The organism is Bradyrhizobium sp. 132 (assembly GCF_023074185.1).
Classification (GTDB): domain Bacteria; phylum Pseudomonadota; class Alphaproteobacteria; order Rhizobiales; family Xanthobacteraceae; genus Bradyrhizobium.
Window position 1 is genome coordinate 115156 of the sequence record NZ_JADPKY010000030.1, and the last position, 56306, is coordinate 171461.

54 protein-coding genes and 1 pseudogene (2 of these 55 only partly in view) are annotated in these 56306 nt (G+C 64.1%); 25 read left to right on the forward strand and 30 right to left on the reverse strand.

Features of this window, described 5'->3' with window-relative positions; translation table 11 throughout:
• The 6 genes from IVA74_RS04720 to IVA74_RS04745 all read left to right on the forward strand — a co-directional run.
• Positions 1–858, forward strand: the 3' portion of a protein-coding gene (locus tag IVA74_RS04720; protein WP_247340366.1) for a small ribosomal subunit Rsm22 family protein. Its footprint begins 123 nt before the window's first position; only the last 858 of its 981 coding nucleotides appear in the window; its start codon lies off the left edge, out of view; the stop codon is at positions 856–858.
• Between the two features lie 136 nt (positions 859–994).
• A complete protein-coding gene (locus tag IVA74_RS04725; RefSeq protein ID WP_247340369.1) occupies positions 995–1555 on the forward strand; it encodes a LemA family protein in 561 nt (186 codons plus the stop codon).
• A 32-nt stretch (positions 1556–1587) separates the two neighbouring features.
• A complete protein-coding gene (locus tag IVA74_RS04730; protein ID WP_247340371.1) occupies positions 1588–2808 on the forward strand; it encodes a M48 family metallopeptidase in 1221 nt (406 codons plus the stop codon).
• Positions 2809–3024: 216 nt separating this feature from the next.
• On the forward strand, positions 3025–3777 hold the full coding sequence (locus tag IVA74_RS04735) for a hypothetical protein (RefSeq protein ID WP_247340374.1): 753 nt from the start codon (positions 3025–3027) through the stop codon (positions 3775–3777).
• A gap of 62 nt (positions 3778–3839) precedes the next feature.
• Positions 3840–4508: a hypothetical protein gene (locus IVA74_RS04740; RefSeq protein ID WP_247340376.1), complete on the forward strand. Its 669-nt coding sequence runs from the start codon at positions 3840–3842 to the stop codon at positions 4506–4508.
• A gap of 85 nt (positions 4509–4593) precedes the next feature.
• A complete protein-coding gene (locus IVA74_RS04745; RefSeq protein ID WP_247340379.1) occupies positions 4594–4926 on the forward strand; it encodes a GIY-YIG nuclease family protein in 333 nt (110 codons plus the stop codon).
• A gap of 25 nt (positions 4927–4951) precedes the next feature.
• Here IVA74_RS04745 and IVA74_RS04750 read toward each other — a convergent pair whose 3' ends face one another.
• The 6 genes from IVA74_RS04750 to petA all read right to left on the reverse strand — a co-directional run bounded on the left by IVA74_RS04750 (position 4952) and on the right by petA (position 12672).
• Positions 4952–5491 (reverse strand): adenine phosphoribosyltransferase, encoded by a 540-nt coding sequence (locus IVA74_RS04750; protein ID WP_045005226.1) that lies wholly within the window; start codon positions 5489–5491, stop codon positions 4952–4954.
• 9 nt (positions 5492–5500) lie between these two features.
• Entirely contained in the window at positions 5501–7666 is a 2166-nt protein-coding gene (locus tag IVA74_RS04755) for an anthranilate synthase component I (RefSeq protein ID WP_247340381.1), read from the reverse strand.
• A 248-nt stretch (positions 7667–7914) separates the two neighbouring features.
• Complete coding sequence (locus tag IVA74_RS04760) at positions 7915–9099, reverse strand: DUF4375 domain-containing protein (protein WP_247340387.1); 1185 nt, start codon at positions 9097–9099, stop codon at positions 7915–7917.
• An 82-nt stretch (positions 9100–9181) separates the two neighbouring features.
• Positions 9182–9856: a dienelactone hydrolase family protein gene (locus tag IVA74_RS04765; RefSeq protein ID WP_247340388.1), complete on the reverse strand. Its 675-nt coding sequence runs from the start codon at positions 9854–9856 to the stop codon at positions 9182–9184.
• Between the two features lie 150 nt (positions 9857–10006).
• Entirely contained in the window at positions 10007–12079 is a 2073-nt protein-coding gene (gene fbcH, locus IVA74_RS04770) for a cytochrome b/c1 (RefSeq protein ID WP_247340389.1), read from the reverse strand.
• 62 nt (positions 12080–12141) lie between these two features.
• The gene (gene petA / locus IVA74_RS04775; protein WP_247340393.1) at positions 12142–12672 is read right to left on the reverse strand and encodes a ubiquinol-cytochrome c reductase iron-sulfur subunit; all 531 of its coding nucleotides are present in this window, start codon (positions 12670–12672) and stop codon (positions 12142–12144) included.
• Positions 12673–12951: 279 nt separating this feature from the next.
• Here petA and IVA74_RS04780 point away from each other — a divergent pair, with 279 nt between their 5' ends.
• From IVA74_RS04780 to IVA74_RS04805, 6 genes are all read left to right on the forward strand, one after another.
• Positions 12952–13419: a tRNA (cytidine(34)-2'-O)-methyltransferase gene (locus tag IVA74_RS04780; protein WP_247340395.1), complete on the forward strand. Its 468-nt coding sequence runs from the start codon at positions 12952–12954 to the stop codon at positions 13417–13419.
• A gap of 27 nt (positions 13420–13446) precedes the next feature.
• On the forward strand, positions 13447–14079 hold the full coding sequence (queE, locus tag IVA74_RS04785; RefSeq protein WP_247340398.1) for a 7-carboxy-7-deazaguanine synthase: 633 nt from the start codon (positions 13447–13449) through the stop codon (positions 14077–14079).
• A gap of 17 nt (positions 14080–14096) precedes the next feature.
• Positions 14097–14462 carry a 6-carboxytetrahydropterin synthase gene (locus IVA74_RS04790; RefSeq protein WP_247340587.1) on the forward strand — a complete coding sequence of 122 codons (366 nt, stop codon included), beginning with the start codon at positions 14097–14099 and terminating at the stop codon, positions 14460–14462.
• A 4-nt stretch (positions 14463–14466) separates the two neighbouring features.
• Complete coding sequence (hemF, locus tag IVA74_RS04795; RefSeq protein ID WP_247340400.1) at positions 14467–15366, forward strand: oxygen-dependent coproporphyrinogen oxidase; 900 nt, start codon at positions 14467–14469, stop codon at positions 15364–15366.
• On the forward strand, positions 15357–16109 hold the full coding sequence (locus IVA74_RS04800; RefSeq protein ID WP_247340402.1) for an HAD family hydrolase: 753 nt from the start codon (positions 15357–15359) through the stop codon (positions 16107–16109). The genes hemF and IVA74_RS04800 overlap by 10 nt, the downstream gene beginning before the upstream one ends.
• A 336-nt stretch (positions 16110–16445) precedes the next feature.
• Positions 16446–16649, forward strand: a complete 204-nt coding sequence (locus tag IVA74_RS04805; RefSeq protein ID WP_247340403.1) for a DUF2158 domain-containing protein — start codon at positions 16446–16448, stop codon at positions 16647–16649.
• A gap of 113 nt (positions 16650–16762) precedes the next feature.
• Here the strand turns inward: IVA74_RS04805 and IVA74_RS04810 are convergent, their stop codons facing one another.
• The 7 genes from IVA74_RS04810 to IVA74_RS04840 all read right to left on the reverse strand — a co-directional run bounded on the left by IVA74_RS04810 (position 16763) and on the right by IVA74_RS04840 (position 23477).
• The gene (locus IVA74_RS04810) at positions 16763–17836 is read right to left on the reverse strand and encodes a TauD/TfdA family dioxygenase (RefSeq protein WP_247340404.1); all 1074 of its coding nucleotides are present in this window, start codon (positions 17834–17836) and stop codon (positions 16763–16765) included.
• A gap of 541 nt (positions 17837–18377) precedes the next feature.
• A complete protein-coding gene (locus IVA74_RS04815; protein ID WP_247340405.1) occupies positions 18378–19379 on the reverse strand; it encodes a glycosyltransferase in 1002 nt (333 codons plus the stop codon).
• A 524-nt stretch (positions 19380–19903) separates the two neighbouring features.
• Positions 19904–20674: a sulfite exporter TauE/SafE family protein gene (locus tag IVA74_RS04820; protein ID WP_247340406.1), complete on the reverse strand. Its 771-nt coding sequence runs from the start codon at positions 20672–20674 to the stop codon at positions 19904–19906.
• Positions 20671–21927 (reverse strand): CCA tRNA nucleotidyltransferase, encoded by a 1257-nt coding sequence (locus IVA74_RS04825; protein ID WP_247340408.1) that lies wholly within the window; start codon positions 21925–21927, stop codon positions 20671–20673. The genes IVA74_RS04820 and IVA74_RS04825 overlap by 4 nt, the downstream gene beginning before the upstream one ends.
• A 10-nt stretch (positions 21928–21937) precedes the next feature.
• Positions 21938–22201 carry a DUF6111 family protein gene (locus IVA74_RS04830; RefSeq protein WP_247340410.1) on the reverse strand — a complete coding sequence of 88 codons (264 nt, stop codon included), beginning with the start codon at positions 22199–22201 and terminating at the stop codon, positions 21938–21940.
• On the reverse strand, positions 22198–22869 hold the full coding sequence (locus tag IVA74_RS04835; protein WP_247340412.1) for a CoA pyrophosphatase: 672 nt from the start codon (positions 22867–22869) through the stop codon (positions 22198–22200). Before IVA74_RS04835 ends, IVA74_RS04830 begins: the two co-directional genes overlap by 4 nt.
• A complete protein-coding gene (locus tag IVA74_RS04840) occupies positions 22866–23477 on the reverse strand; it encodes a DUF1285 domain-containing protein (RefSeq protein ID WP_247340413.1) in 612 nt (203 codons plus the stop codon). Before IVA74_RS04840 ends, IVA74_RS04835 begins: the two co-directional genes overlap by 4 nt.
• Positions 23478–23737: 260 nt before the next feature.
• Between IVA74_RS04840 and IVA74_RS04845 the strand changes: the two genes are divergently transcribed.
• The 6 genes from IVA74_RS04845 (at position 23738) to IVA74_RS04870 (ending at position 33691) form a co-directional block, all read left to right on the forward strand.
• On the forward strand, positions 23738–24736 hold the full coding sequence (locus IVA74_RS04845) for a MoxR family ATPase (RefSeq protein ID WP_247340414.1): 999 nt from the start codon (positions 23738–23740) through the stop codon (positions 24734–24736).
• Positions 24736–25680 (forward strand): DUF58 domain-containing protein, encoded by a 945-nt coding sequence (locus IVA74_RS04850; protein ID WP_247340415.1) that lies wholly within the window; start codon positions 24736–24738, stop codon positions 25678–25680. The genes IVA74_RS04845 and IVA74_RS04850 overlap by 1 nt, the downstream gene beginning before the upstream one ends.
• The gene (locus tag IVA74_RS04855) at positions 25677–28490 is read left to right on the forward strand and encodes a DUF4159 domain-containing protein (RefSeq protein ID WP_247340416.1); all 2814 of its coding nucleotides are present in this window, start codon (positions 25677–25679) and stop codon (positions 28488–28490) included. Before IVA74_RS04850 ends, IVA74_RS04855 begins: the two co-directional genes overlap by 4 nt.
• Before the next feature lie 67 nt (positions 28491–28557).
• Complete coding sequence (locus tag IVA74_RS04860; protein ID WP_247340417.1) at positions 28558–30621, forward strand: hypothetical protein; 2064 nt, start codon at positions 28558–28560, stop codon at positions 30619–30621.
• Between the two features lie 150 nt (positions 30622–30771).
• Entirely contained in the window at positions 30772–31176 is a 405-nt protein-coding gene (locus IVA74_RS04865; protein WP_247340418.1) for a DUF2946 domain-containing protein, read from the forward strand.
• 148 nt (positions 31177–31324) lie between these two features.
• On the forward strand, positions 31325–33691 hold the full coding sequence (locus tag IVA74_RS04870) for a TonB-dependent receptor (RefSeq protein WP_247340419.1): 2367 nt from the start codon (positions 31325–31327) through the stop codon (positions 33689–33691).
• Between the two features lie 180 nt (positions 33692–33871).
• Here the strand turns inward: IVA74_RS04870 and IVA74_RS04875 are convergent, their stop codons facing one another.
• The 5 genes from IVA74_RS04875 to IVA74_RS04895 form a co-directional block, all read right to left on the reverse strand.
• On the reverse strand, positions 33872–35029 hold the full coding sequence (locus tag IVA74_RS04875) for a hypothetical protein (RefSeq protein ID WP_247340420.1): 1158 nt from the start codon (positions 35027–35029) through the stop codon (positions 33872–33874).
• A 36-nt stretch (positions 35030–35065) separates the two neighbouring features.
• The gene (locus tag IVA74_RS04880; RefSeq protein ID WP_247340421.1) at positions 35066–35752 is read right to left on the reverse strand and encodes a methyltransferase domain-containing protein; all 687 of its coding nucleotides are present in this window, start codon (positions 35750–35752) and stop codon (positions 35066–35068) included.
• A gap of 37 nt (positions 35753–35789) precedes the next feature.
• Positions 35790–36305, reverse strand: a complete 516-nt coding sequence (locus tag IVA74_RS04885; protein ID WP_247340423.1) for an N-acetyltransferase — start codon at positions 36303–36305, stop codon at positions 35790–35792.
• Between the two features lie 122 nt (positions 36306–36427).
• Positions 36428–37375, reverse strand: coding sequence for a glycosyltransferase family 2 protein (locus IVA74_RS04890; protein WP_247340425.1), 948 nt, complete (start codon positions 37373–37375; stop codon positions 36428–36430).
• A 59-nt stretch (positions 37376–37434) separates the two neighbouring features.
• A complete protein-coding gene (locus tag IVA74_RS04895; RefSeq protein ID WP_247340427.1) occupies positions 37435–37926 on the reverse strand; it encodes an NUDIX domain-containing protein in 492 nt (163 codons plus the stop codon).
• A gap of 92 nt (positions 37927–38018) precedes the next feature.
• Between IVA74_RS04895 and IVA74_RS04900 the strand changes: the two genes are divergently transcribed.
• Positions 38019–38900, forward strand: coding sequence for a metallophosphoesterase (locus tag IVA74_RS04900; RefSeq protein ID WP_247340428.1), 882 nt, complete (start codon positions 38019–38021; stop codon positions 38898–38900).
• A 31-nt stretch (positions 38901–38931) separates the two neighbouring features.
• Here IVA74_RS04900 and IVA74_RS04905 read toward each other — a convergent pair whose 3' ends face one another.
• From IVA74_RS04905 to IVA74_RS04915, 3 genes are all read right to left on the reverse strand, one after another.
• Positions 38932–39486, reverse strand: coding sequence for a hypothetical protein (locus IVA74_RS04905; protein ID WP_247340429.1), 555 nt, complete (start codon positions 39484–39486; stop codon positions 38932–38934).
• A gap of 185 nt (positions 39487–39671) precedes the next feature.
• A complete protein-coding gene (locus IVA74_RS04910) occupies positions 39672–39878 on the reverse strand; it encodes a hypothetical protein (RefSeq protein ID WP_007595122.1) in 207 nt (68 codons plus the stop codon).
• Positions 39879–39908: 30 nt separating this feature from the next.
• Positions 39909–41540: an isocitrate lyase gene (locus IVA74_RS04915; protein WP_247340431.1), complete on the reverse strand. Its 1632-nt coding sequence runs from the start codon at positions 41538–41540 to the stop codon at positions 39909–39911.
• Positions 41541–41769: 229 nt separating this feature from the next.
• Between IVA74_RS04915 and IVA74_RS04920 the strand changes: the two genes are divergently transcribed.
• Positions 41770–43215: a short-chain fatty acyl-CoA regulator family protein gene (locus tag IVA74_RS04920; protein ID WP_247340433.1), complete on the forward strand. Its 1446-nt coding sequence runs from the start codon at positions 41770–41772 to the stop codon at positions 43213–43215.
• 139 nt (positions 43216–43354) lie between these two features.
• On the opposite strand, the gene IVA74_RS04925 is transcribed toward IVA74_RS04920, so the two are convergent.
• Positions 43355–43648, reverse strand: a complete 294-nt coding sequence (locus IVA74_RS04925) for an antibiotic biosynthesis monooxygenase (protein ID WP_027543691.1) — start codon at positions 43646–43648, stop codon at positions 43355–43357.
• A 229-nt stretch (positions 43649–43877) separates the two neighbouring features.
• Here IVA74_RS04925 and IVA74_RS04930 point away from each other — a divergent pair, with 229 nt between their 5' ends.
• Complete coding sequence (locus tag IVA74_RS04930) at positions 43878–44684, forward strand: hypothetical protein (RefSeq protein WP_247340435.1); 807 nt, start codon at positions 43878–43880, stop codon at positions 44682–44684.
• Between the two features lie 164 nt (positions 44685–44848).
• Positions 44849–45196: a hypothetical protein gene (locus IVA74_RS04935; protein WP_247340437.1), complete on the forward strand. Its 348-nt coding sequence runs from the start codon at positions 44849–44851 to the stop codon at positions 45194–45196.
• 5 nt (positions 45197–45201) lie between these two features.
• On the opposite strand, the gene IVA74_RS04940 is transcribed toward IVA74_RS04935, so the two are convergent.
• Both IVA74_RS04940 and htpX read right to left on the reverse strand, forming a co-directional pair.
• On the reverse strand, positions 45202–45846 hold the full coding sequence (locus tag IVA74_RS04940) for a tetratricopeptide repeat protein (protein ID WP_247340438.1): 645 nt from the start codon (positions 45844–45846) through the stop codon (positions 45202–45204).
• A gap of 134 nt (positions 45847–45980) precedes the next feature.
• On the reverse strand, positions 45981–46913 hold the full coding sequence (htpX, locus tag IVA74_RS04945; RefSeq protein WP_247340440.1) for a zinc metalloprotease HtpX: 933 nt from the start codon (positions 46911–46913) through the stop codon (positions 45981–45983).
• A gap of 186 nt (positions 46914–47099) precedes the next feature.
• Between htpX and IVA74_RS04950 the strand changes: the two are divergent.
• The 3 genes and pseudogenes from IVA74_RS04950 (at position 47100) to IVA74_RS04965 (ending at position 50421) form a co-directional block, all read left to right on the forward strand.
• Positions 47100–48400: pseudogene (locus tag IVA74_RS04950) on the forward strand (lytic murein transglycosylase).
• A gap of 246 nt (positions 48401–48646) precedes the next feature.
• Positions 48647–49150, forward strand: a complete 504-nt coding sequence (locus tag IVA74_RS04960) for a DUF1993 domain-containing protein (protein WP_247340442.1) — start codon at positions 48647–48649, stop codon at positions 49148–49150.
• Between the two features lie 170 nt (positions 49151–49320).
• A complete protein-coding gene (locus IVA74_RS04965; RefSeq protein ID WP_247340445.1) occupies positions 49321–50421 on the forward strand; it encodes an alkene reductase in 1101 nt (366 codons plus the stop codon).
• A 186-nt stretch (positions 50422–50607) separates the two neighbouring features.
• On the opposite strand, the gene IVA74_RS04970 is transcribed toward IVA74_RS04965, so the two are convergent.
• The 6 genes from IVA74_RS04970 to IVA74_RS04995 form a co-directional block, all read right to left on the reverse strand.
• On the reverse strand, positions 50608–52350 hold the full coding sequence (locus tag IVA74_RS04970; protein WP_247340589.1) for an ABC transporter substrate-binding protein: 1743 nt from the start codon (positions 52348–52350) through the stop codon (positions 50608–50610).
• Between the two features lie 127 nt (positions 52351–52477).
• Entirely contained in the window at positions 52478–52807 is a 330-nt protein-coding gene (locus IVA74_RS04975; RefSeq protein ID WP_247340447.1) for a DUF2160 domain-containing protein, read from the reverse strand.
• Positions 52808–52816: 9 nt separating this feature from the next.
• Complete coding sequence (locus IVA74_RS04980; RefSeq protein ID WP_007606994.1) at positions 52817–53623, reverse strand: carbohydrate ABC transporter permease; 807 nt, start codon at positions 53621–53623, stop codon at positions 52817–52819.
• Complete coding sequence (locus IVA74_RS04985) at positions 53623–54525, reverse strand: sugar ABC transporter permease (RefSeq protein ID WP_247340449.1); 903 nt, start codon at positions 54523–54525, stop codon at positions 53623–53625. Before IVA74_RS04985 ends, IVA74_RS04980 begins: the two co-directional genes overlap by 1 nt.
• A complete protein-coding gene (locus IVA74_RS04990) occupies positions 54525–55610 on the reverse strand; it encodes an ABC transporter ATP-binding protein (protein ID WP_247340452.1) in 1086 nt (361 codons plus the stop codon). Before IVA74_RS04990 ends, IVA74_RS04985 begins: the two co-directional genes overlap by 1 nt.
• A 12-nt stretch (positions 55611–55622) precedes the next feature.
• A protein-coding gene (locus tag IVA74_RS04995) for an ABC transporter ATP-binding protein (protein ID WP_247340454.1) crosses the window boundary here: on the reverse strand, positions 55623–56306 show its 3' portion. Its footprint extends 396 nt past the window's final position; 684 of the gene's 1080 nt are visible here — the last part of the coding sequence; its start codon lies beyond the right edge, outside the window — the gene reads right to left on this strand; it ends in the stop codon at positions 55623–55625.

Genomic DNA, 56306 nt, shown 5'->3' on the forward strand with positions numbered 1-56306 from the left:
GGCGGCTCCGGCACCATCAAGTCGGATGCCGATGCGCTCGCCTACGCGCTCGCGCGCATGCCCGCGACCTACGCGGCTGTGGCGGCAAGTCTGAATGCGCTGACCGAGATCGCACCGGACCTCGCTCCGGAAACGTTGCTCGACGTCGGCGCAGGCCCGGGCACCGCGAGCTGGGCCGCCGCAGAGGCGTTCTCCTCGCTGCAGGATTTCACCCTGCTCGACGCCAACGGCGCGCTGAGCAGGCTGGCGCTTGAACTGGCGCGTGATAGCTCGCGACTTGCGCAGTGCCGCTATCTGCCGGGCGATGCCGGCGCGAACCTCGCCGAGGTCTCGCAAGCCGATCTCGTGGTTGCGAGCTACGTCATCGGCGAGCTCCGTGACGGCGATCAACACAAGCTCGCGGAAACGATGTGGGCGAAAGCGCGCCACGCATTGGTCGTGATCGAACCCGGCACGCCCGCCGGCTACGCGCGCATCCTCGCTTTGCGCCAGCAACTGATCACGGCGGGCGCCTATGTCGCCGCGCCCTGCCCCCACGAAAAGCCCTGTCCGCTCATGGCGCCGGACTGGTGCCATTTCTCCCAGCGCCTGCCGCGCTCCCAGGCGCACCGCCAGATCAAGGGCGCCGACGTGCCGTTCGAGGACGAACGCTTCATCTACGTGGCGCTGACCCGTACGCCGCCCGCTGCACGCGCCGCGCGCGTGCTGGCGCCGCCGGATGTCGGCAAGGCCGAGATCACGGCCAAGCTTTGCACCGAGCAGAGTGTTGAACTTGCCAGGATCCCCCGCCGCGACAAGGCCGCCTATGCAAGCGCCCGGCGCTGGCGCTGGGGTGACGCCGTCATGTCCGAAAGTTAACCTCGTCCGGCGCTTTTGGCTTGAACTCGGATGGTTCCAGATCCGACCAAGTCTTACCTTCTCTCCGCGGCGGGCTCTCGCCGGGCGCTAATTTGGTCTAGGCTGCGCCAGCCTTAATTCCCTTCAGGAGTTCTCCATGTCGACCGGCTGGATCGTTCTCGGCGTCATCGTCGTCCTCGTGCTGTTCGCCTTCAGCGCCTACAACCGTCTGGTGGCGCTGGGCCAGCGCGTCGGCCAGGCCTTTGCCGACATCGACGTGCAGCTCAAGCAGCGCCACGATCTGATCCCGAACCTGGTCGAGACGGTGAAGGGCTATGCATCGCATGAGCGCGGCACGCTCGACGACGTCGTCAAGGCGCGCAATTCGGCGATGTCGGCGCAGGGACCGGCGCAGGTGTCCGCAGCCGAGAACCAGCTCTCCGGCGCGCTCGGCCGGCTGATCGCGCTGTCGGAGGCCTATCCCGACCTCAAGGCCAACGCCAATTTCCAGCAGCTCGCCAGCGAGCTCTCCGACCTCGAGAACAAGATCGCGGCCAGCCGGCGCTTCTTCAACAGCGCGGTCCAGGAATACAACACCGGCATCCAGCAGATGCCCGCCGCCTTGTTCGCCGGCATGTTCGGCTTCACCAAAAAGGACTTCTTCGATCTCGGCGCCAGCCGCACCGAGGTCGAGGCCACGCCGCAGGTGAAGTTCTGAGTTGAGCCGATAGGCCGGCAGGGCATTGCGTCATGGCCGCGTATGGTCTCTACACGCACATCGCCTCGAACAAGTTTCGTTCGATGCTGCTGCTCGCCGGCCTGTTCGCGCTGGTCTATGTGCTGGTCTATGCCGGTGCGCTGATCGCCGAAGTCGTCAGCAACGGCAATGAGACCATCGTCTATTATCTGAGCCGCGCCTTCTATGACCTGAAAGTCGCCGCGCCGGTTGCAACCGTCGTGGCAGCGGCCTGGATCGTGATCGCCTATTTCTTCCACCAGTCGATGATCGATGCCGTGACCGGCGGCCACGACGTCACCCGGCAGGAACAGCCGCGGCTCTATAATCTGCTCGAAAACCTCTGCATCTCGCGCGGCATCACGATGCCAAAGCTGAAGATCATGGAGAGCCCGGCGCTGAACGCGTTCGCGACCGGCCTCAACCCGAGGCAATATTCGATCACCGTCACCACCGGTCTCCTCAACGCACTGAACGACAAGGAGATCGAGGCGGTGCTGGGCCACGAGCTGACCCACATCAAGAACGGCGACGTGCAGCTCATGGTGGTCGCCGTCATCATCGCCGGTGTAGTCGGCTTCTTCGGCGAATTGTTCTTCCGCCTGTTCACGAATTTCAGCTGGAGCTCCGGCGGCGGCTCGTGGTCGTCAGGCTCCTCCTCGTCATCGCGATCGTCCTCGTCGTCGAGCGACAGCAAGAGCTCCGGCGGCGGCGCGGTGGTGGTCATCATCATCGCGGTGGTGCTGATCGTGGTGGCATGGCTGTTGTCGCAAGTGGTGAAGCTCGCGCTGTCGCGCTCGCGCGAATATCTCGCCGATGCGGGCTCGGTCGAGCTGACAAAAAACCCGGACGCCATGATCTCGGCGCTCCGCAAGATCGAGAACCGCGGCGAGCTGCCGGGCGCAACCTCGGCGGTGATGGAGCTCTGCGTCGACAATCCGCGCGAGGGCTTTGCAGACCTGTTTGCCACTCACCCCTCGGTGCAGTCCCGGGTCGACGCGCTGGTCAAGTTCGCCGGCGGCCACGATCCCGGTCCGCTGCCGCCACCCGGCTATGAGGAGGAAGAACCGGAAGCACAAGCCGGCCGGCAAGGCACGCCACCGCCGCTACGCCAGGGTCCTTGGGACGATGCAGGCGGCTCGGCCAGTCCACCGCCCGTGCCCGCATCCAGTCCTGCCGGAACCGCAAGCGGCAATCCCTTGGGCAATCCAATGGGTCCTTGGGGCCGCCGTTAAACGCGTGATTTGACGCGGCGCGCGGGAGGTTTGGTCGCGTTTGGGAAAAACCTCGGGAATTGCCGTAACTGCATGCCGAGGAATTGAATTCTCCCTTGTTTCTGCCATGTTCGCGCCCAACAGCAGACTTGGGACATCCTCGGGACATCCTTGGGACATCGATTTGGGGCCCGGCCGATTGCGATCTCGCGATCGGGGGCGCGTTAGGGGACAGCAATGGCAAAGCCGGCAGTGGTTGTGGTGGGCGCGGACAAGGGCGGGGTCGGCAAGACCACGGTGTCGCGCACCCTGCTCGATTATTTTTCCGCCAACAACGTGCCGACGCGCGCCTTCGACACCGAGTCGCCGCGCGGAACCCTGAAGCGCTTCCACCCTGATATCACCGAGATCGTCGACATGACGACGACGTCCGATCAGATGAAGATCTTCGATACGCTCAACGCGACGAGCCCGTCCGTGACCGTGATCGACGTCCGCGCCGGCCTGCTCTCGCCGGCGCTGGCCTCGCTGCGCGACATCGGTTTCCTCGACGCCGCCAAGGCCGGCCAGATCACCTTCGCGGTGTTCCACATCCTCGGACCCTCGATCGCCTCACTGGATGAGATCGCCGAGACAGCCGGCTTCATGACCGGCGCAAAGTATTTCCTGGTGAAGAACTTCATCAACGACACGCAGTTCTTCCAATGGGACCAGGCGACCTACAATTCATACTTCCACCGCATCAAGGATGCGACCGAGCTGACCATCCCAAAACTCAACGAAATGGCCTATGAGCAGGTCGAGGTGTCCTCGGTCCCGTTCCTCAAATTCGTCGCCAACAAGGGCATCAACGACGAGGCCGCGAACTATTCGTTCGTGCTCCGCGGCTATGTCCGGCATTGGCTGGCGAACGTCTGGAGCGAATTCGACCGGATCCGACTGACCGACATCGTCGGCTCCAAGCCCGCCGCCCGCAACAGCGAAAAATAGTTGCGGACCCCGGGCGGATACGGCTGGATTGGGCGGTGAGTTCGCTCAGATAATAGTTCGTGATGCCAGCAACGCCCTTCTACATCATCTGCTCGCCCCGCCCGCAGGTCGGCAAGACCTTGCTGGCGCGGCTTTTGAGCGAATTTTTGCTGCTCAAGAACGGCAACGTCGCGGCCTTCGACGTCAACCTGAAGGAGCCGTCGCTGCTCGACTATCTGCCAAAGATCACGGAGACCGCCGACGTGATCGACACCTATGGCAAGATGCAGCTGATGGATCGCGTCATCGTCGATGACGGGCTTGCCAAGGTGATCGACCTCGGCTTCCACGCCTTTGACGAGTTCTTCAAGATGGCCGACGAGATCGGCCTGTTGAAAGAGGCCGCGCGCCGCCACGTCGCGCCGATCATCCTGTTCGTCGCCGACACCGACCGCGCCTCGGCCCGCGCCTACGAAATGCTGCGCGAACAGATCCCGCGGATGAACCTGATCACGGTCGATAACGAGCACATCGTGCGCGGCGAGCTGCCGGCCGCAATGGCTGCCGGGCGGGTGTTCCGCCTGCCCGCGCTGCCCGGCTTCCTGAAGACCTATGTCGGCCGGCTGAACTTCTCCTTCACCGGGTATCTGCGCCAGGAGAAGGATGCCTCGACCGAGCTGCACCAGTGGACCCGGCGCAATTACCTCGCCTTCCGTGAGCTCGAGCTCAGCCTGATCCTGCAACGGTCCTGAATATTTTACCCGGATAATATTGACTTGCGGCGGACCCGCCGTTACTGAGTTTGCGCACCAGCATCCCTCAGCAAGGCCCCTCACAGTGACCATCGACCGGAAAGCCGCCATCGCCGCCTACAGGGAGCGGAAGACCGTCGCAGGCATCTACGTCGTCCGCTGCGCGGCATCGGGCGAGACATGGGTCGGACAGGCGCCGAACCTCGAGACAATCCAGAACCGCATCTGGTTCTCGTTGCGCCACGGCAGCCACCCCTGCCGCAGCCTTCAGGCTGCGTGGACCACGCATGGCGAGCCCGGCCTGACATTTGGCGAATGCGAGCGTCTGGAGGACGAGGCGAGCGCCTATGTCAGGAATGCGCTGCTCAAAGAGCGCATGCTGCACTGGCTGTCGGAGCTAAAGGCCGAGGCGATCTGAACGTCGCCAGCGGCGCCGTTGCCGTTCAGTGTCCCTCGAACGTCATCAGCGTGCGCACGGGCACGTCCATCGCGCGCAGCTTGGCGGCACCGCCGAGCTCGGGCAGGTCGATGATGAAGCAGGCGGCCACCACATTGGCGCCGATCTGCCGCAGCAGCTTCACCGCGCCTTCCGCGGTGCCGCCCGTGGCAATGAGATCGTCGACCAGGATGACGCGCTCGCCGGGCTGGATGGCGTCGACATGCATCTCCATCTCGTCGATGCCGTATTCGAGGGAGTAAGCGATGCGCACGGTGGTGTGTGGCAGCTTGCCTTTCTTGCGGATCGGCACGAACCCGGCGGACACCTGATGCGCCACCGCGCCGCCGATGATGAAGCCGCGCGCCTCCATGCCGGCGACCTTGTCGATCTTGTTGCCGGCCCAGGGATTGACGAGTTCGTCAACCGCACGGCGGAACGCGCGCGCATCTGCGAGCAGCGTGGTGATGTCGCGGAACATGATCCCCGGCTTTGGGTAGTCCGGGATGGTGCGAACGCTCGCCTTCAGATCGTGGTCGAAATTCATTGGTGCCTCTCAATCAACGCGCGCTTCCAGCCGGAACGCATTCTCGACAATTCGTAATCCCACCTCGCCGCTGAGCGACATCAGCGATTCCGGATGGAATTGCACGCCGGCGACCGGCAGGGTCTTGTGCTCCAGCGCCATGGCCACGCCGTCCTCGGTGCTGGCCGTGACATCGAGAACTTCGGGCATGCTGTCGCGCTCGACATAAAGCGAGTGATAGCGGCCGATAACGATCTCGTTCGGCAGATTGCGCATCAACCTCCCGCCGCGGACCTGCACCCGCGAGGGCCGGCCGTGGGCGGGATGCGTGAGCTGCCCGAGTTCGCCGCCGAAATACTCGCCGATCGCCTGGACGCCGAGGCAGACGCCGAACACCGGCAGCTTGTTGTCCAGCGCCGCGTCGATGGTCTTCTTGATCCCGAAATCCTCAGGCCTGCCGGGGCCGGGCGACAGCACCAGCAAATCCCACCTCTTCTGCCTGAGCATGTCGAGCGCATGCACATGGCGGACCACGGTGACGTCAGCCCCGACCTGGCGGAAATAGTCGGCCAGCATATGGACGAAGCTGTCGTCGTGGTCGATCAGCAGCACCCGCTTGCCCGAACCGGTGGCATCGGGCGCAAAGGCCGACAGCGGCTTCGGCGGATCGCCGCGCAGCGCCTGGAACAAGGCGGCAGCCTTGACCTGGCATTCGCGATCTTCGGCGGCGGGATCGGAGTCGAACAAACAGGTCGCCCCGACACGCACCTCCGCGAGGCCTTCCTTCATCCGGATGGTACGGATGGTGAGGCCGGTGTTGATACTGCCGTCGAAATTCACCGCGCCGATGGCGCCGGCATACCAGCGCCGTGGCGAGCGCTCGTGATCCTCGACGAACTGCATCGCCCAGAGCTTTGGTGCGCCGGTGACGGTGACGGCCCAGGCGTGGGTGAGGAACGCATCGAGCGCATCGAAGCCGGGGCGCAGCATGCCCTCGACATGGTCCACGGTGTGAAACAGCTTCGAGTAGGTCTCGATCTGCCGGCGTGCCAGCACCTTGATCGTGCCGGGAACGCAGACGCGCGCCTTGTCGTTGCGATCGACGTCGGTGCACATGTTGAGCTCGAACTCGTCCTTCTCCGAGTTCAGGAGCTGGCGGATCTGCTCGGCGTCGCCGATCGCGTCGGTGCCGCGCGCGATCGTGCCCGAGATCGGGCAGGTCTCGACCCGGCGTCCGTCCGAGCGCACGAACATTTCGGGCGAGGCAGAAACGAGAAACTCGCCCTCGCCAAGATTCATCAGCGCGCCATAGGGCGACGGATTGATGACGCAGAGCCGCTGGAACACTTCCGCCGGCGAGCGGTCGCAAGGCTCGGCGAACAGCTGGCCAGGTACGGCTTCGAAGAGATCGCCGCGCGCGAAGGCCGCGCGCGCGGTTTCCACCGTGGCCTGATATTCGCCGGGCGCGTGATCCGCAAAACCCTGGCGCGACGTCTTGAGGTACGGGCTCTCGGCGGTCTCGTGCGGCAGGCCCGCGGTGGACTTGCCCTTCCACGCGAAATCGTAAGTGAGCACGACGCCGCGGCCGGTGGCGCGGTCATAGGCCAGCAGGCGGTCCGGGACGTAGAGCACGATGTCGCGCTGATCGCTCTCGCGCGCGCGCTTCTGCACGAGATCCTCGATCTGGAAGACGAGGTCGTAGGCGAAGGCGCCGAACAGGCCGAGCAACCCGTCGTCATTGGCCGAGAAGGCGGCGACGAGATCGCGCACCAGCGACATCACGCTGGCACGCCGCGTGCGCTGGTCTTCGTCGATCGGGGCTTCGCCGCGGACGATATGACCGGCAAGGCGCGTGGACGTCTTCTCGGAGATCACGACGCAGGGCTCGCGCAAGACGTCGGCGACGAAGGCGATCAGCACCTGCCCGCGCTCGTTCAATGCTTCCAGATTGAAATTGAAACCTGTTGTCTCGAGCTTGAGCGGCGGATCGGAGAAGCCGAGGTCGAAACTCTCGTAGCGGCCGGGCACGGTCGTGCCCGAGGACAGCACCACGCCGCGGCGACGGTCGAGCAGGTTGACGAGATCGTCGAGCCGGTTGGCGCCGCCGGTGAACTGCTCGGCCACGCGCGTGATCGCAAGCCCCGCGCGGGTCACATAGTCGCTTCGAGCCGGGAGGGCAAAGACGGTCCTGTTCATGTCGTCCTCTTACGAAACTTGCCGAGGGAACGCCACACAGGACAAACGATCAGGCCGCCGCACTGCGTGGGCGACCTCAGACGATTTTGGGAGAATAAATCGCACCGGCCACCTCTTAGGAGGTGCGCCACCAAAGACGGGATGGGCGGACGGTGGTGCTCATGGGCGGATACTCATCATGGCGCGGGGACGGCGTCAAGAGCGGCTGGGCCGGCCCGACCGGCAAAATGGCGCAAACGCAACGAGGGTTATGGCCGGTCTTTCAGGCTGTCGCGCCCAACGGCCGCGTCTGCGGCATGACGCTCGATTTCGTCTCGCATTACCGTGAGCACGAGCTCGCCGTCAGATCCGATGACCTGGGCGCGGTCGCCAAAGGTTTCGACCAAAACGCTGGTCTCTCCTGTGACCACACACCAACTGGCTCGATCGTCGCTCACGCTCAAGGCCGTGATCGCCGCGGTGGGACCCAGACTTAACTTCCGCAACAGCAGGTCGATCGCTTCGGCCGCAAAGTTTTGCTCGGCAATTCTCAAGAAATTCTGGATCGTGTCAGTCCCCACAGTCGACAGCCGCGCGCCCACTATCATAGGGCGCGTGGCAAGTTCATAAAGTCGTCCACCCGCCTCGTCAAAGACGCATAGCCGCGAGCCCTTGTTGGTCCTTACGCCGAACGCAGTGCATTGCTGCCCCTCCACATCCGTGTCGAATCCTGGAAGCACCATGACCTTGAGCTCCGGGTCAGGCTTCACCGCTCCGCACACCGCGGCGACCGTGAGCTGCAGATTGTCAGTCATCTGAAAGCTGATGCGGTGAACGCTTCGCCAGATCAGGCGGTGGGACAGATGTGGGTTAAGCTGCGCAAGCCCCTCGATTTCGGAAGAATATTGCTCCTGCGCGACGGCGTGCAATTCGGGCCAGCTTGCGATCCATCGGGCCGCTAGTTGGGTCATTGGTTGCTGCCGTTCTGCCGCAAAGAAGCGCCTATCAAGCGCGCTGAGCGCCGCGGCGCGGTTTTCGAATCCGGTCTGCAGCGCAGCCTCGCCGGGATGTGCCTCCACCCAGGCGATCATCTCCTGCAAGATCTGGTGTTGCGCACTCGCACCCATGGCCTTCAGTCCCGCGAGCGCATCACCAGATGTCGTCGGAAGCATCGCGAGCCCTGTGTTGCCGATGAACTGGCTGTGACCGCCGTTGTAGACCTGAGAGAGATAGTAGTCGGCATGATAGGCCTGTATGGCCACGGCCGGCAGCTCACCTGCCGTGTAGACGCCGACGCTCTGAATTTCGTTGACGTAGTCGACCACAGCGCCAGTGAGATGGTCGGCTTTCTCGGGGCTGCGGGCCGCTTCCAGCGCTTTGCTGGGCACCACAACCATGGTCAAGCGGCCATCCACAATCATCGTGCCCTCCTGCAGTCGCATGGCGAATGCCATGCGGCTGCAGCCTATGATTGCAGTGATCAATTTTCAAATGCGATGCGGCAATAGCGCTGATCGCGGCGGGCCGCCGCCCGGCCTACCCCAGATGCTTCCTAAAAAACTCCGTCGCCCTGCCCCAGGCGAGTTCGGCGGCTTCGCGGTCGTGCACGGCCTGGCGCTGCTCGTTGACGAAGGCGTGCTCGGCGTCATAGCGGAACAACTCCAGCGACTTGCCGGCGGTCTTCATGCCGTTTTCGAAGGCATCGACCAGTTGCGGTGTGCACCAGTCGTCCTTGTTGGCGAAATGAGCCTGGAGCGGAATCTTGACGTCGGCGGGCTTGGCCGCCTGCTCCGGCGGAATGCCGTAGAACACCACGCCGGCCGCAAGCTCCGGGATCTTGGTCGCACCGATGATGGTCACGGCGCCGCCGAGGCAGAAGCCTGTCAGCCCCACCTTGGCGCCGTTGCGCGACAGATATTGCGTGGCGCCGCGCACGGTCTGCGTGGTGGCGTCCATGAAATCCAGCGAGTTCATCTCTTTGCCGGCGGCGTCCGTGTCGTGATACGGCACCACCTTGCCCTTGTAGAGATCGGGCGCGAGCGCGTCGAAACCGGCCAGCGCAAAGCGGTCGCACAGGCCCTTGATCTGGTCCGACAGGCCCCACCATTCCTGGATCACGACCACGCCCGGCGCGTTGCCGCGCGCCGCGTTGGCGAGATAGCCCGATCCGTCCTTGCCGTCCGGGCGCTTGAAGGTGATGGCGGTTCCCATGATGTCCTCCGGTGAGTTTCTGGGGAGCGGTTGGCGGTACTTTGGCCGCTGGGAGCGCGATAGGCAATCGCGCCTGACAACACACGCTCGTGTGCAACAAAAAAGCCCCCTCGCGGGGGCTTCTTAAATTCTCGTTTCGCCTTGAACCGCTCAGTGCGAGTCGGCCCAGACCTTCTTCTTGGTGAAGTACATCAGGCCGGCGAAGATGATCAGGAAAATGAAGACCTGAAAGCCCATGCGCTTGCGCGCTTCCATGTGCGGTTCGGCGGTCCACATCAGGAACGTGGTGACGTCCTTGGCGTACTGCGCGACGGTCGTCGGCGAGCCGTCGTCATAGGTCACCTGGCCGTCGCTGAGCGGCTTCGGCATCTTGATGGCGTGGCCCGGGAAGTACTTGTTGTAGTAGGAGCCCTCCGGGATGGTCACACCCTCAGGCGCCTTGTCCTCAAAGCCCTGCAGCACCGCCGAGACGTAGTCTGGGCCCTGCTCCTGATACTGGCTGAAGAAGTCGACGATGAACATCGGGAAGCCGCGCCCATAGGAACGCGCCTTCGTGATTAACGACAGATCCGGCGGCGCGGCGCCGCCGTTCGCCGCACGTGCGGCCTGCTCGTTTGGAAACGGCGAGGGGAAATAGTCCGCCGGCCGGCCCGGGCGCTCGAACATGTCGCCCTGATCGTTCGGACCGTCCTTGACCTTGTAGTCGGAGGCGAAGGCTGCCACCTGCGCGGTCGAATAGCCGGGGCCGCCGGGATCTCCGAGATTGCGGAAGGCGATAAAGGACAGGCCGTGGCAATTGGCGCAGACTTCCTTGTAGACCTTGAGGCCGCGCTGGAGTGCGCCGCGGTCGAACGTGCCGAACGGGCCGGAGAAGGACCAGTTGTTGCCCGGCGGCCTGGTGCCGCCTTCCTCGGCGCGGGCGCTGTCGACTGAGCCCGCAAACAACGCGCCCACCAGCGCAAGAGCGATCACGGTCGACACCATCGGCGTCGACTTGCTGCCGGTCTTTGCAAGAACCGCCTCTGCGATCGAATTCGGCACCGGCCGCGGCGTCTCGATGCGCGAGAGCAGCGGCAGCACGATCAGGAAGTAGGCGAAGTAGCAGAACGTCAGGACCCGGCCGGCGATCACGTAGATGCCTTCCGGCGGCTGCGCGCCGAGATAGCCGAGCAGGATGCAGACCGCGACGAAGATCCAGAAGAACTGCTTGGCCAGCGGACGGTACTTCGACGACTTCGTCCTGGCGGCGTCGAGCCAGGGCAGGAAGCACAGGATGATGATCGCCGAGAACATCCCGATCACGCCCGCGAGCTTGTTCGGGATCGAACGCAGGATCGCGTAGAACGGCAGGTAATACCATTCCGGCACGATGTGCGGTGGGGTCACGCCCGGGTTCGCCGGAATGTAGTTGTCGGCGTCGCCGAGATAGTTCGGCATGTAGAAGATGAACCAGGCGTAGAGCAGCATGAAGCAGGCGACGCCGAAGCCGTCCTTGATGGTGGCGTGCGGCGTGAACGGAACCGTGTCCTTTTCCGTCTTCGGCTCAACGCCGTCAGGATTGTTCTGGCCGGCGACGTGCAGCGCCCAGACGTGGAGCACGACGACGCCCGCGATCAGGAACGGCAGCAGATAGTGCAGCGAGAAGAAGCGGTTCAGCGTCGGGTTACCGACCGAATAGCCGCCCCACAGCAGCGTCACGATGCTCTCGCCGACATAGGGAATGGCGGAGAACAGATTGGTGATGACGGTGGCGCCCCAGAAGCTCATCTGGCCCCAGGGGAGCACGTAGCCCATGAAACCGGTCGCCATCATCAGGAGGTAGATGATGACGCCGAGGATCCAGAGCACTTCGCGCGGCTCCTTGTAGGAGCCGTAATAGAGGCCGCGCAGCATGTGGACGTAGACAGCGACGAAGAACATGGAGGCGCCGACGGCGTGCATGTTGCGCAGCAGCCAGCCGTAATTGACGTCACGGACCAATAGCTCGACCGACTTGAAGGCGAGATCGGCATGCGGCGTGTAGTGCATCGCCAGGATCACGCCGGTCAGGATCTGGATCCCAAGCATGAAGGAGAGGATGGCGCCGAAGGTCCACCAGTAGTTCAGGTTGCGCGGGGTGGGATAGATAACGAAGGACGAGTGGACGAGACCCATGATCGGCAGACGTCGCTCGATCCATTGCAGGGCCGGATTGCTCGGCTGGTAGTCGGATGGTCCGCTCATGATGCGATCCTGAGGAAATATAACGACGAGACGGCGCGAAGCTTCGGACGCGGGTCCGAAGCTCAGCCGATCTGGATTTTGGTGTCGGAAACGAACTGGTACGGCGGCACGGGCAGGTTCGCGGGCGCGGGCCCCTGGCGGATGCGGCCGGACGAATCGTACTGCGAACCATGGCAGGGGCAGAAGAACCCGTCGTAATTGCCTTCATGTGCGATCGGGATGCAGCCGAGATGGGTGCAGATGCCGATCACAACCAGCCACTGGTCGTGGCCGGACTTGACCCGGGCCTCGTCGGACTGCGGATCGGGCAGGCTCGCCACATTGACGGCGCGCGCCTCGTCGATCTGTTTCTTGGTGCGGTGGCTGATATAGATCGGCTTGCCGCGCCAGAACACCTTGATGTCCTGCCCCTCGGCGACCGGACTGAGATCGACCTCGATCGGCGCACCGGCGGCGATGGTCGACGCATCAGGATTCATCTGGGAGACGAAGGGCCAGAGCGCGGCTGCGCCCCCTACTGCTGCAGCTGCCCCCGTTGCAACGAATAAGAAATCACGGCGTGTCGGATGGTCCGCCGAAGACGCTGTCGTCACGATTCCAACCCTTTCTTCTTATTCTGCCGGCGGAACCGCTCCAGAGGGCCCCAAGGTCCCCAGAACAGCCTGCTAGCGCCCGCGGCCCCCCCGCGGCGGCAGAACTTCACGTGTCCCCACCAAAACAAGGCGAAAACAGCAGTCCAGAATCGTTCTATTGGCACCCTTGCCGGGCGAGCGCAAGCCCGCTATCGGCGCGGGAGCGTGCAATGCACGAATTCCGCGGCCAGCGATGTTTTATTGAGACATTTCCGGCCCGCACCGAACCCGGCACAGCCCATGCAGATAGCGCTTTTCCAACCCGACATCCCCCAGAACACCGGCACGATTCTCAGGCTCTGCGCCTGTCTGGGCGTGGCCGCCCATATCATCGAACCGGCAGGCTTTCCCGTCTCCGACCGGCATTTCCGCCGGGCGGGAATGGATTACCTCGATCAGGTCAGCATCAACCGCCATGACTCGTGGTCGAAATTCGAGCAATGGCGCGCGGCACAGGGCTACCGCCTGCTGCTGTTCACCACCAAAGGGGCCACCGACTACCGCGATTTCCGTTACCAGACGACGGACATCCTGCTATTCGGGCGCGAGAGCGCCGGCGTCACCGACGCGGTGGTCGAAGCCGCGGACGCGCGGCTGGTGATTCCGATCGCGGCGGGGCTACGGTCGCTCAATGTCGCCATGACCGCGGCGATGGCCGCAGGCGAAGCGCTGCGGCAGATCCGGAACCCCGAGGCCTCACAGGATTGAAGGGCCCATAGGATTGAGGAGAGACGGTTGAGTTACGCGGTCAAGGAAATCTTCCTGACTCTGCAAGGCGAAGGCGCACATGCCGGGCGCGCGTCCGTATTTTGCCGTTTTGCCGGCTGCAACCTCTGGAGCGGGCGAGAGGCCGACCGCGCGGGCGCCACCTGCAAATTCTGCGACACGGACTTCGTCGGCACCGACGGCACGCTGGGCGGGCGCTACGCCTCGGCCGCGGAACTCGCCGGCACCATCGCCGCGCAATGGACAGCCTCTACCGACAACCGTTACGTGGTGCTCACCGGCGGCGAGCCGCTGCTCCAGGTCGATGCCGCACTGGTCGATGCGCTCCACGCAAGCGGCTTCGAGATCGGCGTCGAGACCAACGGCACGATCGTCCCGCCCGAGGGGCTCGACTGGATCTGCGTCAGTCCGAAGGGCGGCAGCGACCTGGTGGTCCGGCGCGGCCACGAGCTGAAGCTGGTCTATCCGCAGCCACTCGCCGCACCGGAGGCCTTCGCAGGCCTCGCCTTCGAGCGCTTCTCGCTGCAGCCGATGGACGGGCCCGAGGTGGCCGAGAACACCGCGCGCGCGATCGACTACTGCCTCAATCATCCGCAATGGCGGCTCAGCGTGCAGACGCACAAGTCGCTCGGTATCAGATAGGATTGGTTTTCGAACAGATGTGGGAATTGACGAAATCGTTTCGCTTCGAGGCGGCGCACTCATTGTCGGGAACGACGTTCGGCGCGGCCAGCGAAGAGATCCACGGCCACTCCTTTCGCGCTGAGGTGACGGTGCGCGGCACGCTGGACCCTGCGACCGGCATGGTGGTCGATCTCGGCCTCCTTCAGCGCGCCATCGAGGATGTGCGCGTGATGCTGGACCACAAGTTCCTCAACAAGATCGAGGCGCTGGGCACACCGACGCTGGAAAACCTCTCGCTCTTCGTCTGGGACCGGCTGGCGCATATCGGCAAGCTGACCCGCGTCAGCATCCATCGCGACAGTTGCAGCGAGAGCTGCACCTATTACGGTCCGCAGGGCTGAAAGAATGACATCCACATTGGACCCGAGCTTGATCGAAGACCGCAAGACGCGCGCCCGCGTCTGGTTCGAAGCTTTGCGCGACGACATCTGTGCGAGCTTCGAGCGGCTGGAAGACGACGCGCCGCAAAACCTTTATCCGGGCGAGCCCGGCCGCTTCAAACGCACGCCCTGGCAGCGCACCGATCATACCGGCGCGGCCGGCGGCGGCGGCGTGATGTCGATGATGTCCGGCCGCCTGTTCGAGAAGGTCGGCGTGCACTGCTCGACCGTGCACGGCGAATTCGCGCCGGAGTTTCGCGCGCAAATTCCGGGCGCGGCGGACGACCCGAAGTTCTGGGCCTCCGGCATCTCGCTGATCGCGCATCTGCGCAATCCGCACGTGCCAGCGGTGCACATGAACACGCGCTTTGTCGTCACCACAAAAGCCTGGTTCGGCGGCGGCGCCGATCTGACGCCGGTGCTCGAGCGCCGGCGGACGCAGGACGACGCCGACACCATCGCCTTCCACGCCGCGATGAAACAGGCCTGCACGCAGCCGAACGGCATCGCCGATTACGACAAGTACAAGAAGTGGTGCGACGAGTATTTCCACCTGCCGCATCGGAAAGAAGCCCGCGGCATCGGCGGCATCTTCTACGACTGGCACGACAGCGGCGACTGGGACGCCGACCTCGCCTTCACCGCGGATGTCGGCCGCGCCTTCCTGAAGATCTATCCTGAGATCGTGCGGCGCAATTTCGCGACCGCCTGGACGGCCGAGGATCGCGAGGAGCAATTGATCCGGCGCGGCCGCTATGTCGAATTCAATCTGCTCTACGATCGCGGCACCATCTTCGGGCTCAGGACCGGTGGCAATGTCGATTCGATCCTGTCGTCGCTGCCGCCGGAGGTGAAATGGCCATGACTCCGATGAAGCCCGCAATCAGGCCGCTGCCGCGCGCCATGCTGATCGACATGGACGACACCATCCTGTCGGCCTATGGCCGGCCCGAGATCGCCTGGAACACGATCGCGAACGAGTTTGCCGAAGAGCTCGCGCCGCTGCCGCCGCAGCAGGTCGCAACCACGGTGCTCGCGTTCGCGAAAAACTTCTGGGCCAATGCGGACGCCTCGTGGCGGCTCAGGCTTGCCGAAGCTCGTCACCTCACCGTCAAGGGCGGGTTTGCCGCGCTCGCCGCCGCCGGCTACCGCGCCCTGCCCGACGACCTCGCCATTCGCCTCGCCGACCGCTTCACCACCTATCGCGAGGAGGAGATGTTCGTCTTCCCCGGCGCGCATGAGGCCATCGACAAATTGAAGGCGCTCGGCATCAAGCTCGCGCTGGTGACCAACGGCGCCGCCGACACCCAGCGCGCCAAGGTCGAGCGCTTCGAGCTGGCGCACCGCTTCCACCACATCCAGATCGAAGGCGAGCACGGTTTTGGCAAGCCCGAGGAGCGCGCCTACCTGCACGCGATGGACACGCTCGGCGTCACCGCAAAAGATACCTGGATGATCGGCGACAATCTGGAATGGGAAGTGGTGACTCCGCAGCGTCTCGGCATCTATTCGATCTGGATCGACGTGCACGGCGACGGCCTGCCCGAAGGGTCGCTCGTCAAGCCTGACCGCATCATCCGCTCGCTCGGCGAACTTTTGCCGGGATGATCAAGGCCGCGAAAACAAAAACATCGAAAACAACCCCATGCACAGTAGCCGACCGCTGCAAAACCAATGACTTACGGATTTAACGAAACCCTTTGACTCGTCGGGCAAAACACGGGCATGGTGGCATCATCGCCGCGCCCAGGACCGAAGAGCCCTTGCGTGCCTCTTGAGCGATCCCCCACTCGAACCTCCGTCATCGACGTTTCAGTCTGCGCGGCGGACACGCGCAGCCGTAGCGCATCCGCGGACCCGCAGTCGTGATCGGCATGTCATGACGGCTTGCTAACTCTTCTCTCGTCAATCAACTCTCTGTCAATCAACCTGAAAGGACCATCCATGGAACTGAAAGTCGGCGATATCGTAATGCTGAAATCCGGCGGGCAGCCGCTCACCGTTGCGGAAGTGAAGGGCGACGACGTGCTCTGCCTCTGGATGGGCGCGGAAGGCGACCTGTTCCGCGAGACGCTGCCGCTGGCCGTGCTCGAACAGCTGGAAGAATTGGACGAGGACGAGGATGACGAGGACGAAGACGAGGAGTAGGCACGCCTGAGACCGCGTCCTCGTTAGGTCGGAGTGCTCGGCTCCGCCGCATGTGATGTCCGCTTCTATGCCAACAACGGCGCAAGAGCGGACATCGCTGGATGCTTCGAACGTCAATCCAACGGAACGTTCAGACTGGTACCTTTGGTGATAATGCCGCCACGGTTGCCAATCTCAATCGAACCATAGCGCTGCTTGAAACAATCGGGCAGCGGCCGGTCGCCTTCCATGCTGAGCCAAAGCCGCAACAAATGACGCTTTTGGCTTGCAATGGGCCAATCACGGAATCCGGTCCGATCATGCAACAAAGCATGATTGTAAACGAACTGCATGTCACCCGGCTGAAGCCGCATGCCAAAATGCAGAGTGGGGCTGTTTGCGAGCGCGTCAAAGAGATCGAGTGCCTCGACGTGAGCGGGCGTCAGTCTCGGCGCATCGGGAAAGCGCTGCGCACTATCGATATACTGGCGCTGATAGAACCCGGTCAGGAACCCCGCATGCCAATTCAGCACCGGGATTTCAAGATATGGCTTTTCGTTCTCCGGCACCTCGCCTCGCCGGTCTGTCGCGATCGGATCAAACAAGAGAGCGGCAAGGTCGGGACGTCTGTCAAACATCTCGTTGTAGATTGTCGTCGTGCTGACAAGGAGAGAATCCCCTCCCTCCATCGCCTCGCGAATGCATAACAATCCAACCACGTCGGACGAATCCGTGTGGAATGTCTGACGTTCCGAAGTTTGATAAATTCGAGTGTTCGGATCCTTCGCATCGGCACCTGTGTCACGGACGTGACCGAGAATGTGACCCGCTGCATTCTGAGACCGCGCCGATCCAAGATGCGCGCCCACCCCGCAAAATATCGTAGCGGCAAACTCCTGGCTATATTTTGCCACCGGGAGGCCGCGTATGACTTGGAAGCCCAAGCCGACCAACAGCTTCTTCTTGAGATCTTCCAGGTGCGCGCCGAGATGAGGAAGCGGAAAGCTTTCCTTCGTGATCTCTGCGATTTCTTTGCTTCTGCCGAGATATGTTTCAGCTGCGTTCTCGAGCTCGGCGATCTCGCCGGCAGCAAGCGATATCAACCATCGATCAGGATTCGCCTTCATCTCAGCGCCTTGCCAGGCAGACGGGATATCGACCCTCCCTGGAGGACGATTGATCCCGCTGGACACTGAGAGCACATTCATAGTGTTGGCTCCTGAGAAGATTGGACGTCAGAAATGGGGGCGGACCATCGACGATATTGTGCCGATCGCTTGTTTGCAACTTGGCGCCCCCTGCGAACGGACATCCCGCAGCCCAAGGCCATTTCTGAAAAGTGACCAACGGAAGTCACCGCCAAGAGAAAAGCCGCCCGAAGGCGGCTAGTCGTTCTCTCCGCTGAAAGGAACTTGGAAGCAATTCCACCAGCCGCTGGTGACCAAACGAACGCCGTCACGCGACGAGCCAATGTCCCTTGTGAATATCGAACTTCACCGCGCCGTCGTCACGCATCTTCAACAGGAGCGATTGGCAGTCGTCCTGGTTCTTTATGTTGACGCGCTTCATGATTTCGAAAGTTTTCAGAGGCTTTTCTCGAAGGGCGATTAGAATCTTTTCTCGATCAGTCATTGGGTTCCTTGCATCGACATCGGCGACGGTACGTGTTGTACAGATCGTCTGCAACAGGTGCGTTCGCTTGACGAGGTCCGTTCCGGTTCAAAATCTCAGATCTCAACTTGCGCACATTCAGTCCGCTCCGCGGGGCTCGTTCGGTAAGATAGCTCTAAACCATTCAACTGCAGGCCGCACGAGCTGCCATCCTCGCAGCCCAAGAACCTTCTTGCAGGCAAGAAACCACCAACGACGCGTTCTTCGAACGGTCGGATCAATACCGACCGCAAGTTTAGAAAGGCCTGCTGAGCTTTCTATCGCTCCTTCGTTGAAGGCAGTGCTTGCGCAACCGATCGCTTCAAGTGCCAACATGTGGTTCATCCAGGCACGAAGATCAGCAGCGTTGGTCAACCTGGCAGCACCATTAGTCAGGAAATGTTCAATCGCCGCCTTGCGTTGGAGCAGGTCTTGCTCCCGCGAAGGCTCGCTTGACATGTTGGCCGAGTGCGCTCGATACACGGCTTGATCAGCGGCAATGACCCCGACGTCGCCGTGCGCGGCGAGCCGGAACCACATTTCCATGTCAGAAGCGTAGGGTAAATCAGCTAAATACCCGCCCAATCTTTTCTGCAGGCTCGTACGAACCACTACTGTTGGTGATAGCACAATGTTTTTTGCGCCGCTAAGTGTAATGAAATCGAGGCCGGACAAAATGTTGGTTCTTGATCCCACGCCTGTTCTACGCCGCGAACGCTCCCCCTGTTGATCAAGAACAACCGCGCCGCCGAAGGTGAAAGCGACAGACGGATGATCGTCCATCAGCTCGACCGATCTCGCAAGGGCCCCGGGCAACAGGTAATCGTCCGCGGACAGAAGAAGCATATAGTCGGCTCTCGCCCAGGCGATGCCTTCATTGGCGGTAGCAATGAGCCCTTGATTCGAGGTGTGCCTGCGATAATCCACCCGGGGATCGGAGCGGGCTAACTCTTCCGCAACTTCCACTGTATTGTCGGGCGACGCATCATCGATAATGAGCACGCGCAACTCGGGGCCGGATTGCGCCAAAACGCTCTCGACACACTCCCGCAGGAAGTGCCCATACCGGAAGCAGGGAACAACAATGTCTACGGAGCTCATTTCTTGTCTCCACAGACCATCGCAAAGAGGGTCGAGGCCTAGGCTCCACTCTTGGCCGGGCGGAATTGCCGTCGACATCCTTGAATAGAGCCAGCGAAGCTCGTGGCCTCTCGCCACGCGGCTTTGTCGTCTCGCAGTTCCTCCCCTTGCTCGTCCTTGCTGGACGCAACATTGTGGACGCGGAAGACGTACCTCGGCATGCTCCGGAAACGCCCGACGAAGCGCCTCCGTTCCAAAAGTCACATATGACACTTAGAACCGGCGGAGCGATACCGGAAGGCGAAGGCCACGGCAGCGGGAATTACGATACACCCAATTGACCCGACCCGCTTCAAGCCCGGCAAGCGCGGACCGAAGCCAGCGCAGTCTGACGGCGATGATTAAGTGCACTGTCATCGTAACCCAAAAGGTCATCATGCCCGGGCTTGTCCGGACGGGCTCGGCCATGACGTTGTGGAAGCTTCGGCGCCCATATGCGCTCTGTCCCGGGGAGAGGTAAACTACGCGTTCCGCTCCGCGATAATCTACCCGATCAGTTGCCTCGCGGACGCCGAGATCATCACCAGCCCGCCGGTGATCACCGCGACATCGAGGATCGCGGTGTGGATATGCACCGGCATCCGCTCGACGAAGGCTTTGGCGAGGAACGCGCCGGGGATCGCGATCCCGCCGATCAGCAGCGCAAAGGCGAGCACCCGCGCGGTGACCGCGCCGGCGAGGCCGAACACCGAAATCTTGATCAGACCGGTGCCAAGCGAGATCATCGCGTCGGTCGCGATCACGGCGGCGCCCTCGAGTCCCGCGGCCATCAGCAGCGAGAGCAGGATCACGCCGGAGCCCGAGGTGCCGCCGACCAGCACGCCGTAGCCGACGGAGCCGGCCGCAAGGCCGGTGTCGCCGATCCTGACCTGCCGACGACGGAGCATCCGGCGCAGTGGCACACTCAGGATCAGCATGGAGCCGATCACCAGCGCAGCGCCGGCATTGGTCAGCCGGGTGTAGCCGTAGGCGCCGAGCGCCGTCGTCAGCGCCGCGCAGGCGAGCACGATCAGCGCGCGGCGGCGATCGGCATAGCGGAGATAGGCGATCGCGCGGCTCGAATTGGTGAAGATCGCGGAGATCGCAATGATCGGCACCACCGGCTCGGCGCCGACCAGCGGCACGAGCACCAGCGGCATCAGAGCGCCGGTGCCGTAGCCGGCGAGACCACCGATGATCGAAGCAAACAACGCCATTAACGCGACCAGCAGAAGCTGAAAAATCGAGATGTCGGCGAAGCCTGAGACGATGGTCACGTTTTCTCGTCGCGGCTGACGCGTGCCGCTGCTTGATCGGCGATGGAAGCGAGTGCGGTGTCCTCTAGGGGAAAATCCGCCGCAAGCCAAGCGTCCTCGGCGAGCGTCAACACATGCCCGAGCGCGGGTCCTTCCGCCATGCCGCGCGCGATGAAGTCGGCAGCTTTCAGCGGAAATTTCGGCGCAGTCCAGCGCTGCGGCAGCTCGGCGAGCACACGCCATCGCGACGAGCCGACCTGATCGCCGCCTCGCGCCCAGCCAAGCAACACGCGATCGTGATAGCGCTCCGCACCGAGCCGGTAGAGCAGCCGCCGCGCATCGGCTTCGTCCTTGATCGCCAGGCGCCACCAGCGGTGCCCCATCGAATCCAGCGCCTTGGTTTCCGCATTGGAGAGTCTCAAGCGCGCGGCGACGCGTTTTGCATCTTCAGTCACGGCGACCGTCAGCGCAGCGAGCCGCCGCGTTGCGCTGGCAGCGAGGCCGAGCTCACGCTCGATCGCGATCATCGCCGAGAGCGGCCCGGTGTAGGCGACGCCGCCGGTCAGCGCTTGCAGCAATCCGCCATCTGCCATCGCAAGCGCGGCGGCAGACGCGCCGCGAGCGACCAGCAGCTTCAGCATCTCCATGCGCAGCCGCTCGGCCGACAGGCTCGCAAGGCCCGCGCGTCCCCGGATGCAGGCGAGATAGCCGTCGCGGTCGGGATCGCCGGCGCCGAACGCGGCGTGGATGCGGAAGAAACGCAGGATGCGCAGGAAATCCTCGGCGATCCGTTGGTCGGGATCACCGATAAAGCGCACGCGCCGCGCGGCCGCATCCGCGACGCCTCCGACGTAATCGTAGACAACGCCATCAGCATCGGCCGACAGCCCGTTCATCGTGAAGTCGCGCCGCTCGGCGTCCTTGACCCAGTCGCGGCCGAACGCAACCTTGGCCTTGCGGCCGAAGGTCTCGGTGTCCTCGCGCAGCGTCGTGACTTCGTATGGCTGGTTGTCGATGACGAGCGTGACGGTGCCGTGGTCGATGCCGGTCGGCACGCTCTTGATGCCGGCACTCTTGGCGCGCCGCACCACCTCGTGCGGGAGCGCCGTGGTCGCGATGTCGATATCACCGGGCACGAGACCGAGCAGCGCGTTGCGCACGGCGCCGCCGACCACCCGCGCCTCCTCGCCATCCGCGTTGAGCAGCTCCAGGACGCGCGCAGTCCCTCCCGAAATCAGCCAGGGCGCATCGGCGAGCATGGGCTCCGCGCTCATCGGCCGGCCCCTATCTTTCCACGCCCGGCACGAGCTTGCCGTTTTCGACATGGGCGGGGACATACGTCGAATCCGGAGCCGCGCCGGAGAAATGCGCAAACCCGATCAGCCCCGCGATCACCAGCACGAGTGCCGCCAGCATGAGACGCGCGACGATGGTGATCGGCCAGGACGATTGCACGAACAGCCCGGAACGGCTGGCGGCCAGGAACAGCGCATAGACGGCGAAGGGAACGAGGAAAATTCCGATCTCGGTCAGAACTGGACGGATCATGATGAATAGATCCGCTCGTAAAGCACACGCAGCATTCCGGCCGTCGCCCCCCAGATGTAGCGTTCCGCAAACGGCATCGCGTAGTAGGATCGCTCCATGCCGCGGAATTCCTTGCTGTGCACCTGGTGGTTGGCCGGGTTCATCAGGAAGGATAGCGGCACTTCGAACGCATCATCAACCTCGGAATGGTTGATCGTCAGCTCAAAACCCGGCCGCACCCGGGCTACCGTCGGCAGGATGCGGAAGCCGAACGCGGTGCCGTAGAGATCGAGATAGCCGATCGGCTCGACGAAGTCGCGCGACAGCCCGATCTCCTCCTCCGCCTCGCGCAGCGCCGCATCGAGCGGCGAGGAGTCGGTCGCGTCGATCTTGCCGCCGGGAAAGGCAATCTGGCCCGCATGGTCGTTCAGATGCGCCGAGCGCTGCGTCAGCAGGATGGTCGGCTCGGGATGATCGACCACCGCGATCAAAACCGCCGCCGGCCGCACCGGCTGCTCACGCGCGATGATCTCGAGCATCTTGTCGGTGCCGGGATCGCCCGAGGCCGGAATGATGTTGGGATCGAACAGGCCGGGCGGCACGTCGAAGCCTAATCGCGCCTTGGAGCGGGCGAAAAAATCGGCCGCTCCGAACGTGGCGGGATCGGTCTTCAGGATAGGCTTGTTCAAAGCGCGGCCCTCACCTGCTCCGCATCGGCCATGGCGAAGAATTCGCCGGCCGATTCGACGCCGAACATCGGCTGGCCATCGACCATCCGCTCCTCACCCATGTCAACCAGATCGTAATAGAGCGCGCGGGTGACCTTGGCCCAGAGTTCGGCGCGGACATGCAGATAGGGCGTCAGTCCGCCGCCCTCGCCCCGTTCGAAGCGCAGCCGGTGCGCCGCATCGCAGGTGACCCAGTCGTCGACATTGGTGCGGAAGCGGAGCACGCGGTGGTTGTCCTCGCCGTCCTTCTGCATTTCGACCGCCATGAACGGCGCGTCGTCGACGCGAATGCCGACCTTCTCCACCGGCGTGACGAGGAAATGCTTGTCGCCTTCACGCTTGAGGATGGTCGAGAACAGGCGGACCAGCGCGTGGCGGCCGATTGGCGTCCCCATGTAGTACCAAGTGCCATCGGAAGCGATTCGAATGTCGAGATCGCCACAAAACGGCGGATTCCACAGATGCACCGGAGGCAGGCCCTTTTTGACGCCTTCGGCATCGGCAGCACTTTTGGCGGCGGCAGTCAGCCCCTCAAGACCGCGATCGGCGCTCTGCCCTTGGTTCGCCATGGTTTGCCCTGACTCTGTCATTTGGCACGTTTGCTGCAGGTCTGAATTGTAAGTCTACGTCGTCTGTCGGTGCACGGTTCCACTCCGGATCAGTCCGGTGTGGAGGTCTCCACTTCGTGATGCCCTACATAGCCCTAAGCCGATAAGGTGGGGATAGGTTAATTCAACGAATACATGGCCTTCCTGCAAGTCTAGCATAGGGCCCATGTGATGACATGACGACGCAAGCGAGCCGCATGGCAGGCTGAAGGAGCTAACGGATGGCGGAGAGTGTCGAGAAGCTCGAAGACGGAGTAGTCCGTTCGGCCGAGCAGGTGTCGAGCCAGATTCGCGCGGCAAAGGATGCGATCGCGTCCGTCATCTTCGGCCAGGACCGCGTGATCGAGAACACGCTGGTCACCATCCTCTCCGGCGGCCATGCGCTGTTGATCGGCGTCCCCGGTCTCGCCAAGACGAAGCTGGTCGAGACGCTCGGCATCACGCTCGGCCTCGATGCCAAGCGCATCCAGTTCACGCCCGACCTGATGCCGTCGGACATTCTCGGCGCCGAAGTGCTCGACGAAAGCACCAGCGGCAAGCGTGCCTTCCGCTTCATCTCCGGCCCCGTGTTCGCGCAATTGCTGATGGCCGACGAGATCAACCGCGCCAGCCCGCGCACGCAGTCGGCGCTGCTGCAGGCGATGCAGGAGCAGCACATCACCGTGGCCGGCGCGCGCCACGATCTGCCGAAGCCGTTCCATGTGCTCGCCACGCAAAATCCGCTGGAGCAGGAAGGCACCTACCCGCTGCCGGAAGCGCAGCTCGACCGTTTCCTGATGGAGATCGACGTCGACTATCCCGATCGCGACGCCGAGCGCCGTATCCTATTCGAGACCACCGGCGCGGAAGAGACACTGGCCAGGGGATCGATGACCGCGGACGCGCTGATCACCGCACAGCGGCTGATCCGGCGCCTGCCGGTCGGCGATTCCGTGGTCGAGGCGATCCTGTCGCTGGTCCGTTCGGCCCGTCCGGGTCCGGAGAGCGGCGAGACCGGCAAGTTCATCGCCTGGGGACCGGGCCCGCGCGCCAGCCAATCGCTGATGCTCGCGGTGCGCGCACGCGCGCTGATCGACGGGCGCCTCGCGCCCTCGATCGACGACGTGCTCGACCTCGCCGAGCCCGTGCTGAAGCACCGCATGGCGCTGACATTCCAGGCGCGCGCCGAAGGCCGCACGATTCCGGACGTGATCCGGCAATTGAAAACACGGATCGGTTGATGGCCGCAGAGAACGGGCAAGCAGCGAAGGAGATCATCGCGATCCGACGTGCCGATGGCGAAAGCCGCACGCTCGCCGCTTCGCTGCCGCGCCTGGTGCTCGAGGCCCGCCGTATCGCCGCCAACGTCATTCACGGTCTGCACGGCCGACGGCGCGCAGGCGCCGGCGAAAATTTCTGGCAGTACCGCCGCTTCGTCTCCGGCGAGCCGGCGCAGAACGTCGACTGGCGGCGCTCGGCGCGTGACGATCATCTCTATGTCCGCGAGCTTGAATGGGAAGCCTCGCACACGGTCTGGATCTGGCCCGACCGCTCCCCCTCGATGGCCTTCGCCTCGAAGACTGCGCGCGAATCCAAGCTCGAGCGGACGCTGATCGTCGCCTTCGCGCTGGCCGAGCTGCTCGTCTCCGGCGGCGAACGTGTCGGCATTCCCGGGCTGATGACACCGACCGCGAGCCGCAGCGTCATCGACAAGATGGCGCAGGCGATGATGCATGACGATGCCGACCGGCTGAGCCTGCCGCCGTCCTTCGTGCCCGCGGCGCTGGCCGAGACGATCGTGCTGTCGGATTTCTGGTCGCCTATCTTCGAGATCGGGACGACGCTCGCGGGCCTGTCCGGCTCCGGCGCCCATGGCATGCTGGTGCAGATCGTCGATCCCGCCGAAGAGTCGTTTCCTTATTCCGGACGCGTCGAGTTTGTCGAGCCCGAAGGGTTCGGCGTGATCACCGCCGGCCGCGCCGAGAGCTGGGCGCAGGATTACACCGCGCGGCTCGCGCTGCACCGCGACCAGATCCGCGCCGAGACCAACAAGCTCGATTGGCTGTTCACGACGCACGCGACCGACCGCTCCGCCGCTGAGCTCTTGCTGTTCCTGCATGCCGGCATGCAGGTAAGCAAGTCGGGCGCCCGCACCACGACCATCAAGGCGGGGCCCGCCGCATGATGGGACTGCCGCTCGCCTTCACCGAACCGCTGCTCCTGATTGGCCTCGTTAGCCTCCCGGTGCTGTGGTGGCTGCTGCGCGTGATGCCGCCACGGCCGCGCCGCATCGAGTTTCCGCCGACGCGCCTGTTGTTCGACATCGCACCGCGCGAAGAGACGCCCTCACGGACGCCGTGGTGGCTGACCGCATTGCGGCTCCTGGCAGCGGCCCTCGTCATTTTCGCCGCCGCCGGCCCGATCTGGAATCCGCAAACAGGCATCGCCGCCAGCAAGGCGCCGCTGATGATCATGTTCGACGACGGCTGGAGTGCGGCATCGAACTGGGACATCCGGATCAGGGCCGCCGACGAGCTGATCGCCAATGCCGAGAACGACCGCCGCGCGATTGCGCTGGCGCCGCTGTCCGAGCCGAACCGCGATATCACCCTGATGCCGGCGGGCGCCGCGCGCGTGGCGCTGCGGCAGCTCACGCCGAAGCCCTATTCGATCGACCGCGTCGAGACCCTGACCGCAATCGATCGCTTCCTGAAAGCGACCGGCGACTGCGAGATCGCCTGGCTTTCTGACGGCGTCGACACCGGTCGCGGCGAGGAATTCGTGGCTGGCCTCGGCAAGAGCATCGGCGACCGCAGCCTGACCGTGTTCGAAGGCGGCACCTCCTCGCCGCTGGCTCTGGTCGCGGCCGAGAACGCCGCCGCCAGGATGACGGTCAAGGTACTGCGCACCGACAGCGGCATTGCCATCGGCACCGTGCGCGCGCTGGACCAGAAGGCCTCGCCGATCGGAGAAGCGCGTTATTCGTTCGGTCCGCAGGACAAGGAAACCGAAGCGGCGTTCGATCTGCCGGTCGAGCTGCGCAACGACATCACACGGCTTGAAATTGCCGGTGAGCGCTCCGCCGGCGCGGTGCAGCTGCTCGACAAGCGCTGGCGCCGCCGCGCCATCGGCATCGTCTCGGGCGCGAGCAGCGAAACGGCGCAGCCGCTGCTGGCGCCGACCTTCTATCTCACCCGCGCGCTGGCGCCGTTCGCCGACGTGCGGCTCGCCGACAAGGGCGCGCCGCAGCAGGGCATCACGCAGTTCCTCGACCAGAAGCTGCCGATGATCATCCTTGCCGATGTCGGCACCATCGCCCCTGAAATCCGCGAGCGTCTCAATGCCTGGATCAACCAGGGCGGCGTGCTGGTGCGGTTCGCCGGTCCGCGGCTGGCGCAGGCCGAAGACGATCTCGTGCCGGTCAAGCTTCGCAAGGGCGGCCGGACTCTCGGCGGCAGCCTGACCTGGGAAAAGCCGCAACATCTGGCCTCGTTCGCGGCGGACGGTCCGTTTGCCGGCGTCGTGGTCCCCAAGGACGTCACCATAAACCGCCAGGTGCTGGCCGAGCCCGACGCCGTGCTCGCCACCAAGAGCTGGGCATCGCTGGAAGACGGCACGCCGCTGGTGACCGGTGAGCATCGCGGCAAGGGCGTGGTCAGCCTGTTCCACGTCAGCGCCGACATGCGCTGGTCGGATCTGCCGATGTCCGGCACCTTCGTCGAAATCCTGCGGCGTGTCGTCGACATGTCCGGCTATACTGCCAAGCCCGGCGCCGGGGTTGCCACTGAGGCGACTGCCGAGACGGTGGCGCCGCTGCACATCCTCGACGGCTTCGGAGCCTTCGGCCCGCCGCCCGCCGCCGCAAAGCCGCTGCCCGCGGATTATCGCGACCGCGCCACACCCGATCATCCGCCGGGCTTCTATGGTCCGGCAGAAGGACCGCTCGCCGTGAACACGCTTGCCAGCGCCGACCGTATCGCAGCCCTGAACACCGCGAGCCTGCGCGCCCGGCACGCCACCTACACCAATGCCGAGCCGCGCGACTTGCGCGGCTGGCTACTGTCGACGGCGCTCGCGCTGTTCCTGATCGACGCCATCATCGTCGCGGTGCTCGGCGGCGGCCTCGCCGCGCTGCTGCGCCGCCGCGCCGCGCCCGCGATGATCGTCTTCGGACTGGCGCTCGCAGGCTTCGTGGCGCTCGTGCCGACGCCGTCGCACGCGGACAGCGCGTCCGACGAGTTCGCGATGAAGGCGGTGTCGCAGACCCGCCTCGCCTATGTCGTGACCGGCAATGCCGACGTCGATTCCATCGTCAAGGCCGGCCTGTCCGGACTGACGCTGTTCCTGGCGCAGCGCACCGCGCTCGAGGCCGGCGATCCCGTCGGCATCGATCCGGCGCGCGACGAACTCGCCTTCTTCCCGCTGATCTACTGGCCGATCGTGCCCGGCGCGCCCAAGCCGCCGCAGGACGCCATCAACAAGATCGACGCCTACATGAAGCAGGGCGGCACCGTGCTGTTCGATACCCGCGACGCGGTCGAAGCACCGCCCGGCGCAAACGGCGCCGCGCAGACCCCCGCCATGCAGACGCTCCGCGAAATCCTGTCCTCGCTCGACGTGCCCGAGCTCGAGCCGGTGCCGCGCGAGCACGTGCTGACCAAGACCTTCTATCTCCTGCGCGACTTCCCCGGCCGCTTCAACACCGGCCAGACCTGGGTCGAGACCTTGCCGCGCGAAGACGACGACGACAGCGCGCAGCGGCCGGCACGCGGCGGCGACGGCGTCTCGCCGATCATCATCACCTCGAACGACCTCGCCGGCGCCTGGGCCGTTCGGCCCGACGGCCAGGCCATGCTGCCGGTGACCGGCGGCGACCCCCGCCAGCGCGAATTCGCCTACCGCGCCGGCGCCAACATCGTGATGTACACGCTGACCGGCAACTACAAGGCCGACCAGGTGCACGCACCGGCGTTGATTGAACGGCTGGGGCAATAAGCATGATCCGGAAAAGTGGGAACCGGTTTTCCGAAGAGGTCATGCTCACAATGAATAGAAGTGCGACATGAATTACGGCATCGCGTTTACGCCGCTTGTTCCGGCAATCGTCCTGTGGCTCGCACTGGCCGCGATCGTCGTCATCGCGCTCGTGCTGCTGCTGGCGCGTGCGCGCGGCGCTGCCGTGCGCGTGGCCGCGCTGGTGCTGTTCCTGCTGGCGCTCGCCAATCCCTCCTTCACCCGCGAGGACCGCGATCCCCTCACCTCGGTCGCAGCAGTCGTCGTCGACAAGAGCCCGAGCCAGAACTTCGGCAATCGCAATCGGGAGGCCGCGCAGGCGCAGGAGGCGCTGGTCGACAGCCTGAAGAAGATCAAGGGACTCGAGGTCCGCGTCGTCGACGCCGGACAGGCCGACGGCGAGACCGACGGCACCAAGCTGTTCGGCGCGCTGGCCTCGGCACTTGCCGACGTGCCGGTCGACCGCGTCGCCGGCGCCTTCCTGATCACCGACGGCCGCGTCCACGACATTCCGGCCAACGCCGCCGGGCTCGGCTTCCAGGCGCCGGTTCACGCGCTGATCACCGGACAGAAAGACGAGCGCGACCGCCGCATCGCGATCCTGGCGGCGCCGCGCTTCGGCATCGTCGGGCAGCCCCAGACCATCACCTACCGCCTCGACGACCAGGGCGTCAGCGGCGAGCGCGCCAAGGTCACGGTCCGCAGGGACGGCGAGGTCATCAACGAGCGCACCCTGGGAAGCGGCCAGGCCGCAAGCGTGGACGTCGACATCAAGCATGCCGGGCCGAACATCGTCGAGATCGAGGCCTCGCCGCTCGAACGGGAATTGACGCCGGTGAACAACCGCGCCGTCGTCGCCATCGACGGTGTGCGCGACAAGCTGCGCGTGCTGCTGGTCTCGGGCGAGCCGCATTCCGGCGAGCGCACCTGGCGCAATTTGCTCAAGTCCGACGCCAGCGTCGATCTCGTCCACTTCACCATTCTGCGTCCGCCGGAGAAGCAGGACGGCACACCGATCAACGAATTGTCGCTGATCGCGTTTCCGACCCGCGAGCTGTTCCAGCAGAAGATCAACGAATTCCAGTTGATCATCTTCGACCGCTATGCCCGCCAGGGCGTGCTGCCGATCGCCTATTTCGACAACATCGCACGCTACGTTCGCGGCGGCGGCGCGGTGCTGGTCTCGGCCGGCCCCGACTACGCCTCCAACACCAGCATCTGGCGCACGCCGCTGGATTCGGTGCTGCCCGCCGAACCGGTCGGGGTGACGGAAAAGCCGTTCTACGCGCATCTGTCCGACGTCGGCAAACGCCATCCCGTCACGCGCGGCCTCGAAGGCTCCGCCAGCGAGCCGCCGCACTGGAGCCGCTTCTTCCGCACTGTCGACACCCGCAATTCCGTCAACCCGCCGGTGATGACCGGCGCCGACGGCAAGCCGCTGCTGTTCCTGTCGCGTTTTGGCGAGGGCCGCGTCGCGCTGCTGCTCTCCGACCACATCTGGCTGTGGGCGCGCGGCTATGAAGGCGGCGGCCCGCATCTCGATCTGTTGCGGCGCATGTCGCACTGGCTGATGAAGCAGCCCGATCTGGACGAGGAAGCGCTACGCCTGCAGGTGCAGGGCAAGAATCTCGTGGTGGTGCGCCAGACCATGGCGGACAGCGTCCAGCCGGTCAGCGTGACCTCGCCGTCGGGCGTGGCGCGCGACCTGACGCTTGCGCCCGGCGATCCCGGCGAATGGCGCGCCAGCCTGCCGGCGAGCGAACTCGGCCTGTGGCAGGCGACCGACGGCACGCTGAAGGCGCTGATCAATGTCGGTCCGACCAATCCGAAGGAGTTTTCGGAAGTCACCTCGACCACCGAGACCCTCAAGCCGCTGACGCAGGCCACGGGCGGCAACGCCGTGCGCGTGGTTGACGGCGCCAACGTCGAGCTGCCGCGCATCCTGCCGGTCCGCTCGGCGAGCGTCTTCCATGGCGACGGCTGGATGGGCGTGCGGATGCGCGACGCCAGCGTCGTGAAGGGCGTCGGCGTGCTGCCGATCTTCGCCGGCCTGATCGGGCTATTGCTGCTGCTCGGCGCCTTTGCCGCGACCTGGGTCCGCGAAGGGCGCTGAACGTCCCGTTGCGCGAACGACACATCAGCAATCCGCCCGAGCGGATCGGTGCGACTGCGGTTGACATCCGCTGACCGATCTGGCGATGTTACATTATAACGTCGCGGGATCAGGGGATGATGCCCTCGCGATGTGGGGTGGCGTTTTCAGATGAAGTGGTTCCGGTCGAATATCAGGCACGGCGCCCGGCTCGCGATCCTCGCGATGCTGGTGCAGTTCGCGCTGACGTTCGGCCACAGCCATTGGTTCGCCCAGGCCGCTCCCCTCGCCCAGGCCTCGCTCCAGCAGACCGACAGCACCAACGGTGTCGCTTCGATCCACCGTGCCGCGGTCGAGAGGCAATCGCCGGCAGGTCCCGACCGGGAGCAGCCGGGCGAGGACAATTGCGCGATCTGCGCATTGGTCGCGATGGCGGGCACCGTCATGTTCGCGGCGCCGCCTGTGCTGCTGCTGCCGCAGGCGATCGAGCTGCTCTATCGCACCACCGACGCTGAATTCAGCCATCTGAAGTCGGCCGGCTCGGCGTTCCAGCCGCGCGCCCCTCCCGCGTCCTGACTCCAGACATCACGTGATCACGTCTGGGCTCGCCGAAAGTCGGCGGATGCCCGGGAGCAGTTGAAGTCGAATTCCGTCGCGCAGCGACGGCAGGCCGCCTCCGATCAACACACGAATATGCGGACGGCGCCTGACTGGAATCAGAACCATGTCATTTGAATTGCGGCGCGCGCAGCGCCTTGGCGGAGCAAGCCTGCTCCTGCTCGGCGCCGCCGCCACCCCGGCGCTGGCTCAGGACAAGCCGGCGTCTACCGAAATCCCCGCCGTCACCGTGACGGCTCCGAGCCCCATCGTGCGCAGGGCGGTGGTGCCGACCCGCAACCCGGGCCGCGCCACGCGAACCGCGCGGGCACGCAGCCACGAACGCGCGGCGGACGCCACGCCGGCAGCCTCCACGCCCGCCGCACCTCAGCAGGGCGTGCTGCCGATCGTGACCAACCAGTTCGCCACCGTCACAGTCGTGCCGAACGAGGAGATCCGCCGCGAAGGCGGCGGTCAGCTCGGCGATCTCCTGTTCTCCAAGCCGGGCATCACCGGCTCGAGCTTCGCGCCCGGCGCCTCCAGCCGGCCGATCATCCGGGGTCTCGACGTCAACCGCGTCGGCATCGTCGAGAACGGCACCAATGCCGGTGGTGCCTCCGACCTCGGCGAGGATCACTTCGTCCCGATTGATCCGCTGGCGACCAACCAGGTCGAGGTGGTGCGCGGGCCGGCCGCGCTGCGCTATGGCTCGACCTCGATCGGTGGCGTCGTCAGCGCCACCAACAACCGGATTCCGGATGCGCTGCCGAACTGCGGTGCCCAGCCGTTCCAGAGTTTCGGCCTGCCGGTCAAGGCGCCGCTCGCCGGCGCCGCGACGTCGCTTTGCGTCACCGCCGAAACGCGCAGCGCGTTCAGCTCGGTCGATCGCGGCGTCGAGAGCGGCGTGCTGCTCGACACCGGGGGCGGCAATTACGCCTTCCATGCTGACGTCTACGGCCGCAACACCACCGATTACAGCATCCCGAGCTACCCGTACCTCGCCGACCAGACGCGCTCCATCGCCAACGGGCGCCAGCCCAATTCGGCGACGCGCTCGGACGGCGGCTCGATCGGCGGCTCCTACTTCTTCCAGGGCGGCTATATCGGTGCGGCGATCACGCAGAACGACGCGCTCTACCACATCCCCGGCATCGACGGCGCCGACCACAACACCCGGATCGACGCTCACCAGACCAAGATCAACGTCAAGGGCGAGTACCATCCCGACGCTGCGGCGATCGAAATCGTTCGCTTCTGGGCCGGCGCGACCGACTACCGGCACAACGAGATCGGCCTTGCCGATCCCGCCGACCCCAACACCGACGGCGTGCGGCAGACCTTCACCAACAAGGAGCAGGAGATCCGCACCGAGGTGCAGCTGATGCCGTTCAACGCCCGTTTTGCCGAGGTGACGACCGCGTTCGGCTTCCAGGCGGGCCACCAGGAGCTGACGGCGCCAAGCCCGGACGATCCGGGCGCGCTGTTCAACGGGTTGTGGGACCCGAACCGAAACTACCGCGTCGCGGGTTACGTCTTCAACGAGTTCAAGTTCAGCGAACAGACCAGGGCGCAGATCGCGGGCCGGATCGAACATGTCGAACTGCACGGGTCCACGCCCGATTTCCCCGCAGACTTCCTGCCCGACGGGTCACCGCAAACAAGCATCGTCCACAATCCGTCGTTCACGCCGAAGAGCGGCAGCATCGGCCTGTTGCAGGACCTGCCGGGCGGCATGGTCGGCAGCATCACCGCACAATATGTCGAGCGCGCGCCGAAGCCGGCCGAATTGTTCTCGCGCGGTGGCCATGATGCGACCGCGACCTTCGACATCGGCAATCCGAACCTCACGATCGAGACCGCGAAGTCCGTCGAAATCGGCTTGCGCAAGGCGACCGGACCGTTCCGGTTCGAGGCGACCGCCTTTTACACGCATTTCGACAATTTCATCTATCGCCGCCTCACCGGCGTGATGTGCGACGGCGACTTTGCCTCCTGCGGCACGCCCGGTGCCGAGCTGAACCTGGCGGTCTATTCGCAGCGGAATGCCAACTTCCGCGGCGGCGAATTCCAGTCGCAGTTCGATGTCGGTGCATTCCAGGGCGGCATCTGGGGCATCGAGAACCAGTTCGACGTCGTGCGTGCCACCTTCACCGACGGCACCAACGTGCCGCGGATTCCGCCGCTGAGACTGGGCGGCGGCGTGTTCTGGCGCGACGACAATTGGTTGATGCGCGTCAATTTGCTGCACGCTTTCGCGCAGAACAACGTCGCTGTGATCGCGGAGACGCCGACATCGGGCTACAATTTGCTGAAGGCCGAGGTCACCTACAAGACCAAGCTCAACCCGAATGCATTCGGCGCGCGCGAGATGCTGGTCGGCCTCGTCGGCAACAATCTGTTGAACGAGAACATCCGCAACTCGGTATCCTACACCAAGGACGAGGTCTTGATGCCCGGCATCGGCGTCAGGGCGTTCGCCAACTTCAAGTTCTAAAAGGCTGCCTCGAACCCGTCATTGCGAGGAGCCTTGCGACGAAGCAATCCAGACTGCCTATGCGGTAAGATTCTGGATTGCTTAGCTTCCGCCTTCGCTCTCGAGCTTCGGCGGACAAGCCGCTCGCAATGACGGAGTATGAGGCGTGGCCGCGCCGAAAGCGCGATAGCTAACCTGAATTCATCGCGCTTTGGCTAACGCGGCCGCTCCAGGGGCATCCTCTGCCGCTTCCTGGAACAGGACGGCAAACAGCAGGCTCCACAGTGTCAGGAGGGAAATGGGGATCGTGTAATATGGCGTCGCGATCGGATAGGTGAAGAAGAAGGCGAGATTGAGCGCCAGATTGGTCATCGTGAGCTGCGCGACACGGCGAGTGCCATTCGCCTGCCGCAACAGCCAGATCGAGCCTGCAATTCCGATGACGATCAGCAAGCTCTGGAGCGGGTCGGCAAGATAGTCCCGGACCACTGCGAACGAAAAATCCAGCGGCCTGACATCGGGGTTGTTGCCGTAGGTCGACGCGAACGGACTGCCGGCGTTGACGGCGTAATAGAGGATGGTCGGTATCACGCCGGCCAGCAACGCGACGCCGAACACGGCCCCCTGCAAAAACCGGGACATCGTCCGTTCCGCAAGGAACATGACGAGGAGAAACAGGCTGTAGCCGGACGCCAGGAAGAGGTTGGCCAATCGGAAATCGACGGTCAATCCGAGCAGGAAACCGATTGGCGCCAGCAGCCAGATCCTCGGTTGGGATCGCGGGCTCGCCAGCCATCGCGCCGTGAGACATCCCGCGAGCGCGCACACGACGACGGTCGGGGCCATCGAATAGCTCGCCTTGACCGGATTGACCATCAGGTAGATCGCAAGACAGCCGAACGTCCCGGCCATCAGGACCGATCTCGTGCTGCGCGCAAGCGAAAGAGCAAATAGCGCGAAGCCGAGCACGATGATGGTCGCCAGCATGTACATGGGCACGACCTGGTGCCCTGGCGGAAACAACGCCAACACGAGGCCGACACCCGGCGGGTATTGAATGACGACCTTCCCCGTGGCCGGCATCAAGTTGTGACAGGGCGCGGCGGTCGTATCGGCCCAGTTCGGGTAGCCGATCGCCTTCAGCTTTGCTTTTTGATAGCCATCATCGTCGCGGGTGAGGCTGGTGTCGAAGCCCTCCACCAGCCCAAACCTCTGGAACAGATGCGCCTGCCGCAGGTAGCAGATGTCGTCATAGACGCCGCGATCCTCATTCCATCGCAACATCGTCCAGAAATGGCCAACCAGCACCGCGAGAAACAAGACGGCGAAGACGGCTTTGCTGGTATGGATTTTCTTCATCGGGATCATGATGCGGCGGGCGGCGCCGGCGCTGCTTTAGCGGAATGCGAGATAGAGATTGGACGATAGCGGGCCGAGCGACAAACCGGTGTAGCCCACTGCCGCGGACTTAGGGATGGAGGACTTGACGACCAGCGCGGCGAGCCCCAGCAGCCGTTTTCGCGTCATCAGGATCAGGTTCTGCTCGTCGGTCCATTCCGACTTGCCGGCGATCCTGCAGGCGATCCTGAAGGTGCCGTCCAGATAGTGCGCCAGCGGGATGGCCGTGTGGTGCTCGACCGGAAAGAACCTGTTGGGCACCGTGATGAACACCCGCCTCGCAACGCGGCAAAGCTCCTTGACCAGGAGCACCTGCTTTCCGTGGCTGCCGGCATGCTCGAGCACAGCATTGGACGTCGCGACATCGAACGCATTGTCGTCAAACGGCAGCCGTGTATTCGGTTCGATCTGCACGTAACGGCAAAGCGGAAAAGCCGCCTTGAACCCGGCTCCTTCGCCGAGCCCGCAGGCCGTGATTTTGTGCTGATGTGGATAGCTTCTTTCCAGCACGTTTGCGCCGTCGTTGATCACGTCGGAAACACCGACGTCCAGGATCTCGTCCGACGCAGACGGCTGCATCTGGGCGATGAAATCTCGGAATATGCGGTCGCGCGCCGCGATCAGCAGCTTTTCCGCCGTGCTCCCGGACGCCACCTCCCGGTAATATTGCTGATCGACCGGCACTGCCCTACCTTCATGTGAGCTTCGAAGCGATGGCGCGTCAGGTTGGCGTCTTGCTCCAGTCGGGACCGACCGGCCCCGATACACCTTCGAACGCGCCCTCGACGAGCTCGACGACGAGGAGCCGGCTGTAATCGACCGGGCCCGGCATGGTGACGCGCCCCTTCGGCACCGGCTTGAAGCCGACGCGGCTGTAATAGGGCTCGTCGCCGACCAGCAGCACCAGGCGATGGCCCTGCGCCTTGGCGTCCTTCAGCGCGCGCTCGAGCAGCAGCCGGCCGACGCCGCGGCCGCGGAACGGAGGCTCGACCGTCAGGGGCCCGAGCAGCAGTGCAGGCGTGTCACCGACGCAAACCGGCAATTGCCGTACGGATCCGACCAGCAACGTACCGACGCGGGCGGTGAAGGATAGATCGAGCACGTGATCCACATGCTCGCGAATGCGGTACGCGCTGAGCACAAAGCGGCCGGGTCCGAAGGTGCGTTCGTGCAGCCGCTCGATCGCCTGAGCATCGCCGGCGGCTTCCGACCGGATGGTGAGGGAGAGATCGTTCATCGCGTCACGGCATCTTCAGGCGGGAGTCATCGGTTCGCGTCGGAAAACGCGTCAGGCGGCGTCGGCGGGATATCACCTTGGAGGGCAACGGTCCATGGGATTGCGCCCGCCCCCGGAGGCTTTCAGTTCCTCCCGAGCGGCGGTTGGGACAGGTAGGCGAGCATCTTCATTTCCCGCCGGCCGCGCGTCACGGTGTCGAGCACGAGCCCCGACGAAGCCGAAAGCAGCGCCATGATCATCAGGCCCATGGAGAGCACGGCGGTCGGCAGGCGCGGTACGAGACCGGTCTCGAGGAAGGTGATCACGACGGGCACTCCGAAAGCGATCGACAGCAGCGCGAGGACGATGCCGATCGCCGAAAAGAAGCGCAGCGGCCGCTCCGACCGGTTGAGCTTCAGCATCGTGTTGAAGATACGCAACCCATCCTGCCAAGTATTGAGCTTGGAGAAGGAGCCTTCCGGGCGCGCATAATACGGCGTCTCGACCTCGGCAACCGGCAGCGACAATTCCAGCGCATAGACCGCAAACTCGGTCTCGATCTCGAAACCGCCGGACAGGACGGGGAAGGATTTGACGAACCGGCGCGAGAACACGCGGTAACCGGACAGGATGTCCGTGAAGGCGTGGCCGAAGGTCGAAGCCAGGAAACCGGTGAACAGCCGGTTGCCGATGCGATGACCGCGCCGGTAGGCCGCCTGCGATTGATCGACACGCAGACCCACAACCATATCCAGATGATCATCGAGGAGCTGGTCGATCATGCGCGACGCGCTCGGCGCGTCGTAGGTCGCATCGCCATCGACGAGCACGTAGATGTCGGCCTCAATGTCCGCGAACATGCGGCGCACGACATGGCCTTTGCCCTGGCGCCGTTCGCTGCGCACGATTGCTCCGGCCTCGCGCGCGATCGCCGCGGTGCGGTCGGTCGAGTTGTTGTCGTACACGTAGACCTCGGCCGCAGGCAGTGCCTTGCGGAAATCGGCGACGACCGTAGCAACGGCGGCTTCCTCATTGTAGCAGGGAACCAGCACGGCGACCCGGAATGGCCATGACCTCGTCGATTCAGACAATCTTCATCCCTCGTCCATGCGCCGAGACCGCAGGCGCGGTTTACTAGCACAGGCAGCCATCATCGCCACGTCGCAATCTGCGGCCTGTCGTGAAGGACTTCCGCGATCCGCAGCCGCGTGCCGGGCGTGGTCCCCTCGGGCAGCGCCGTGACAGCGTAGAACCCGCATTCGGCGATCTCGCGGTTGGGCTGCGGCAGGCGATCCTGCTTGAACTGCCTGACAACGTAGACCGCGACATGATCGCGGCGGGAGACGTGGCTGTTGAGGAAGATGCCGTGCAGCACGGCGTCGCCGGTGAGATCGATATCCCCCTCTTCCTTGAGCTCGCGCCGCATCGCCTGCTCCATGGTCTCGCCGAGATCGACGCCGCCGCCGGGCAGATACCAGCCCGTGACGTAGCTGTGCCTGACCAGGAACACCCTGCTCTCGGCATCCAGCACCACGGCGCGAACGCCGAGCGTCATGCCGCGGACGAGCAGGAAATAGGCGTGGAAGATTCGCCGCAGCAGCGGCTCGAATGTCCGTCGGACGCTATTCAGACGATCCCCCATCAGGCTCCTTGACGCTTTGCCTGAGGCTTGGCTTGCGCGTTGCCCGCGACCTTGCCATTACAGCGGACGAATAGCGAGGCAATCGCAGCCACATGGCCCCCTTCACGCTCGCCCATCTGTCCGACCCGCATCTGCCGCCGCTGCCGAAGCCGCGGTTGATCGAGCTCGCCGGAAAGCGCGCGCTCGGCTACGTCAACTGGACGCGCAACCGTCACAAGTACCAGCGCCGCGAGGTGCTCGACGCACTCGTCGCCGACATGAAGGCGCAAAGTCCCGACCACATCGCGGTCACAGGCGATCTCGTCAATCTCGCGCTGGAAGCCGAATTCGCGCCGGCGCGCGCCTGGCTCGACGGCGTCGGCCCGCCCGACCGCGTCACCACGATTCCCGGCAATCACGACGCTTATGTCCGCGCCACCTCGCATCGTTTCGGCGAGACCTTCGCGCCCTATCTTGCGGGCGACGACGGCCGTATCGGCTTTCCTTCCGTGCGCCGGCGCGGGCCGCTCGCGCTGATCAGCCTGTCCACGGCGGTGCCGACTCTTCCGCTGATGGCGACGGGCACGCTCGGACGCGATCAGCTCGCGGCCCTCGAAGAGGGGCTCGAACGGCTTGCAGCCGAGGATGTCTTTCGCGTGCTGCTGGTGCATCATCCGTTGAAGTCCGGCGCGTACCACAAGCGGATGACTGACTCCGCCGGGCTGCTGACGCTTCTGAAACGCCACGGCGTCGAGCTGATCTTGCACGGACACGACCACGTTCATTCGACGATGTGGTTCGAGGGCCCCAACGGCAACATTCCCGCGATCGGCGCGCCGTCGGCCTCCGCGCTCGCGCACGGGCACACCCCGGCCGCGGCCTATAATCTGTTCACGATCGAGAAGGACAATGCCGGCTGGCGATGCGAGCAGGCGGTGCGGAGCCTGGGGGCTGGGCTTCAGATCGTACAGATGAAGCATGTCAGGTTGATTTGAGGCCACGCCGTCATTGCGACGGAGGAGAAATTCACAAGTTTCGCAGGGCCGCCAGCACGGCAACCCCGAACAGCGCGGCGGCGCCGAGCACAAATCCGAACACGAACGGCCAGACGCGCGACCGGCGCGACGGCGGCGCGACCTCGGGCTTCGGCTCAGGCGGGACCACCATCGCATGCTCGCGCTCGATCATGCGGCGGGCGACGTAATCAGTCACGGCCTCGACGATGACAGCGGTGTCGTGGGATTCGGCGAGCACGATGCGGCCGAAGCGGGTGTCCTGCACGAAGCGGTACATCCGCTTGTCGCGGCCCATCACGATGTGCGCGACGACGTCGATCCAGAGTCTCGGCGTATCGCCCTGGCTGATGCCGCGGTCGAACAGGTCGATCCGCTCGGGCACCTGCGCGAACAGGGGATCGAGCGCGTCGTTGAGGATCTCGAGCCTTGCCACTTCGGCATCGCGCAAATCGACGACGACGCCGGTCCGGTCGGCGGCCTCGATCCGCGCCCGCAACAGCGCATCGCGCAGCCGCACCGGGCGTGGCTGGCCGGGGTGGATCCCGCTGGTTTCGGGCTCTGACATTGTCGGCCTCGTCCTGACTTCCTTCCATTAACCTATCAGCAACCAATGTGTCCGCAAAGGCCCCACAATTCCAGTTACTTACGGCGCCCACAGGCCGTTCACCTGTGCCAAAAACAGACGATCCCACCCGGCTTGCGCCGGATGGGACCATCCGTCCTTGGACGTCTTCTTATCAGTTCAGATTGTCAGGCCGAGACCCGCGACGGCTCTTCCACGATCGAGAAGCGAACTCCGGCCTTGTGGCGGTTCTCTTCCGAGACCGAGCGCCAGGCGTCCTCGGCCTCCTTGCGGGTCTTGAACGGACCCTGCACCTGGGCCGAACCTTCCACCAGCTTGTGGAAGTTCATCGAACCGAACTCGCCGCCGATCACCCAGAAATTGCTGTTGGTCATTGTCAGTCTCCTGTCGAATAGCGTGATGCGTTAGCCGAACTGGTTCATCGTGTTGTGGGCACCGCCCGCCTTCAGGGCAGCTTCGCCGGCGAAGTATTCCTTGTGGTCGTCGCCGATGTCGGAGCCGGCCATGTTCTGATGCTTGGCGCAGGCGATACCCTGACGGATCTCGGCGCGCTGGACGTTCTTGACATAGCCGAGCATGCCCTGGTCGCCGAAATACTCCTTCGCCAGATTGTCGGTCGAGAGCGCCGCCGTATGGTAGGTCGGCAACGTGATCAGATGGTGGAAGATGCCGGCGCGCTTGGCCGAATCCGCCTGGAAGGTGCGGATGCGCTCGTCGGCTTCCTTCGCCAGCGGCGTATCGTCGTATTCCTGCTTCATCAGCTCGGCACGATTGTACTTGCTGACGTCCTTGCCGGCCTCCTTCATCGCGTCGTAGACCTGCCAACGGAAGTTGAGCGTCCAGTTGAACGACGGCGAGTTGTTGTAGGCCAGCTTGGCGTTTGGAACGACCTTGCGGATCCGATCGACCATCTTGGCGATCTGCTCGATATGCGGCTTCTCGGTCTCGATCCACAGCAGGTCCGCACCATTCTGCAGCGAGGTGATGCTGTCGAGCACGCAGCGGTCTTCGCCGGTGCCCGGGCGGAACTGATAGAGATTGGAGGGCAGCCGCTTCGGACGCATCATCTTGCCGTTGCGGTTGATGATGACGTCGCCGTTGCGGGCGTTCTCCGCCGTCACTTCCTCGCAATCCAGGAAGCTGTTGTACTGGTCGCCGAGGTCGCCGGGCTTGTGGCTGACGGCGATCTGCTGCGTCAGGCCGGCACCGAGCGAGTCGGTGCGGGTCACGACGACGCCGTCTTCGACGCCGAGCTCGAGGAAGGCGTGGCGGCAGGCGCGGATCTTCGCCAGGAACACCTCGTGCGGCACGGTGACCTTGCCGTCCTGATGGCCGCACTGCTTCTCGTCCGAGACCTGGTTCTCGATCTGGAGCGCGCAGGCACCCGCCTCGATCATCTTCTTGGCGAGCAGATAGGTCGCCTCCGCATTGCCGAAGCCGGCGTCGATGTCGGCGATGACGGGCACGACATGGGTCTTGAAGTTGTCGATCTTCTCGATCATCGCCTTTTCCTTCGCCTTGTCGCCTTCCTTGCGGGCGGCATCCAGGCTGCGGAAGATGTCGTTCAGTTCGCGCGAATCGGCCTGACGCAGGAAGGTGTAGAGCTCTTCGATCAGCGCCGGCACCGAGGTCTTCTCGTGCATCGACTGGTCGGGCAGCGGACCGAACTCGGAGCGCAGCGCCGCGATCATCCAGCCGGACAGGTACAAATAGGTGCGATCGGTCTTGCCAAAGTGCTTCTTGACCGAGATCAGCTTCTGCTGGGCGATGAAGCCGTGCCAGCAGCCCAGCGACTGAGTGTACTTGGTCGGGTCGCCGTCATAGGCGGCCATGTCGGCTCGCATCAGCGCCGCGGTGTAGCGGGCGACGTCGAGGCCGGTCTTGAAGCGATTCTGCAGGCGCATGCGGGCGACGGCCTCGGCCGACACACCGTTCCAGGTCGGCTGGGTCTCGAGGAGCGACTGGGCCGCCTCGATCTCGCTCTGATACGAGGCCGGGCCCTGGAGGGTGCTGATGCCGCGGGGCTGATAGTTCATGTGCCTGATCCTTTCGCTGACGACGGCGATGTCTGCCATCGACATTCTTGACAATGCATTGCGAAATGCGTGTCAGAAGCTAAACGCGAGAAAGCTCAGGTCGTACAGAGACCTTGTATTTGAATGGTGATGTCATGTAACATCAGAACATGTAATAGATGTTATTTTGTAAATTTTGTAAAGGATATAGATCAAACAAACTGTCCTTGATGCCTCGGGAGACCTGAAAATGCCCGCCGGTTCCAGCAAGAAGCTCTTCGTCGGCCCGCGCTTTCGGCGGATCCGGCAGCAATTGGGGCTGTCGCAGACCCAGATGGCCGAGGGGCTCGGGATCTCGCCGAGCTATGTCAACCTGATCGAGCGCAACCAGCGTCCAGTGACCGCGCAGATCCTGCTGCGGCTGGCCGAGACCTATGACCTCGACCTGCGCGACCTCGCCACCGCCGACGAGGATCGCTTTTTCGCCGAGCTCAACGAGATCTTCTCCGACCCGCTGTTCCGCCAGATCGACGTTCCCAAGCAGGAACTGCGCGATCTCGCCGAACTCTGCCCCGGCGTCACCCATGCGCTGCAGCGGCTCTACGCCGCCTATGCCGAGGCGCGCCAGGGCGAGACCCTGGCGGCAGCGCAAATGGCCGACCGTGACGTCGGCACGCGCTATGAGGCCAATCCGGTCGAACGCGTCCGCGAGCTTATCGAGGCCAACCGCAACTATTTTCCGGAACTCGAGCAAGCCGCGGAAACTCTGCGCGACGAACTGAACGTGCCGGCCGAAGAGCTTTATGCGGCGCTCGCCGCGCGACTGCGCGAGAAGCATTCGATCCAGACCCGCATCATGCCGGTGGACGTGATGCGCGAGACGCTGCGGCGCTTCGACCGCCATCGCCGCCAGCTCCTGATCTCCGAGCTGGTCGACGCGCCCGGCCGCGCGTTCCAGCTCGCCTTCCAGCTCGGCTTGAGCGAATGCGCGCAGCAACTGGAGACCATCATCGGCCGCGCCGGCCCGCTCGACGACACACCGCGGCGCCTGTTCCGCATCACGCTCGGCAACTATTTTGCGGCCGCCGTGATGATGCCCTACCCCGCGTTCCTCGCCGCGGCGGAAGCACTGAACTACGACATCCATTTGCTGGCGCAGCGCTTCAATTCCGGCTTCGAGCAGGTCTGCCACCGGCTCACCACCCTGCAGCGGCCGAACGCCCGTGGCATTCCCTTCTTCCTGCTTCGTGTCGACAATGCCGGTAACGTCTCGAAGCGCTTCTCCTCCGGCACATTCCCGTTCTCGAAATTCGGCGGCACCTGTCCGCTGTGGAACGTGCACTCGACCTTCGACACGCCGGATCGCCTGCTCAAGCAGGTGATCGAGCTGTCCGACGGTACGCGTTATTTCTCGATCGCGCAGATGGTGCGCCGTCCCGTCGCGCCGCACCCGTTGCCGCAGCCGCGCTTCGCCATCGGCCTCGGCTGCGAGATCCGTCACGCCGCGCGCCTCGTCTACGCCGCCGGCATCGATCTGGAGAAAACGGAGGGCACGCCGATCGGCGTCAACTGCCGCCTCTGCGAGCGCGAAAACTGCGCTCAGCGCGCGGAGCCACCGATCACGCGCACGCTGATCCTGGACGAGACGACCCGGCGGGTGTCGAGTTTCGCGTTCTCGAATGCGAGGGAGCTGTGAAGCACACCGCTGTCATGCCCCGCGAAGGCGGGGCATCCAGTACGCCGCGGCCTGTCGGTTCAATCGCTGCCGTCTCGGAGTACTGGATCGCCCGGTCGAGCCGGGCGATGACAGTTGAATGCGCGGCTGCACCCAAGTCCTATGCCAGCGTATGCACGATCACCGGCCCCGCGGCGGCGCGGGCGTCGCCTGCAAGCAGCGGGCCGAGATCCTTCTCGATCCAGGCGATCGCGCGCCGGTTCGCCTCCTCCGCCTGCTCGAACTTGTCGAAGATCGAGATCGCGGTCACGGTGTCGTCGCCGGCATAGACGACGTAATAGGCGCGGAAACCGTCGACGTCGCTGATGATCGGAACGGCGCCGTCCTTGATGCGGCGCGCCAGCTCTTCCGCGCTCCCGCTTTTCGCCTTGGCCTGACGGATGGCGGCATACATGGCATCCTCCTACCGGCTGTCTTGATCTACGGACCTGGTGCCCGCACCGCATGCTACGCCGAACCGTGCGGGCGATCCACGGTTGGTTAACCCGGCACTAATCCACTTCCGCGATCTGCAACCAACGGTTAAGCACGCCTCAACATCGGTGCCTTAGTCTCGCCCCACTCACTTTTCGCAAACAACGATGGCTTAGTCTGCCGCGTCAAGTGACATCAGGGGGTTTATCATGCGCATTGCGCTGCTGCTGACCGCGACCATTGTCGGCGCGCTCATGGCCAATCCATCCAATGCCGGACCGCTCGATGCGTCCGCCGGCGCGGCGCAAGCGTTGCCGCCGGGTTTCCAGAGCTACCGCGGCTACATGTTCGACATCTCGGAGAATTCCGACCGCAAGGATGTCGACAAGCTCACCGAGAATCTGAAGAGCCAGATCGACGTGGTCGAGGGTGCTGGCCTCTCGCCGCGCGTCCTGCGCTTCTTCCGCACCGTCCCGATCATTGCGAGCGAGCTCGCCTGCCTCGACGACGGCGCCGCGACTGCCTGTTACGGCCGGGTCGCCCCGAACGTCGAGCGCCGCGTGCCGCGAACGCTCACTGTTTGGGACCATGCCACGCAGCGCTGGACCAATCCCAATGCCGTCGACCTCGCTGTCGATTCGGGCCTCGGCGTAATCATGCTGCGGCCCGACATGATGCGTTACGAGAAGGAGGCCGTGCTGCTGCACGAACTCCTGCACGCCTATCACGCGCGGCTGTTGCCGGACGGCTACGCCAACAAGGGCGTGATCGGCTATTACGCCTTTGCCAAGTCCAAGGACCTCCTGCCCAAGGAAGCCTATGCGATGAAGAATCACATGGAATTCTTTGCGGTGACCGCCAGCATCTTCCTGGCCGGGAAGAGCGAATTCCACGACCCGAAGTCGCGCGAGACGCTCAAGGAGAAGATGCCGGACTATTACAAATATCTGGTCGGCGTGTTCGGCTTCGACCCAGATCCGGCAGCGTCGAGCGGCCCGGTCGCCTCGCTGAAGTAACGCAGAAAGCGCCAAACCAAGCCAAAGAGCCGCGCGAAATGCGCGGCTTTTTGGCTTTGTAAACCGGAAGCTGCGGATGACTCCCGGCGGGGAATTGCCAAGGCGGGGCTCGATCTGCATAGTCCCGCCCGCATCGATACTGTTTTCGAAGAGGATAGAACAACATGGCGGACGCCGACCTGGATGTCGTGATCCGGCAACTGGCCAGACAGCTGCATACGGGCCTGATGACCCGCGCCAAGGAGCGGCGGGATCGCTTCAATGGCCTTGCGGCCAAGGCCAAGAGCAAGGAGACCGGCGATCGCTTCAAGATAATGGCGAAGGCCACCATGGAGCAGGCCACCACCGCCGCCAAGCGCCTGCAGATGTCCGCCGACAATGTCGCCGACAGCTACGCACGGTCGATGCGGATTGCCGCCAGCACGCCGGTCGCAGTAAAGGTGGAGAAGAAAGCCGCCAAGGAAAAGCCTGTGAAGAAGGCGAAGAAGGCCAAAGCCAGGAAGTCGAAGTAAGCTACTCACCGTCTTGGCGCGGCCACTTCGGTTGGCTCGGCGCTCGCGAGTTCGGCGAGTTTTGCGCGCGCCGCATCGCGAGTGTGGGCATTATCCTTGCCGGCGGGCAGCGCCAGCGTGGCCTCGAAATCGGCGCGCGCCTCATCCGCCCGGCCGCGGGCGAGGAATGCGAGGCCGCGGGCGAGCCGGGCCTGCGCATCCGAGGGGTCGAGGCGGACCGCGGTGCTGTAGCTCAGGATCGCGCGATCGAGATCGCCGGTGGCGGCGAGCGCGAGACCGCGCTGGTGATAGGGCGCGGCGAGCCTCGGATCATGCGCGATCGCCTCGTCGTAATCCTCGATGGCAAGTTCGAAATCGCCGTTCTGCCGGCGCGCCAGTGCGCGGTCGCGATAGAGCGAGGCGCGGTTGGGATTGAGGTGAATGGCCTCGTCGAAATCCGCGATCGCCCGCCGCCAGTCGCCATGGCGCAGCGCGATCCGCCCGCGCCCCTCATAGGCAAAGGCGATCAGCGATCCACGGAGCGGCGAGAAGCCGATCACCGCCGAGCAGATGTCGGGATCGTCCTCGTCCCCGCAATTGACGACCGTGTGCGTGGACAGGCCAATGAGCACGCCCAGGACGATCAGCAATGGTACTGCAGCTTTGGTCATCTTCGACCGTGGCAGGCAGCGGGCCGGCCACGCATCCCCTTTCGAAGGAACGGTTTCGCCAGAGTGTTAACACCGGCTGGGACCAGCCTGTGTGCGTCAGGTCACAAAGCATGCAAATTCCAGCCGCGTCCGCATCAGCCCCAAGGGCCGCGTGAAGAGGAGCGGCCCCACGGGCCCCGCGGCGGATAGTTCTCGTTGGCGCCGATCGACGGCGACGCCTGCGCGCCAAGCTCGGCTGCGAGTTGCTGAAGCGCCGCGATGCGATTCTGCGTCGACGGATGGGTGGCGAACAGATTGTCCACGCCGTGGCCCGATAGCGGATTGATGATGAACATATGCGCGGTGGCGGGATTTCGCTCCGCCTCGAGGTTCGGGACCTGATGCGCAGCGTCTTCGATCTTCACCAGCGCCGATGCGAGCCAAATCGGCTGACCGGCGATGCGTGCGCCGAGATTGTCCGCGGCGTATTCGCGCGTACGACTGATCGCCATCTGCACCAGCATGGCCCCGATCGGAGCGAGGATCATCATCAGGATCGAGCCGACGATGCCCGGGCCGTTGTTGTCGCGGTTGCCTCCGAAGAACATGCCGAACTGCGCCAGCATCGAGATCGCACCGGCAATGGTCGCGGTAACAGTCATCAGCAGCGTGTCGTGATGCTTGATATGGGCGAGCTCGTGCGCGATCACGCCGGCGAGCTCCTCGCGGCTGAGCTGCTGCATCAACCCGGTGGTGACCGCAACCGCGGCATTCTCGGGATTGCGCCCGGTGGCAAACGCGTTGGGCTGCGGCTCGTCCATCAGGAACACGCGCGGCATCGGCAAGCCGGCGCGGCGCGCAAGCTCGGCGACGAGCCCGACCAGCTCCGGCGCGCTGCTGCGGTCGACCTCATGAGCCCCGTACATGCTCAGCACCATGCGGTCGGAGTTCCAGTAGGTGAAGAGATTGGTCGCCGCGGCAATGACGAGCGCAATCATGGCGCCGCCAGCACCGCCGATCAGATAGCCGACGCCCATGAACAGGGCGGTGAGGCCTGCGAGCAGCATTGCGGTACGAAGATAGTTCATGGCCGTCTCCCGGGTCCGGCCGCCGCCGCTGGAGGCGTTGCAGGCCGGCAAGCATGAGGTAGGGACGACCCCGCCCCACCCGCAAGGTTTCCAGGTGCGTCGCGGAGCCGCGGCACTGGTTTGAGCCCGATCATTCCATTAAACTTCGTCAAGAATCCAAGCGTCTCCTCCCCTTGCGGAAACCTCATGCTCCAGACCCGAATTGCGATCGCGGCCACCGCTCTGCTCACACTCGCCTTTCCTGCCTCCGCACAGTTCGCGCCACCGCCCGCAAAGCCAGCGGCCCCCAGGGCCACTGCGCCCTCCCCGCGCGCGGCGTCGTGCCACAATGGCGCGAACTTCGATCGCTTCCTGGCTGACGTAAAACAGCAGGCGGTGGCCGCCGGCGTGTCGCAGCGAACGATGGCGCAGGCCTCGCCCTACCTCGTCTACGACCAGGGCATCGTCAATCGCGACCGCGGCCAGCGCGTGTTCGGCCAGCTCTTCACTGAATTTGCCGGCCGCATGGCCGCGCCCTATCGCATGCAGAACGGCCAGCAGCACATCAAGCGACATGCGGCCGCGTTCGCGCGCGCAGAAAAGGAATACGGCGTGCCGCCGGCGGTGATCGCCGCGTTCTGGGGACTGGAGAGCGATTTCGGCGTCAACATGGGAAATCTGCCGACACTGAAATCGCTGGTGTCGCTGGCCTATGACTGCCGCCGCTCAGAGATGTTCGTGAACGAGACCATCGCCGCGCTGAAGATTATCGACCGCGGTGATCTCACACCCGACGAGATGATCGGCTCCTGGGCCGGCGAACTCGGCCAGACCCAATTCCTGCCAGTGCATTACGTCAACTATGCCGTCGACTATGACGGCGACGGACGGCGCGATCTCCTCCGCAGCGAAGACGACGTGATCGGCTCGACCGCGAACTACATCGCCAACGGATTGAAGTGGCGGCGCGGCGAGCCGTGGCTGGAGGAGATCAAGGTGCCGCAAATCCTGCCGTGGGATCAGACCGATCTCACCGTGCAGCAGCCGCGCGCGAAATGGGCGCAGCTGGGGGTGACCTATCCCGACGGCAGCCGCTGCCGAGCGACAATCTCGCGGCCTCCGTGCTGCTGCCGATGGGACGCAACGGGCCGGCCTTCATGGCGTATCCGAATTTCGCGGCCTATACCGAGTGGAATAACTCGCTGATCTATTCGACCACCGCGGGCTATCTCGCCTCGCGCATTGCGGGCGCAGCACCGATGCGCAAGCCGACCACACCGGTCGCGCAGCTGCCGTTCAACGAGCTCAAGCAATTGCAGCAGCTTCTGGTCCAGGCCGGCTTCAATGTCGGCAAGGTCGACGGCGTGCTGGGCCAGCAGAGCCGCGCCGCAGTGAAGGCGATGCAGGTCAAATACGGTCTGCCGGCCGATTCCTGGCCGACCTCCGAGCTATTGGCCCGGATGCGCGGTGGCACGGCACAGGCGCAGCCTGCGGTGACGATCCGATAAGCGACCCCGCTCGCTGTCATGCTCCGCGAAAGCGGGGCATCCAGTACGCCGTGGCGTCCCGGCTCAATCACAGCCGTCTCGGCGTACTGGATCGCCCGGTCAAGCCGGACGATGACAGCGGAGAGCGTTGCACGGTAGAGTTTTCGCACTGCACAAGCCGCTCCCGCGATTGTATTTTTCCATGACGGCCCCATGTGAGTAGCTCAGGTTTCTCCTGAGATTCCCCACCACAAGAGCGAGCATCACATGTCCTTCCACGACGCCGTCGTCCCCGCCTATTTGCAAATGCTGAACAGCCTGACCGGCCTGCTCACGAAAGCCGAGGCGCATTGCGCGGCCAAGAAGGTCGATCCGAGCGTCCTGCTGGGCTCCCGGCTGTTTCCGGACATGCTGCCGCTGTCGAAGCAGATCCAGCTCGTCAGCGATTTCGCCTCCAAGGGCTGCGCCCGGCTGACCCATAGCGAAGTGCCCTCCACAGCAGACACCGAGACCAGCTTTGCCGAATTGAAGCAGCGCCTGGCGAAGACCATCGACTATGTGAAATCGTTCAAGCCCGAGCAGTTCGAGGGCGCCGACACCAAGGACGTCACCTTCCCGGCTGGCCCCGACAAATCCATCACCATGAAGGGCCAGCAATTCCTGAGCGCGTTCTCGCTGCCGAACTTCTATTTCCACGCCGCAACCGCCCACGGCCTTCTGCGCCACGCCGGCGTCGAGATCGGCAAGCGCGATTTCCTCGGCGCGAATTAAGTTATGGCCCGCGGCAGCGGAATTCCGCTGTCGAGGCCGAAACTGCATACGAATTGTGCTACGCGGGCCTTGCCGCGTAGCTCGCCTGCACTTTCCGTATGGCTCCTCCCTTGCGCTGATTGCCGCGATGCACAAGTGTTGCAGACCTTTCACCGCCTGGAAGCATTCCCATGAGCCGTTCGACCAAATTGTTTGACACCTACAAGCTCGGCCCGATCACGCTTGCGAACCGTTTCGTGATGGCACCGCTGACGCGCAACCGCGCCGTTCCCGGCACGTTCGTGCCCGGTGCGCTCGCCGCCGACTATTACGGCCAACGCGCCTCCGCAGGGCTTCTGATCACCGAAGCGAGCCAGGTCTCGCAGCAGGGCCAGGGCTACCAGGACACACCCGGCATCTACTCCAGGGACCAGGCCGCCGGCTGGCGCAAGGTCACCGATCAAGTCCACGAGCGCGGCGGCAAGGTCTTCATCCAGCTCTGGCATGTCGGCCGCATCTCGCATGTCGATCTCCAGGCCAATGGCGCAGCCCCGGTAGCGCCGAGCGCGATCCGCGCCAAGGGCAAGACTTTCGTGAACGGTACCTTCGCCGACGTCTCCGAGCCCCGCGCGCTCGAGCTCGCCGAAATTCCCGGGATCATCGACGATTTCAAGCGCGCCACGAAGAATGCGCTCGAAGCCGGCTTCGACGGCGTCGAGATCCACGGCGCCAACGGCTATCTGCTCGAGCAGTTCGCCAAGGACGGCACCAACAAGCGTACCGACGCCTATGGCGGCTCCATCGAGAACCGCGCGCGGCTGATGCTGGAAGTATCCAAGGCCGTCGTGGCCGAGGCTGGCCCCGAGCGCACCGGCATTCGCGTCTCGCCGGTAACACCGGCCAACGATATCTCGGACTCGAACCCGCAAGCCTTGTACGACCATATCGTCGACGGTCTCAGCGCGCTCAAGCTCGTCTATCTCCACGTCGTCGAAGGCGCCACCGGCGGTCCGCGCGACATCGCGCCGTTCGACTATGCGGGCCTGCGCAAGCGCTTCGCCGGCGCTTACGTCGCCAACAACGGCTATGATTTCGCCCTCGCCGCCAAGGTGCTGGAGGCGAACGCGGCCGATCTGATCGCCTTCGGCAAGCCGTTCATCTCCAACCCCGACCTGGTCGAGCGGCTGAAGCAGGGCGCTCCGCTGAACGACTGGGACAAGAACACGTTCTACGGCGGCGGTGCCAAGGGGTACACGGATTACCCGGCGCTGACGACTGAACCGGCGGAGTAAGGCGTCGTCGTCGCTCCATCCTCCGTCATTGCGAGGAGCAACGCGACGAAGCAATCCAGACTACCTCCGTGGAAAGACTCTGGATTGCTTCGCTCGCTCGCAATGACGGTATGGAGCAAAATCCACGACAACAAAAAGAAAAAGGCCGGGATTGCTCCCGGCCTTTCGTCGTTACGTTGATGTGCCTTACTTCGCTTCCGCGCGCTTCGGGGGCTGTGCCGGCCACGACTTGATCAGGGTGTCGTAGTCGACCGTCTCGCCCTTCGGCTTCTCGTTGGCGAGCTTGCGCTGGGGAGCAATCGTGCCGTCCTTCTGGGCCTTGGCGAACCAGTATTCGGCCGTTTCCTTCTTGTGCAGCTTCGGACCGCAGGCGCCCTGCACGCCGGACTTCTCCAGACGTTCCATCACGGAGTCCTGGGCGGCGGCAAGCGAGTCCATCGCGGCTTGCGGCGTCTTCGCACCGGACGACGCATCGCCGATGTTCTGCCACCACAGCTGCGCCAGCTTCGGATAGTCGGGCACGTTGTTGCCGGTCGGGGTCCACTGCACGCGCGCGGGCGAGCGGTAGAACTCGATCAGGCCGCCGAGCTTCGGCGCACGCTCCGTGAACGACTTGTCCCAAATGTCGGATTCACGAATGAACGTGAGACCGACATGGCTCTTCTTCAGCGACACCGTCTTGGAGATGATGAACTGGAGATAGAGCCAGGCTGCCTTGCGGCGATCCGCCGGGGTCGACTTGAGAAGCGTTACGGAGCCGGCGTCCTGATAACCGAGCTTCATGCCTTCCTTCCAGTACGAACCGTGCGGCGACGGAGCCATACGCCACTTCGGCGTACCGTCCGGGTTCATCACGGCGATGCCCGGCTTCACCATGTCGGCGGTGAAGGCGGTGTACCAGAACATCTGCTGGGCGATGTTGCCCTGCGCCGGCACCGGACCCGACTCGGAGAAGGTCATGCCCTGCGCTTGCGGCGGAGCATACTTCTTCATCCACTCGAGGTACTTGGTGATCGAGTAGACCGCGGCCGGGCCGTTGGTGTCGCCACCACGCTCGACCGAGGAGCCCACCGGACGGCAGCCTTCCATGCGGATGCCCCATTCGTCGACCGGCAGGCCGTTCGGAATGCCCTTGTCGCCGTTACCGGCCATCGACAGCCAGGCGTCGGTGAACCGCCAACCGAGCGACGGGTCCTTCTTGCCATAGTCCATATGGCCGTAAACCTTGACGCCGTTGATCTCCTTGATGTCGTTCGTGAAGAACTCGGCGATGTCCTCGTAGGCGGACCAGTTCACGGGCACGCCGAGCTCGTAGCCATACTTGGCCTTGAACTTGGCCTTGTAGTCGGCGTTGGTGAACCAGTCGTAGCGGAACCAGTAGAGATTCGCGAACTGCTGGTCGGGCAGCTGATAGAGCTTGCCATCCGGGGCCGTGCCGAACGACTTGCCGATGAAGTCGTTGACGTCCAGCTGGGGATCGGTGACGTCCTTGCCCTCGCCGGTCATGTAGTCCGACAGCGCGATGGTCTGGCCGTAGCGGAAGTGCGTGCCGATCAGGTCGGAGTCGTTGATCCAGCCGTCGTACACGTTCTTGCCGGACTGCATCTGGGTCTGCAGCTTCTCGACGACGTCACCTTCCTGGATGATGTCGTGCTTGAGCTTGATGCCGGTGAGCTCGGAGAACGCCTTCGCCAGCGTCTGCGACTCGTATTCGTGGGTCGTGATGGTCTCGGAGACGACATTGATCTCCATGCCCTTGAAGGGCTCGGCCGCCTTGACGAACCACTCAAGCTCCTTCTTCTGCTCGTCCTTCGACAGCGTCGAGGGCTGGAATTCCGCGATCCATTTCTGGATTGCGGCATCGTCGGCAGCGCGCACCGGCGCCGAGACGGCCAACGACACCGCGACGATAGCGGCGACGCTGGACATCGTCAGAAAGCTATTCTTGGTCAATGGACGTTCCCTTCTCCTAAACTGCCGCATGTTGTTCCTCCGTTGCAGCGACAAACTTTCTACAGGCCCGGGTTGGTCCCGGATCTGGCCGTCCCTTCGCGGGCTAGACCGTGCGAAAAATGAGCACGGCCATGGCCAGCGAAATTCCTGATGCGAGCCAAAGGCGCGAAATTTCAAGTCCGTCCTCGCCGATCGGCAGCGTGGCGAGTGCGTCGGTGCCGGCGAAGGCGATCCAGAGCAAGTGGATGACAGCCGCCATGATCAGGGAGATGAACAGGCGGTCGCCGCGCGTGGTGGGGATGCGCAGCACGCCGACGCGCTCGGTTTCGGGATAGGCCACCCCAAGCCAGGTCATCACGGCAAGCGTGCAGGCGAGCGCGACAAAGAAGATCGCCGTCGGCAGCGTCCAGGCCATCCATGCAATAGATTCCATTGATGCCTCCTAGACCCGGCCGAGCGCGAAACCGCTCGCGATGTAGTTGCGGACGAACCAGATCACGAGCGCGCCCGGAATGATGGTGAGAACGCCGGCTGCCGCGAGCAGCCCCCAATCCATGCCGGCGGCCGACACTGTGCGCGTCATGATCGCCGCGATCGGCTTGGCCTGCACCGAGGTCAGCGTGCGTGCGAGCAGCAGCTCGACCCAGGAGAACATGAAGCAGAAGAAGGCGGCGACGCCGATACCGCTCGCAATCAGCGGCACCAGGATCTTGATGAAGAAGCGCGGGAAGGAATAGCCGTCGAGGAAGGCGGTCTCGTCGATCTCGCGCGGCACGCCGGAGACGAAGCCTTCGAGGATCCAGACCGCCAGCGGAACGTTGAAGATGCAGTGCGCGAGCGCCACCGCCCAGGGAGTATCGAACAGCCCGATCGCCGAGTAAAGATTGAAGAACGGCAGTGCATAGACCGCGGCCGGCGCCATGCGGTTCGACAGCAGCCAGAAGAACAGATGCTTGTCACCGAGAAAACGGTAGCGCGAGAACGCGTAAGCCGCGGGCAACGCCACCGAGATCGAGATGATGGTGTTGAGGACGACATATTCCAGCGAGTTGATGTAGCCGGAATACCAGCTCTCGTCGGTGAAGATGCGCTTGTAGTGCTGGAGCGTCGGGGCGTGCGGCCACAGCGTCATCGTCGAGACGATTTCGGCGTTGGTCTTGAAGCTCATGTTGACGAGCCAGTAGATCGGCAACAGCAGGAAGATCAAAAACAACGCCATGATGAGGCGACGGCCGGGGATCGAATGCATCACGCGGCTCCTTCCTGCGGCTTCCGCTCGGCGCCGGCATTGGTCATGACCGTGTAGAAGATCCAGCAGACGATCAGGATGATCAGATTGTAGACCAGCGACAGCGCGGCGGCCTTGCCGAGGTCGAACTGGCCGAGCGCGATCTTGACGAGCTCGATCGACACGAAGGTCGTCGAATTGCCGGGCCCGCCGCCGGTAACGACGAATGGCTCGGTGTAGATCATGAACGAGTCCATGAAGCGCAGCAGCACCGCGATCAGCAGCACGCGGTTCATCTTGGGCAGCTGGATCGCCTTGAACACCGCCCAGCGCGAGGCGCCGTCGATTTGAGCTGCCTGGTAATAAGCATCGGGGATCGACTTCAGGCCGGCATAACACAACAACGCGACCAGGCTGGTCCAGTGCCAGACGTCCATCACGATCACGGTGACCCAGGCATCGACGGCATTGGAGACGTAATTGTAGTCGATGCCGATCGCGTTGAGCACATAGCCGAGCAGGCCGATATCGGGGCGGCCAAAGATCTGCCAGATCGTGCCGACCACGTTCCAGGGGATCAACAGCGGCAGCGCGAGGATGACGAGGCAGGCCGCGACGGTCCAACCCTGGCGCGGCATCGACAGCGCGACGACGATGCCGAGCGGCACCTCGATCGCGAGGATCACCATCGAGAAGAACAGATTGCGGCCGAGCGAGGCGAGGAAGCGGCCGCCGAGGTCGGTCGAAGGGTCGAGCAATTCCTTGAACCAGCCGACACCGTTCCAGAAGAACTGGTTGTTGCCGAAGGTGTCCTGCATCGAATAGTTCACCACCGTCATCAGCGGCAGCACTGCCGAGAAGGCGACGACCAGGAACACCGGCAGCACCAGGAACCAGGCTTTTTGGTTGACGGTCTTGTCCATCAGGCGGCTCCCTCCACCAGAAGGCTGTCGGCATAAACGTGGACGTGCGACGGATCGAATTTCAGGCCGGCCGTGCCGTCCGGGCTGGTGAAGCCGGCCGGCGCCCGCGCCGCGAGTTTTGCATCACCGAGGCGCGCACGCGCAAAGCGGATGCGGCCGAGATCGTCGATGCGTTCGATTTTTGCGCTGAGCAGGCCCGGTGCCGGCGCAACGGTTTCGACGAATTCGGGACGCACGCCGATCTCGATCTTCGCGCTTGCCGGAAGGCTGTCGTAGCTGCGATTGAGCGCGATGACGTGACCGTCGATCTTGGCCTCGCGGCCCCTCACCTCGGCCGGCAGGATGTTCATGCCGGGCGAGCCGATGAAATAGCCGACGAAGGTGTGCGCGGGCTTGTCGAACAGCTCGGCCGGGGTGCCGCTTTGCACCACGCGGCCGTCATGCATGACGACGACGGTGTCTGCAAAGGTCAGCGCCTCGGTCTGGTCGTGGGTGACGTAGATCATCGTAAGGTCGAGCTCGCGATGCAGCGCCTTCAGCTTGGAGCGGAGCTGCCATTTCAGCTCGGGATCGATCACGGTGAGCGGCTCGTCGAACAGCACGGCGGCGACGTCGGAGCGCACCAGGCCGCGGCCGAGCGATATCTTCTGCTTGGCGTCAGCCGTGAGCCGCGTCGCCTTGCGGTTCAGATAGGGTTCGAGATCGAGCAGGCGGCCGATCTCGGCGACGCGCTTGTCGATCTCGGCCTTTGGCACGCCACGGTTCTTCAGTGGAAACGCCAGATTCTGCCCCACCGTCATGGTGTCGTAGATCACCGGAAACTGGAACACCTGGGCGATGTTGCGCTTCTGGGTTGACAGCGGTGTGATGTCCACCTCGTCGAACAGGATTTTCCCCCGCGACGGCGTGATGATGCCGGAAATGACATTGAGCAGCGTGGTCTTGCCGCAGCCGGACGGCCCGAGCAGCGCATAGGCGCCGCCCTGCCGCCAGGTCATGGTGACAGGCTTCAGGGCAAAGCTGTCCTGCGGCGCATCGTTGCCGCCGTAGGAGTGCGCGAGATCGACGAGGTCAATGCGGGCCATGTCGCATCTCCCTTAGGTATTGCCGGGTGCGGCGACCAGACGGTCTGCCGCATCGAAAACGAAGACATCATTGGGATCGAGCACGGCGTCGATGGTCTGGCCGGGCTCGAACTCGTGCACGCCGTGCAACACCGCAACCCATTTCGATCCGTCGCGGGTCAGATGCACGAAACTCTCCGAACCGGTGATTTCGGTCACCGTTACCGTGGCATGGAAGGCGTGGCGATCGGCCTGGCCGTTGGCGAGCGCGAGCTGATGCGCGCGAAAGCCGACCCGGTAGGTGCCGTCGGCCAGCGACGAATACAGACCCGAGGCCGGCGACGCCGCGCCGCCGGCATATTGCACAGAGCCGTTCTTCTTCTCGATGCCGACGAGATTGAGCGGCGGGTCGGAGAATACCTGCGCGACGCGTAAAGTCTGCGGCCGGCGGTAGACGTTGGCGGTCTCATCGATCTGGAGCGCCTGACCCTGCCACATGCACACCGTGTTGCCGCCGAGCAGCAACGCCTCGGTTGGCTCGGTGGTGGCATAGACGAAGATCGCGCCGGAAGCCTCGAAGATGCGCGGGAGCTCGGCGCGCAGCTCCTCACGAAGCTTGTAGTCGAGATTGGCGAGCGGCTCGTCGAGCAGCACGAGATCGGCGCCCTTGACCAGCGCGCGCGCGATCGCGGTGCGCTGCTGCTGGCCACCGGAAAG

Excerpts from the sequence above, each read along its gene's own strand:
- IVA74_RS04915 (WP_247340431.1), bottom strand. The coding sequence starts at position 41,540 with ATGAACTATCAGCCCCGCGGCATCAGCACCCTCCAGGGCCCGGCCTCG.
- fbcH (WP_247340389.1), bottom strand. The coding sequence starts at position 12,079 with ATGAGCGGACCATCCGACTACCAGCCGAGCAATCCGGCCCTGCAATGG.
- IVA74_RS04855 (WP_247340416.1), top strand. The coding sequence starts at position 25,677 with ATGATGGGACTGCCGCTCGCCTTCACCGAACCGCTGCTCCTGATTGGC.
- IVA74_RS04930 (WP_247340435.1), top strand. The coding sequence starts at position 43,878 with ATGCGCATTGCGCTGCTGCTGACCGCGACCATTGTCGGCGCGCTCATG.
- IVA74_RS04760 (WP_247340387.1), bottom strand. The coding sequence starts at position 9,099 with ATGGCATTCGCCATGCGACTGCAGGAGGGCACGATGATTGTGGATGGC.
- IVA74_RS04895 (WP_247340427.1), bottom strand. The coding sequence starts at position 37,926 with ATGGGGGATCGTCTGAATAGCGTCCGACGGACATTCGAGCCGCTGCTG.
- IVA74_RS04850 (WP_247340415.1), top strand. The coding sequence starts at position 24,736 with ATGGCCGCAGAGAACGGGCAAGCAGCGAAGGAGATCATCGCGATCCGA.
- IVA74_RS04735 (WP_247340374.1), top strand. The coding sequence starts at position 3,025 with ATGGCAAAGCCGGCAGTGGTTGTGGTGGGCGCGGACAAGGGCGGGGTC.
- IVA74_RS04740 (WP_247340376.1), top strand. The coding sequence starts at position 3,840 with ATGCCAGCAACGCCCTTCTACATCATCTGCTCGCCCCGCCCGCAGGTC.
- IVA74_RS04860 (WP_247340417.1), top strand. The coding sequence starts at position 28,558 with ATGAATTACGGCATCGCGTTTACGCCGCTTGTTCCGGCAATCGTCCTG.
- IVA74_RS04755 (WP_247340381.1), bottom strand. The coding sequence starts at position 7,666 with ATGAACAGGACCGTCTTTGCCCTCCCGGCTCGAAGCGACTATGTGACC.
- IVA74_RS04870 (WP_247340419.1), top strand. The coding sequence starts at position 31,325 with ATGTCATTTGAATTGCGGCGCGCGCAGCGCCTTGGCGGAGCAAGCCTG.
- IVA74_RS04875 (WP_247340420.1), bottom strand. The coding sequence starts at position 35,029 with ATGAAGAAAATCCATACCAGCAAAGCCGTCTTCGCCGTCTTGTTTCTC.
- hemF (WP_247340400.1), top strand. The coding sequence starts at position 14,467 with ATGACATCCACATTGGACCCGAGCTTGATCGAAGACCGCAAGACGCGC.
- IVA74_RS04815 (WP_247340405.1), bottom strand. The coding sequence starts at position 19,379 with ATGAGCTCCGTAGACATTGTTGTTCCCTGCTTCCGGTATGGGCACTTC.
- IVA74_RS04985 (WP_247340449.1), bottom strand. The coding sequence starts at position 54,525 with ATGGACAAGACCGTCAACCAAAAAGCCTGGTTCCTGGTGCTGCCGGTG.
- IVA74_RS04910 (WP_007595122.1), bottom strand. The coding sequence starts at position 39,878 with ATGACCAACAGCAATTTCTGGGTGATCGGCGGCGAGTTCGGTTCGATG.
- IVA74_RS04925 (WP_027543691.1), bottom strand. The coding sequence starts at position 43,648 with ATGTATGCCGCCATCCGTCAGGCCAAGGCGAAAAGCGGGAGCGCGGAA.
- IVA74_RS04960 (WP_247340442.1), top strand. The coding sequence starts at position 48,647 with ATGTCCTTCCACGACGCCGTCGTCCCCGCCTATTTGCAAATGCTGAAC.
- IVA74_RS04730 (WP_247340371.1), top strand. The coding sequence starts at position 1,588 with ATGGCCGCGTATGGTCTCTACACGCACATCGCCTCGAACAAGTTTCGT.
- IVA74_RS04790 (WP_247340587.1), top strand. The coding sequence starts at position 14,097 with ATGTGGGAATTGACGAAATCGTTTCGCTTCGAGGCGGCGCACTCATTG.
- htpX (WP_247340440.1), bottom strand. The coding sequence starts at position 46,913 with ATGAACTATCTTCGTACCGCAATGCTGCTCGCAGGCCTCACCGCCCTG.
- IVA74_RS04970 (WP_247340589.1), bottom strand. The coding sequence starts at position 52,350 with ATGTCCAGCGTCGCCGCTATCGTCGCGGTGTCGTTGGCCGTCTCGGCG.
- IVA74_RS04935 (WP_247340437.1), top strand. The coding sequence starts at position 44,849 with ATGGCGGACGCCGACCTGGATGTCGTGATCCGGCAACTGGCCAGACAG.
- IVA74_RS04980 (WP_007606994.1), bottom strand. The coding sequence starts at position 53,623 with ATGCATTCGATCCCCGGCCGTCGCCTCATCATGGCGTTGTTTTTGATC.
- IVA74_RS04845 (WP_247340414.1), top strand. The coding sequence starts at position 23,738 with ATGGCGGAGAGTGTCGAGAAGCTCGAAGACGGAGTAGTCCGTTCGGCC.
- IVA74_RS04990 (WP_247340452.1), bottom strand. The coding sequence starts at position 55,610 with ATGGCCCGCATTGACCTCGTCGATCTCGCGCACTCCTACGGCGGCAAC.
- IVA74_RS04780 (WP_247340395.1), top strand. The coding sequence starts at position 12,952 with ATGCAGATAGCGCTTTTCCAACCCGACATCCCCCAGAACACCGGCACG.
- IVA74_RS04865 (WP_247340418.1), top strand. The coding sequence starts at position 30,772 with ATGAAGTGGTTCCGGTCGAATATCAGGCACGGCGCCCGGCTCGCGATC.
- IVA74_RS04805 (WP_247340403.1), top strand. The coding sequence starts at position 16,446 with ATGGAACTGAAAGTCGGCGATATCGTAATGCTGAAATCCGGCGGGCAG.
- IVA74_RS04800 (WP_247340402.1), top strand. The coding sequence starts at position 15,357 with ATGGCCATGACTCCGATGAAGCCCGCAATCAGGCCGCTGCCGCGCGCC.
- IVA74_RS04830 (WP_247340410.1), bottom strand. The coding sequence starts at position 22,201 with ATGATCCGTCCAGTTCTGACCGAGATCGGAATTTTCCTCGTTCCCTTC.
- IVA74_RS04940 (WP_247340438.1), bottom strand. The coding sequence starts at position 45,846 with ATGACCAAAGCTGCAGTACCATTGCTGATCGTCCTGGGCGTGCTCATT.
- IVA74_RS04765 (WP_247340388.1), bottom strand. The coding sequence starts at position 9,856 with ATGGGAACCGCCATCACCTTCAAGCGCCCGGACGGCAAGGACGGATCG.
- IVA74_RS04825 (WP_247340408.1), bottom strand. The coding sequence starts at position 21,927 with ATGAGCGCGGAGCCCATGCTCGCCGATGCGCCCTGGCTGATTTCGGGA.
- IVA74_RS04920 (WP_247340433.1), top strand. The coding sequence starts at position 41,770 with ATGCCCGCCGGTTCCAGCAAGAAGCTCTTCGTCGGCCCGCGCTTTCGG.
- IVA74_RS04900 (WP_247340428.1), top strand. The coding sequence starts at position 38,019 with ATGGCCCCCTTCACGCTCGCCCATCTGTCCGACCCGCATCTGCCGCCG.
- IVA74_RS04965 (WP_247340445.1), top strand. The coding sequence starts at position 49,321 with ATGAGCCGTTCGACCAAATTGTTTGACACCTACAAGCTCGGCCCGATC.
- IVA74_RS04725 (WP_247340369.1), top strand. The coding sequence starts at position 995 with ATGTCGACCGGCTGGATCGTTCTCGGCGTCATCGTCGTCCTCGTGCTG.
- IVA74_RS04750 (WP_045005226.1), bottom strand. The coding sequence starts at position 5,491 with ATGAATTTCGACCACGATCTGAAGGCGAGCGTTCGCACCATCCCGGAC.
- IVA74_RS04905 (WP_247340429.1), bottom strand. The coding sequence starts at position 39,486 with ATGTCAGAGCCCGAAACCAGCGGGATCCACCCCGGCCAGCCACGCCCG.
- IVA74_RS04810 (WP_247340404.1), bottom strand. The coding sequence starts at position 17,836 with ATGAATGTGCTCTCAGTGTCCAGCGGGATCAATCGTCCTCCAGGGAGG.
- IVA74_RS04975 (WP_247340447.1), bottom strand. The coding sequence starts at position 52,807 with ATGGAATCTATTGCATGGATGGCCTGGACGCTGCCGACGGCGATCTTC.
- IVA74_RS04885 (WP_247340423.1), bottom strand. The coding sequence starts at position 36,305 with ATGAACGATCTCTCCCTCACCATCCGGTCGGAAGCCGCCGGCGATGCT.
- IVA74_RS04840 (WP_247340413.1), bottom strand. The coding sequence starts at position 23,477 with ATGGCGAACCAAGGGCAGAGCGCCGATCGCGGTCTTGAGGGGCTGACT.